This is a genomic window from Serratia liquefaciens, from assembly GCF_027594825.1.
Lineage (GTDB): Bacteria > Pseudomonadota > Gammaproteobacteria > Enterobacterales > Enterobacteriaceae > Serratia > Serratia liquefaciens_A.
Map to the genome: position 1 here is coordinate 346,029 of NZ_CP088930.1, position 57,671 is coordinate 403,699.

General features: G+C 55.4%; 49 protein-coding genes and 1 riboswitch (1 of these 50 only partly in view). Of the genes, 18 read left to right on the forward strand and 31 right to left on the reverse strand.

Annotated elements, in window-relative coordinates; genetic code table 11:
• The 4 genes from LQ945_RS01495 to LQ945_RS01510 form a co-directional block, all read right to left on the reverse strand.
• Window positions 1–1,217 carry the 5' portion of a family 2A encapsulin nanocompartment cargo protein cysteine desulfurase gene (locus LQ945_RS01495; RefSeq protein ID WP_270102133.1) on the reverse strand. The gene continues 613 nt to the left of window position 1, outside the view, so 1,217 of the gene's 1,830 nt are visible here — the first part of the coding sequence; the start codon lies at window positions 1,215–1,217; its stop codon lies beyond the left edge, outside the window.
• Window positions 1,192–2,124, reverse strand: a complete 933-nt coding sequence (locus LQ945_RS01500; protein ID WP_044551286.1) for a family 2A encapsulin nanocompartment shell protein — start codon at window positions 2,122–2,124, stop codon at window positions 1,192–1,194. The genes LQ945_RS01495 and LQ945_RS01500 overlap by 26 nt, the downstream gene beginning before the upstream one ends.
• Before the next feature lie 142 nt (window positions 2,125–2,266).
• Window positions 2,267–3,220 carry a serine O-acetyltransferase EpsC gene (gene epsC / locus LQ945_RS01505; RefSeq protein ID WP_270102134.1) on the reverse strand — a complete coding sequence of 318 codons (954 nt, stop codon included), beginning with the start codon at window positions 3,218–3,220 and terminating at the stop codon, window positions 2,267–2,269.
• A 53-nt stretch (window positions 3,221–3,273) separates the two neighbouring features.
• Complete coding sequence (locus LQ945_RS01510) at window positions 3,274–3,711, reverse strand: rhodanese-like domain-containing protein (protein WP_269935535.1); 438 nt, start codon at window positions 3,709–3,711, stop codon at window positions 3,274–3,276.
• A gap of 348 nt (window positions 3,712–4,059) precedes the next feature.
• On the opposite strand from LQ945_RS01510, the gene LQ945_RS01515 reads away from it, so the two are divergent.
• From LQ945_RS01515 to LQ945_RS01530, 4 genes are all read left to right on the forward strand, one after another.
• Window positions 4,060–5,010 carry a 2-hydroxyacid dehydrogenase gene (locus LQ945_RS01515; protein WP_270102135.1) on the forward strand — a complete coding sequence of 317 codons (951 nt, stop codon included), beginning with the start codon at window positions 4,060–4,062 and terminating at the stop codon, window positions 5,008–5,010.
• A 91-nt stretch (window positions 5,011–5,101) separates the two neighbouring features.
• Window positions 5,102–6,409, forward strand: a complete 1,308-nt coding sequence (locus LQ945_RS01520; RefSeq protein WP_270102136.1) for an MFS transporter — start codon at window positions 5,102–5,104, stop codon at window positions 6,407–6,409.
• Window positions 6,410–6,498: 89 nt separating this feature from the next.
• The gene (locus tag LQ945_RS01525; RefSeq protein WP_044551299.1) at window positions 6,499–7,233 is read left to right on the forward strand and encodes a MurR/RpiR family transcriptional regulator; all 735 of its coding nucleotides are present in this window, start codon (window positions 6,499–6,501) and stop codon (window positions 7,231–7,233) included.
• 136 nt (window positions 7,234–7,369) lie between these two features.
• Window positions 7,370–8,806 (forward strand): 6-phospho-beta-glucosidase, encoded by a 1,437-nt coding sequence (locus tag LQ945_RS01530; RefSeq protein WP_182823673.1) that lies wholly within the window; start codon window positions 7,370–7,372, stop codon window positions 8,804–8,806.
• 82 nt (window positions 8,807–8,888) lie between these two features.
• Here the strand turns inward: LQ945_RS01530 and LQ945_RS01535 are convergent, their stop codons facing one another.
• Window positions 8,889–9,224, reverse strand: coding sequence for a hypothetical protein (locus tag LQ945_RS01535; RefSeq protein WP_262239555.1), 336 nt, complete (start codon window positions 9,222–9,224; stop codon window positions 8,889–8,891).
• 688 nt (window positions 9,225–9,912) lie between these two features.
• Between LQ945_RS01535 and pcaH the strand changes: the two genes are divergently transcribed.
• The 3 genes from pcaH to LQ945_RS01550 all read left to right on the forward strand — a co-directional run bounded on the left by pcaH (window position 9,913) and on the right by LQ945_RS01550 (window position 12,295).
• Window positions 9,913–10,641: a protocatechuate 3,4-dioxygenase subunit beta gene (pcaH, locus tag LQ945_RS01540; RefSeq protein WP_044551303.1), complete on the forward strand. Its 729-nt coding sequence runs from the start codon at window positions 9,913–9,915 to the stop codon at window positions 10,639–10,641.
• The gene (pcaG, locus tag LQ945_RS01545; RefSeq protein ID WP_270102137.1) at window positions 10,641–11,264 is read left to right on the forward strand and encodes a protocatechuate 3,4-dioxygenase subunit alpha; all 624 of its coding nucleotides are present in this window, start codon (window positions 10,641–10,643) and stop codon (window positions 11,262–11,264) included. The genes pcaH and pcaG overlap by 1 nt, the downstream gene beginning before the upstream one ends.
• 95 nt (window positions 11,265–11,359) lie before the next feature.
• Window positions 11,360–12,295 (forward strand): LysR substrate-binding domain-containing protein, encoded by a 936-nt coding sequence (locus tag LQ945_RS01550; protein ID WP_270102138.1) that lies wholly within the window; start codon window positions 11,360–11,362, stop codon window positions 12,293–12,295.
• On the opposite strand, the gene pcaC is transcribed toward LQ945_RS01550, so the two are convergent.
• The 6 genes from pcaC to LQ945_RS01580 all read right to left on the reverse strand — a co-directional run bounded on the left by pcaC (window position 12,292) and on the right by LQ945_RS01580 (window position 19,486).
• Window positions 12,292–12,681: a 4-carboxymuconolactone decarboxylase gene (pcaC, locus tag LQ945_RS01555; RefSeq protein ID WP_270102139.1), complete on the reverse strand. Its 390-nt coding sequence runs from the start codon at window positions 12,679–12,681 to the stop codon at window positions 12,292–12,294. The genes LQ945_RS01550 and pcaC overlap by 4 nt on opposite strands.
• Window positions 12,671–14,038 (reverse strand): 3-carboxy-cis,cis-muconate cycloisomerase, encoded by a 1,368-nt coding sequence (locus tag LQ945_RS01560; protein ID WP_270102140.1) that lies wholly within the window; start codon window positions 14,036–14,038, stop codon window positions 12,671–12,673. The genes pcaC and LQ945_RS01560 overlap by 11 nt, the downstream gene beginning before the upstream one ends.
• Window positions 14,039–14,170: 132 nt before the next feature.
• Window positions 14,171–15,349, reverse strand: a complete 1,179-nt coding sequence (locus LQ945_RS01565) for a 4-hydroxybenzoate 3-monooxygenase (protein ID WP_262239549.1) — start codon at window positions 15,347–15,349, stop codon at window positions 14,171–14,173.
• Window positions 15,350–15,359: 10 nt separating this feature from the next.
• The gene (locus LQ945_RS01570) at window positions 15,360–16,715 is read right to left on the reverse strand and encodes an MFS transporter (RefSeq protein ID WP_270102141.1); all 1,356 of its coding nucleotides are present in this window, start codon (window positions 16,713–16,715) and stop codon (window positions 15,360–15,362) included.
• Window positions 16,716–17,251: 536 nt separating this feature from the next.
• Complete coding sequence (locus LQ945_RS01575; RefSeq protein WP_269935529.1) at window positions 17,252–18,130, reverse strand: ATP-grasp fold amidoligase family protein; 879 nt, start codon at window positions 18,128–18,130, stop codon at window positions 17,252–17,254.
• Window positions 18,131–18,175: 45 nt separating this feature from the next.
• The gene (locus LQ945_RS01580; protein WP_270102142.1) at window positions 18,176–19,486 is read right to left on the reverse strand and encodes a lysine N(6)-hydroxylase/L-ornithine N(5)-oxygenase family protein; all 1,311 of its coding nucleotides are present in this window, start codon (window positions 19,484–19,486) and stop codon (window positions 18,176–18,178) included.
• Between the two features lie 1,294 nt (window positions 19,487–20,780).
• On the opposite strand from LQ945_RS01580, the gene LQ945_RS01585 reads away from it, so the two are divergent.
• Together LQ945_RS01585 and LQ945_RS01590 are read left to right on the forward strand one after the other, a co-directional pair.
• The gene (locus LQ945_RS01585; protein WP_270103035.1) at window positions 20,781–21,410 is read left to right on the forward strand and encodes a TetR/AcrR family transcriptional regulator; all 630 of its coding nucleotides are present in this window, start codon (window positions 20,781–20,783) and stop codon (window positions 21,408–21,410) included.
• Between the two features lie 23 nt (window positions 21,411–21,433).
• Window positions 21,434–22,267, forward strand: a complete 834-nt coding sequence (locus LQ945_RS01590) for an IclR family transcriptional regulator domain-containing protein (protein WP_044551322.1) — start codon at window positions 21,434–21,436, stop codon at window positions 22,265–22,267.
• On the opposite strand, the gene LQ945_RS01595 is transcribed toward LQ945_RS01590, so the two are convergent.
• From LQ945_RS01595 to LQ945_RS01640, 10 genes are all read right to left on the reverse strand, one after another.
• Window positions 22,264–23,601, reverse strand: coding sequence for a D-serine ammonia-lyase (locus tag LQ945_RS01595; protein ID WP_270102143.1), 1,338 nt, complete (start codon window positions 23,599–23,601; stop codon window positions 22,264–22,266). The genes LQ945_RS01590 and LQ945_RS01595 overlap by 4 nt on opposite strands.
• 210 nt (window positions 23,602–23,811) lie before the next feature.
• Window positions 23,812–24,282 carry a VOC family protein gene (locus LQ945_RS01600; RefSeq protein WP_270102144.1) on the reverse strand — a complete coding sequence of 157 codons (471 nt, stop codon included), beginning with the start codon at window positions 24,280–24,282 and terminating at the stop codon, window positions 23,812–23,814.
• Between the two features lie 14 nt (window positions 24,283–24,296).
• Window positions 24,297–24,650 (reverse strand): DUF1428 domain-containing protein, encoded by a 354-nt coding sequence (locus LQ945_RS01605; RefSeq protein ID WP_270102145.1) that lies wholly within the window; start codon window positions 24,648–24,650, stop codon window positions 24,297–24,299.
• A 113-nt stretch (window positions 24,651–24,763) separates the two neighbouring features.
• Window positions 24,764–26,206 carry a sensor domain-containing diguanylate cyclase gene (locus LQ945_RS01610; RefSeq protein ID WP_270102146.1) on the reverse strand — a complete coding sequence of 481 codons (1,443 nt, stop codon included), beginning with the start codon at window positions 26,204–26,206 and terminating at the stop codon, window positions 24,764–24,766.
• A 312-nt stretch (window positions 26,207–26,518) separates the two neighbouring features.
• Window positions 26,519–28,213 (reverse strand): glycoside hydrolase family 13 protein, encoded by a 1,695-nt coding sequence (locus LQ945_RS01615; RefSeq protein ID WP_269935524.1) that lies wholly within the window; start codon window positions 28,211–28,213, stop codon window positions 26,519–26,521.
• Between the two features lie 21 nt (window positions 28,214–28,234).
• Window positions 28,235–29,350 carry an ABC transporter ATP-binding protein gene (locus LQ945_RS01620; protein ID WP_044551335.1) on the reverse strand — a complete coding sequence of 372 codons (1,116 nt, stop codon included), beginning with the start codon at window positions 29,348–29,350 and terminating at the stop codon, window positions 28,235–28,237.
• A gap of 62 nt (window positions 29,351–29,412) precedes the next feature.
• Window positions 29,413–30,774, reverse strand: a complete 1,362-nt coding sequence (locus LQ945_RS01625; protein ID WP_044551338.1) for an alpha-glucosidase — start codon at window positions 30,772–30,774, stop codon at window positions 29,413–29,415.
• 32 nt (window positions 30,775–30,806) lie between these two features.
• Complete coding sequence (locus LQ945_RS01630; protein WP_020826988.1) at window positions 30,807–31,652, reverse strand: carbohydrate ABC transporter permease; 846 nt, start codon at window positions 31,650–31,652, stop codon at window positions 30,807–30,809.
• Window positions 31,649–32,644: a carbohydrate ABC transporter permease gene (locus tag LQ945_RS01635; RefSeq protein ID WP_044551340.1), complete on the reverse strand. Its 996-nt coding sequence runs from the start codon at window positions 32,642–32,644 to the stop codon at window positions 31,649–31,651. The genes LQ945_RS01630 and LQ945_RS01635 overlap by 4 nt, the downstream gene beginning before the upstream one ends.
• 47 nt (window positions 32,645–32,691) lie before the next feature.
• The gene (locus LQ945_RS01640) at window positions 32,692–33,957 is read right to left on the reverse strand and encodes an ABC transporter substrate-binding protein (RefSeq protein WP_044551342.1); all 1,266 of its coding nucleotides are present in this window, start codon (window positions 33,955–33,957) and stop codon (window positions 32,692–32,694) included.
• Window positions 33,958–34,080: 123 nt separating this feature from the next.
• Between LQ945_RS01640 and LQ945_RS01645 the strand changes: the two genes are divergently transcribed.
• Window positions 34,081–35,016, forward strand: a complete 936-nt coding sequence (locus LQ945_RS01645; RefSeq protein ID WP_044551345.1) for a LysR family transcriptional regulator — start codon at window positions 34,081–34,083, stop codon at window positions 35,014–35,016.
• On the opposite strand, the gene LQ945_RS01650 is transcribed toward LQ945_RS01645, so the two are convergent.
• Window positions 35,017–35,286, reverse strand: a complete 270-nt coding sequence (locus LQ945_RS01650) for a PTS transporter subunit EIIB (RefSeq protein WP_044551347.1) — start codon at window positions 35,284–35,286, stop codon at window positions 35,017–35,019.
• A gap of 326 nt (window positions 35,287–35,612) precedes the next feature.
• Here LQ945_RS01650 and LQ945_RS01655 point away from each other — a divergent pair, with 326 nt between their 5' ends.
• Window positions 35,613–35,786: a hypothetical protein gene (locus tag LQ945_RS01655; protein ID WP_182823706.1), complete on the forward strand. Its 174-nt coding sequence runs from the start codon at window positions 35,613–35,615 to the stop codon at window positions 35,784–35,786.
• Window positions 35,787–35,807: 21 nt separating this feature from the next.
• Here LQ945_RS01655 and LQ945_RS01660 read toward each other — a convergent pair whose 3' ends face one another.
• Window positions 35,808–36,473, reverse strand: a complete 666-nt coding sequence (locus LQ945_RS01660) for an ArsR/SmtB family transcription factor (protein WP_044551349.1) — start codon at window positions 36,471–36,473, stop codon at window positions 35,808–35,810.
• 100 nt (window positions 36,474–36,573) lie between these two features.
• Between LQ945_RS01660 and LQ945_RS01665 the strand changes: the two genes are divergently transcribed.
• Window positions 36,574–37,071 carry a DUF2938 domain-containing protein gene (locus LQ945_RS01665; RefSeq protein ID WP_044551351.1) on the forward strand — a complete coding sequence of 166 codons (498 nt, stop codon included), beginning with the start codon at window positions 36,574–36,576 and terminating at the stop codon, window positions 37,069–37,071.
• 5 nt (window positions 37,072–37,076) lie between these two features.
• Here the strand turns inward: LQ945_RS01665 and LQ945_RS01670 are convergent, their stop codons facing one another.
• Window positions 37,077–39,503 carry a DUF3772 domain-containing protein gene (locus LQ945_RS01670; protein ID WP_044551353.1) on the reverse strand — a complete coding sequence of 809 codons (2,427 nt, stop codon included), beginning with the start codon at window positions 39,501–39,503 and terminating at the stop codon, window positions 37,077–37,079.
• A gap of 491 nt (window positions 39,504–39,994) precedes the next feature.
• Here LQ945_RS01670 and LQ945_RS01675 point away from each other — a divergent pair, with 491 nt between their 5' ends.
• Window positions 39,995–41,722, forward strand: coding sequence for an ABC-F family ATP-binding cassette domain-containing protein (locus LQ945_RS01675; RefSeq protein ID WP_044551356.1), 1,728 nt, complete (start codon window positions 39,995–39,997; stop codon window positions 41,720–41,722).
• 81 nt (window positions 41,723–41,803) lie between these two features.
• On the opposite strand, the gene LQ945_RS01680 is transcribed toward LQ945_RS01675, so the two are convergent.
• The 7 genes from LQ945_RS01680 to LQ945_RS01710 all read right to left on the reverse strand — a co-directional run bounded on the left by LQ945_RS01680 (window position 41,804) and on the right by LQ945_RS01710 (window position 50,835).
• The gene (locus LQ945_RS01680) at window positions 41,804–42,451 is read right to left on the reverse strand and encodes a TetR/AcrR family transcriptional regulator (RefSeq protein ID WP_044551358.1); all 648 of its coding nucleotides are present in this window, start codon (window positions 42,449–42,451) and stop codon (window positions 41,804–41,806) included.
• Window positions 42,452–42,492: 41 nt separating this feature from the next.
• Window positions 42,493–45,597 carry an efflux RND transporter permease subunit gene (locus LQ945_RS01685; RefSeq protein ID WP_044551360.1) on the reverse strand — a complete coding sequence of 1,035 codons (3,105 nt, stop codon included), beginning with the start codon at window positions 45,595–45,597 and terminating at the stop codon, window positions 42,493–42,495.
• Between the two features lie 228 nt (window positions 45,598–45,825).
• A complete protein-coding gene (locus tag LQ945_RS01690; RefSeq protein ID WP_044552949.1) occupies window positions 45,826–47,202 on the reverse strand; it encodes a cation diffusion facilitator family transporter in 1,377 nt (458 codons plus the stop codon).
• Between the two features lie 26 nt (window positions 47,203–47,228).
• Window positions 47,229–47,408 (reverse strand): hypothetical protein, encoded by a 180-nt coding sequence (locus LQ945_RS01695; protein WP_020827000.1) that lies wholly within the window; start codon window positions 47,406–47,408, stop codon window positions 47,229–47,231.
• 111 nt (window positions 47,409–47,519) lie between these two features.
• On the reverse strand, window positions 47,520–47,612 hold the full coding sequence (gene mgtS, locus LQ945_RS01700) for a protein MgtS (RefSeq protein WP_156033825.1): 93 nt from the start codon (window positions 47,610–47,612) through the stop codon (window positions 47,520–47,522).
• A gap of 142 nt (window positions 47,613–47,754) precedes the next feature.
• A complete protein-coding gene (locus tag LQ945_RS01705) occupies window positions 47,755–48,777 on the reverse strand; it encodes a magnesium transporter (RefSeq protein WP_081835853.1) in 1,023 nt (340 codons plus the stop codon).
• 72 nt (window positions 48,778–48,849) lie between these two features.
• Window positions 48,850–49,023, reverse strand: a riboswitch (M-box (ykoK) riboswitch).
• A gap of 147 nt (window positions 49,024–49,170) precedes the next feature.
• On the reverse strand, window positions 49,171–50,835 hold the full coding sequence (locus tag LQ945_RS01710) for an ABC transporter substrate-binding protein (protein ID WP_044551365.1): 1,665 nt from the start codon (window positions 50,833–50,835) through the stop codon (window positions 49,171–49,173).
• 516 nt (window positions 50,836–51,351) lie between these two features.
• Between LQ945_RS01710 and LQ945_RS01715 the strand changes: the two genes are divergently transcribed.
• The 5 genes from LQ945_RS01715 (at window position 51,352) to fusA (ending at window position 57,658) form a co-directional block, all read left to right on the forward strand.
• Window positions 51,352–52,368, forward strand: a complete 1,017-nt coding sequence (locus LQ945_RS01715; RefSeq protein WP_044551368.1) for an iron ABC transporter substrate-binding protein — start codon at window positions 51,352–51,354, stop codon at window positions 52,366–52,368.
• Between the two features lie 34 nt (window positions 52,369–52,402).
• Window positions 52,403–53,986 carry an ABC transporter permease gene (locus tag LQ945_RS01720; protein ID WP_044551372.1) on the forward strand — a complete coding sequence of 528 codons (1,584 nt, stop codon included), beginning with the start codon at window positions 52,403–52,405 and terminating at the stop codon, window positions 53,984–53,986.
• Window positions 53,983–55,020 carry an ABC transporter ATP-binding protein gene (locus LQ945_RS01725; RefSeq protein ID WP_044551374.1) on the forward strand — a complete coding sequence of 346 codons (1,038 nt, stop codon included), beginning with the start codon at window positions 53,983–53,985 and terminating at the stop codon, window positions 55,018–55,020. Before LQ945_RS01720 ends, LQ945_RS01725 begins: the two co-directional genes overlap by 4 nt.
• A 125-nt stretch (window positions 55,021–55,145) precedes the next feature.
• The gene (locus LQ945_RS01730) at window positions 55,146–55,358 is read left to right on the forward strand and encodes a hypothetical protein (protein WP_044551376.1); all 213 of its coding nucleotides are present in this window, start codon (window positions 55,146–55,148) and stop codon (window positions 55,356–55,358) included.
• 194 nt (window positions 55,359–55,552) lie between these two features.
• On the forward strand, window positions 55,553–57,658 hold the full coding sequence (gene fusA, locus LQ945_RS01735) for an elongation factor G (protein WP_044551378.1): 2,106 nt from the start codon (window positions 55,553–55,555) through the stop codon (window positions 57,656–57,658).
• Window positions 57,659–57,671 lie beyond the last annotated feature (13 nt).

Genomic DNA, 57,671 nt, shown 5'->3' on the forward strand with positions numbered 1-57,671 from the left:
GCACCGTCGACCAAAACCCGGGCGCCAGCCTGATGAGCCAGTGCAATCACCTGCTCCACTGGCGTAACCGTGCCCAAGGCATTGGAGACCTGAGTGATCGAAACCAACCGGGTGCGCGGTGACAATAACTTGCGGTACTCGTCCAGCAGGATTTGCCCGCTGTCATCAACCGGGATCACCCGAATCTTGGCTCCCACGCTGGCCGCAAGCTGCTGCCAGGGCACAATGTTGGCGTGGTGCTCCAACTGCGAAACCACGATTTCATCTCCCTCGCCGATGTATTTACGACCAAAGGTATTGGCAATCAGGTTAATGGCCTCGGTTGCGCCACGGGTGAAGACGATTTCCGCCGGTGATTTGGCCCCCAGAAAACGGGCCACGCTGTTTCTGGCCCCCTCATAGGCATCCGTTGCTCTGGCGGCAAGCTCATGCGCCGCGCGGTGAATGTTTGAGTTTTCATGGGCGTAGAAATACGCCAGCCGATCGATAACCACCTGCGGCTTATGGGTGGTCGCCGCATTGTCCAGCCACACCAGGGGTTTACCCTTGACCCGTTCTGCCAGGATGGGAAAGTCCCGGCGTACGGCATGCACATCAAAGCGGCTGCGAGCCCCGTGCTGCGGTACCCCTTCACGCCATTGGTGCCCCTGCTCGAGGAAATAATATTGCCCGCTGGCCGCATCTTGCGCGACGCCGCTGACCGGCGCTGAGTTTGGGGGAAACAATGCGCCAATAACCGCTTCCAGTTCGCCCTTTATCGCCCCGGCAAAGGGTTGATCGCTCAGGTGTTGCTGGCCGGTCAGCGCCTGACTTGCCAGCCCCGCCAGCCCGCTATCCGCAGAGTCCTGCCGCTGTTGAGTCGGGTTATCGCTGAGAAAATAGAACCCGGGCGTTGCTTCAGGAACCCGCGGCTGAGGCAGCGTTGGCGGTGCCAAAAAAGCCTGACGCTGTTGCCCCAGCTGACGGCCGGACGGCGCCTGTGCCTCCAGAGCGTCAGTAGCAAGCGCAGCCTCCAGAACGGGCGCAGCGGTCTGCGGTAATACCCTTGTTGCGCTTTCGCTGCCTGCGGCTTGTTGCAGCCCGGCGCCCAGTTCCTTTCCAGGCAGCGTGCTGAAGATCTGATTAGCCAGCGTGGCCAACGCGTTAACGTCAGGCAAACCGGCCGGCGGCGCGGCTTGGTGAGGCAGTGCGTTATTTGTAGCTGTCTGGATAGTCATGATATTTGCTCACATCAACATCGTCTAAAACGGCAACGGCATCTTCAGTCAGAACCGCCAATGAGCAGTAAAGCGAGATCAGGTAGGAAGCGATCGCATTGCGGTTAATGCCCATAAACCGCACCGACAACCCCGGGCTCTGCTCACCGGCGACGCCCGGCTGATACAGACCAATGACGCCCTGACGCTTTTCCCCGGTACGCAGCAGAATAATTTTGGTTTTACCCTCTTCGTCGATCGGCAGCTTATCCGAAGGGATCAGCGGCAAGCCGCGCCAGGTCAGGAACTGCGAGCCAAACAGGCTGACGGTTGGCGGCGGTACGCCACGGCGCGTGCACTCACGCCCGAAGGCCGCGATGGCTAATGGATGAGCCAGGAAGAAGCCGGGCTCTTTCCATACTTTGGTGATCAATTCATCCAGATCGTCCGGCGTCGGCGCCCCGGTCAGCGTAGAGATACGTTGGGCGTCATCAACGCTGGCCAATAAACCGTATTCAGGGTTATTGATCAGCTCGTTTTCCTGGCGTTCTTTAATGGTTTCAATCGTCAAACGCAGCTGCTCGCGGATCTGATCGTGCGGGCTGCTGTACAAATCCGACACCCGGGTGTGTACATCCAGAATGGTGGTTACGGCATTGAGGAAATATTCACGTGGCGCCTCTTCGTAATCCACATAGGTCTGCGGCAATAACCCCTCGTCGCGCTGCGAGCAGGCCACCTGCACATTTAATGGATTTTTGACCTTGTTAAGACGAAATATCCCCGCTTCGACCGGTGTCCACTGCAGCAAATGCACCAGCCAGCGTGGCGTGAGAATAGATAATTGCGGGACGGTCTTCGTCGCGTTAGCCAATTGCCGCGCGGCATTATCCCCTAATGCAAGCCGGGCATCATTTTGTTGAGACATGGTTGTTTCTCCTGAAAAAATAGGCTGGTGATAAATAATGATTAATTGCCGGTTAAATAGCGCGTTAAATAGATGCTGGAATTATTGATTTTGTTTCGCAGACCTCACTGCGAAATAATCAGGATTAATAAAATACGCCAAATTAAATTCCAGAGCCGAATTCATGACTGTCGCTCTGAATATTTGCCTGGCGAATATTACTGCCGGGTTTGACGCTGCGCGTCAGCCAGACATTACCGCCAATGGAAGACCCTTTCCCAATAGTGATCCTGCCCAACAACGTAGCGCCGGCGTAGATCACCACATCATCTTCAATAATCGGATGACGCGGCTGCCCTTTCTGCAGAATGCCGGACTCTTCGGTGACAAAGCGCTTGGCTCCCAACGTGACAGCCTGATAGATACGCACCCGTTTACCGATAATCGCAGTTTCTCCAATCACGACGCCGGTGCCGTGATCGATAAAAAAGCCGTCATCAATTTGCGCTCCGGGATGAATATCGATACCGGTTTCTCCGTGAGCCTTTTCGGCGATGATGCGTGCCAACAGGGGAACGCCTGCCCGATAGAAATAGTGTGCCAAACGGTGATGGATAATGGCGTTAACACCAGGGAAACACAGTAAAACCTCATCCACACTCCGTGCCGAAGGGTCTCCGTGATAGGCGGCCAGAATATCGCTGTCCAACCGGCGGCGAATGGCGGGCAGCACGGCGGCGAATTGACGCACCAATGTCACCGCCTGTGTATTCAGTGCATCCCCCTGCTCGCCGTCTTCGTCCTCGGAACAGCTAAAACCAAGCGCCAGCCGCACCTGAATCAATAGAGCATTCAGCACGGCATCCAATGCATGGCCGACGAAGTAATCTTCACTTTCATGGCGCAGATCGTCCGGGCCCAGGCGCATGGGAAATAATATCGCCCGCAGCGATTCGGCAATCTCGTTGACTGCGCTCTTCGATGGCAGCTCCTTTTGCCCGGAAACTGAGGCCTGACCGCTGTGTTCACGCCAGTGCAATCTCGCTGAACGCAACTCGTTGACGATATCGGCCAGTTGCCAGTTGGTATTTTCTTTTAACGGTAAAAAGCGAGTCATAATTCCCTCTGTTTATCTGATAACACCCCATGACCCACCAAGGACAAGCGCCGTTAATACGTTTTAAACCAGGGCAGATGCCGCGCAGCTTCGAAGCCACCCAGCACACCGTAAACCTGCGTATAACCGGCTTTCTGGGCGGCTAACACCGCGTCCGCAGAACGTTTTCCGGTTTGGCACAGCAGGAGCAGCGGGTGCTGCTTGTCGACAACCTTGCTTAATTCAAGGAAAAAACGCGGATTGCGGATTTTGTTCGAACCGGTCAGCCAGGGAACCAAAGAGGATTGTTCAACATAGCCAAATGTCTTTCGCTCTTCCGGACTGCGGATATCCACCAAGACGGCTGACCCGCTGTTGAACAGTTGCCAACTGGCCTCCGGTGTCAAGTCACGCTCAAAGACGTCAGCATTTTGCGTGCCGGGGTTATTCGCATTCGCGTTGGGATTGTTTATAAACGTCTGCGCCGTTGTGTAATGTGGCGATATGGACATATTCACCTCCGGTATATTCTCTATTTTTCAGTAAGGTTGTTTTCCTTCATTAACCTCAATCTATTACCCTTTCTCAGTGACAATAAATAACTTTTCATTAGGGCTTATAGTAAAAGCGTCTAGTTCGCCTTAGCTAAATTAACGCTAATAAAAACTGTTTTTTCACTTATCCCTTTGCCTTTAATCTGGTCATGTTACAGCGCGCTGTTACCCGTTTTCACCCGTTGATCACATTACGGGTAACACAGTTTGTTAACACTCTTCAGCGTGATATCTGTCGCAAAACCGCCTGCCGAAAACCGCTTTTATAGCATTAACCCAGCAACGCTAATTTTGACAGGTGAAACCATGACCAACTCTGCTCCCGATAAAGTGCTGTTAATTGCCCCAGTGATGGAAAACCTGTTGGCCCGTCTCGAAGCTAATTATGCGGTACACCGGCTGTATGAGCAGGCTGACCCAGCCGCTTTTCTGGCTGAAAAAGGCGACGATTTCCATGCGATAGTCACCCGTGGTGATATCGGCGTAACCACACCGGTACTAGAACAATTACCCAACCTCGGGCTGATTGCGGTGTTTGGCGTAGGTACTGACGCGATTGATCTGAATTACACCCGTAAACACGGCATTGCCGTCACCATTACCTCGGGCGCCTTGACGGAAGACGTGGCGGATATGGCTCTGGGATTGTTGCTGGCTACCGCTCGTCAGCTGTGCCACAACGATCGTTTTGTGCGTGAAGGTCGCTGGCTGAAGGAAGCGCCTGGCCTGTCGGTGCAGGTCAGCGGCAAACGGCTGGGCATTTTCGGCATGGGCAATATCGGCCGCGCCATCGCCCAACGCGCCGCCGGTTTCAATATGCGCATCCAATACGCCAGCCGCACGCAGGACAGTTCGCTGCCCTATCGCTATTTCCCGGACCTGCTGGCATTAGCGCGGGAAAGCGACTTCTTTATCATTGCCATTTCCGGCGGTAAAGACAGCGCCGGCCTGGTGGACAAGGCGGTGTTCGACGCCCTGCCGCCGCATGCCCTGGTGATTAACATTGCTCGCGGCAGCATCGTTAACCAACCCGACCTGATTGCCGCCCTGCAAAGCGGCGCCATCGCCGGTGCCGGGCTGGACGTTTATGCTCACGAACCCGAGGTGCCTGCCGAACTGATCGCCATGGAAAACGTGGTGCTGCAACCGCATATCGCCAGCGCCACCCAGGAAACCCGGCAAAAGATGAGCGATATCGTGTTTAGCAACGTTGAAGCTTTCTTCAATCGGGCGCCGCTGCCCCACGCCATTGAATAATTAACGCGTTTTCTTTTCGATTTTATTACTGCCGAACCACAGAACCTCTTTAACGAGAGGTTCTCCCTGCGCCCTGTAAAGAGAGATCGCCATGGATAATAAAATACCCAACACCCGCTGGCTGCGGGTTATTGCCCCGATCCTGATCGCCTGCATTATTTCCTTTATGGACCGGGTTAATATCAGTTTCGCACTGCCCGGCGGTATGGAAAGCGATCTGGGCATCACCAGCCAGATGGCCGGGCTGGCCAGCGGCATCTTCTTTATCGGCTACCTGTTTTTGCAGGTTCCCGGCGGGCGCATTGCGGTCAACGGCAGCGGCAAGCGTTTTATTGCCTGGTCGTTGTGCGCCTGGGCGGTAGTCTCGGTGGCGACCGGTTTTGTCACTAACCACTATCAACTGTTGGTGTTGCGCTTCGTGTTGGGCATTTCCGAGGGCGGCATGTTACCGGTGGTGCTGACCATGATCAGCAACTGGTTCCCGGAAAAAGAACTGGGTCGCGCCAACGCCTTTGTCATGATGTTTGCCCCTTTGGGCGGTATGCTTACCGCACCGATTTCCGGCGCCATCATTAATCAGCTCGACTGGCGCTGGCTGTTTATCCTCGAAGGCCTGCTGTCGCTGGTGGTATTGGCCGTTTGGTGGTTGCTGATCAGCAATCGTCCGCAGGAAGCACGCTGGTTGCCGGCCCGTGAGCGTGAGTATCTGATCGCCGAACTGACGCGTGAACGGCAAGCGCGCAGCAGCCTGCAGCCGGTCAGCAAGGCGCCGTTGAGAGACGTCTTTCGCAACAAAGGGCTGATGAAGCTGGTGCTGCTGAACTTTTTCTATCAAACCGGCGACTACGGCTACACCCTGTGGCTGCCCACCATTTTGAAGAACCTCACCGGCGGTAACATGGCCTCGGTCGGTTTCCTGGCGATTTTGCCGTTCGTCGCCACCCTGTTGGGGATCTACCTGATTTCGGTGCTGACCGACAAAACCGGCAAGCGCCGCCTGTGGGTGATGGTTTCTCTGTTCTGCTTCGCGGCGGCGCTGCTGGCTTCGGTGGTGCTGCGTCATAACGTGGTGGCGGCCTACATCGCGTTGGTGGTGTGCGGCTTCTTCCTCAAAGCCGCCACCAGCCCGTTCTGGTCAATGCCGGGGCGTATCGCCTCGGCAGAAGTCGCCGGCGGCGCGCGCGGTGTGATTAACGGACTCGGCAACCTGGGCGGCTTCTGCGGGCCTTATCTGGTGGGGGTGATGATCTACCTGTATGGTCAGAACGTGGCGGTATGCGCTCTGGCAGTCTCACTGATCATCGCCGGCATCATCGCCTGGCGCTTGCCGAAGGAATGTGACCTGACCGGCAGCGAACCGGCGCACGACAAGCTGCTGGACAACGCCAAACGGGCCTGAATAACAACGAAAACCACGAGCGGGCTACGGCAAAATTTGCTATGTTAGCCCGCTGATTAAGGTCTGTTGTTACTCGCTGGATTAGGTCTATGTTTACCCATAAAGCAATCGCCGAACTCAATGCGCTGGAATTGTTGGTCTATAACTACATCACCAAAAACAAGAACCCGGTGATGTATATGACCATCCGCGAACTGGCCGAGGCCGCCGGGGTATCCACCACTACCGTACTGCGCTTTTGCAAGAAAATGGGCTGCGACGGCTACTCCGAATTTCGCATCCGTTTTAAGCTGTATCTTGAGCAGACTGAAGCACCGCCGGTGGATTTCGGCACCAGCGAAATCATCAGCTTCTTTAAAAGCATTAACAACGACGAATTTAATCAACTGATAGACCAGGCGGTACAGCATATTGCCGCCGCTGAGCGCATTATTTTCGTCGGCGTCAGCACCTCCGGAGCATTGGGGAAATACGGTGCGCGTTTCTTTTCCAACGTCGGAAAATTCAGCACCCATATCGACGATCCTTATTACCCCATCAATAGCGACATGTATAAAAGCGCGGTCGCAATAATACTTTCGGTGTCTGGAGAGACCGAAGAAATTTTGCGCCTCGCCAGCCAGTTCAGCCTGCACCACTGCAAAATCATCAGCATCACCAACAACGAGACTTCCTCACTGGCGCGCATGGCGGACTTCAACCTCTCTTACCACGTTCCCCCGCAGCTGATCGCCGGGCAACACAATATCACCACCCAAATCCCGGTCATTTACATTATCGAGACCATCGGCAAGCGGCTGGGGCATATTAATTACGCAAAATAAAACAGCCTGTTTTTTTAATGTGACACGTCACCTGAACGGTAATTTGTTATATCGTGACATTCCATTTCAGCTTGCTACTATATTCTCATTCCGGCAGTTCAGTGCTTTCTGATAATAATCCGATGAGAAACCTATGATGAAACAACAACAGTTACCGAAAGATTTTCTGTGGGGCGGTGCCGTAGCGGCGCACCAGGTTGAAGGCGGTTGGGATCAGGGCGGCAAAGGCCCAAGCATTGCCGACGTGTTGTCTGGCGGCTCTCACGGTGTGGATCGCGTTATGACCGACGGGGTGCAGGAAGGCTATCGTTACCCTAATCACGAAGCGGTGGACTTTTACGGCCGTTACAAGCAGGACGTGGCGTTATTCGCCGAAATGGGCTTTAAGTGCTTCCGCACCTCTATCGCCTGGACGCGTATCTTTCCGAATGGCGACGAGCAAGAGCCAAACGAAGCCGGCCTGCAGTTTTACGACGATTTGTTTGACGAGCTGCTGAAATACAATATCCAGCCGGTAATCACCCTGTCCCACTTTGAAATGCCTTATCACCTGGTGAAGGAATATGGCGGCTGGAAGAACCGACAGGTCGTCGATTTCTTCGTGCGCTTCAGCGAAGTGGTGCTGCGCCGTTATCAGCACAAAGTGAAATACTGGATGACCTTTAACGAGATCAACAACCAGAGTAACTACCAGTATCCGCTGTTTGGCTACTGCTGCTCCGGCGTGGTGTATACCCAGGAAGAGAACCCGGAACAGACGCTGTATCAGGTGTTGCACCATCAGTTTGTCGCCAGCGCCCTGGTAGTGAAACTCGGTCACCAGATTAACCCGGAATTCAAAATTGGCTGCATGCTGGCCTGCGTCCCCTTCTACCCGTACTCCTGCAAACCGGACGACGTCATGTACAGCGTCGAAGCCATGCACTCACGCTACCTGTACACCGACGTACAAGTGCGAGGCTACTATCCGTCGTACCTGCTGCGAGACTGGGAGCGCAAAGGTTTCCAGATTGAGATGCAACCGCAGGACGAACAAACCCTGCGTGAAGGCTGCGCGGACTACATCGGTTTCAGCTACTACATGAGCAACGCCCTGCAGGCCGATGCGGTGAGCAGCGACAATGAGATGTTCAGTTTCCCCGGTAACGTGCCGAACCCGCATGTCAAAGCCTCCGACTGGGGCTGGCAAATTGACCCGGTCGGGCTGCGTTACTCGCTGAACGTGCTATACGAACGTTACCAGAAACCGCTGTTTATCGTTGAGAACGGCTTCGGTGCATTCGATACGGTTGAGGCTGACGGTCAGATCAACGATGACTATCGCATCGACTATCTGCGTGCGCACATCGAGCAGATGAAAAAGGCGGTTATCGAAGACGGCGTGGACCTGATCGGTTACACCCCGTGGGGCTGCATCGACTGCGTGTCCTTCACCACCGGTGAATACGGCAAGCGTTACGGCTTTATCTACGTCGACAAACACGATGATGGCACCGGCACCCTCGAGCGCTCGCGCAAAAAGAGCTTCGACTGGTACCGCACCGTGATCGCCAGCAACGGCGAACAGCTTTAACACCGGCGTTTTTCAGGAAAAACATGATGAGCCACGTCCCTGTGGCTCATTCTTAATTTGTCATGGTCAGAGCCATCACGAGTTAAAAGCCCCAAACATCTCTCTGAAATCTACTCCAACCGATCCTTAGAATATCCTCCAGAGAAAAACTGCTGGCCCCACCAGAAGGTTGCCACGTACCGATTAAACCGGAGTTATAGTTGGGGTTATAGGATCCAATACCTTGAGTAACAGCCGGTGCTGTTTGATAACCATTTGAAATTCCGTCATAAAGCTCCCCTGCGACATAAACGGCAGCAAGAGATGCCTGACCATTTTTGGTCAGTGCAAGAGTAGCACCACCAGCCCCCCATTGGACCAGGTCCCGCCCACCTGCGCCCCCCACAAATCCTAAATCATTTATATTCATTTCCTTCATTTTCGAACTCCATTTTAATTAAAAATCAAACATCCGTTTTTGACATTCTCACGTGGTTAATTAAAACAATAAAAACACCAATAAAAAAGGAAGAAATACACATTAAAAATAGAGTGACCGCGCCTTCAAAACCATTTAGTGAATTTATGTATTTCACCGTGCAGATAACCGTAAACATTGTGAAGGAGTAATGTAACACCTCTCTTGCTTTGTTTTTCACGAACCACCTCACTTCACGTTAATTTTCATGGCATTACAAACAACCACCACCACACAATAGAAATAAAATTAAATGATATCTCTGGAGATTTAAAATCGATCAACACCTCAGGAATGTCAACCACAAAATTTAATTTCCATGATTTATCCCCATGGAATACCGATTGCTTTTAATGCAGGTAATAATTCAAAAAAATAAATAGAAAACCTCATTCAAAAACAGTTAATAAGATATTTAATTAATTTCCCATAAGGGTATCTCAGCATTTTAAAATGAGGGCATGATGTACAAAAGATACACCATCATCACATAACCTCAGGTTAAGTAAAACACTGCAAATTTCACTTTATCGTAACACTCTGGCTTGCGAGACTCAGACGGGGGAATGAGCTTCACGCCCCTTCGCGCTGACACAACAATAAAACAGATCAGCCCTCTGCACCCTGCCTACGCCATGAGGATTTCCGCATGAGCCAGATTAACGAACTGTATCAACGTAACTACGATCTGCACCCGCCGGTGCTGGTGCCGGAATACAAAACCAGCGTGTTGCGTTCACCCAAAAACGCACTGATATCGCTGCAGAATTCACTGTCGGAGATCACCGGTCCGGTGTTCGGTCAGCATGAACTCGGCCGACTGGATAACGACCTGATCCTCAATTACGCCAAGCAAGGCTTGCCGATCGGTGAACGGATTATCGTGCACGGCTACGTGCGCGATGAAAACGGTCTGCCGATGCGCAATGCGCTGGTCGAAGTGTGGCAAGCCAACGCCGGTGGGCGTTATCGCCATAAGAAAGACCAGTATCTGGCGCCGATCGATCCCAACTTCGGTGGCTGCGGACGGGTATTGACCGACGATAACGGCTATTACTTTTTCCGCACCATCAAACCCGGCCCCTATCCCTGGCGCAATCGGGTCAATGACTGGCGCCCGGCCCATATTCATTTCTCGCTGTCCGGCGACGCCTTCGCCCAACGCCTGATTACCCAGATGTACTTCGAGGGCGATCCGCTGATTGCCAGTTGCCCGATCGTCCGCGCCATCAAAAATGACGATGCGGTGCGCACCCTGATCGCCGGACTGGACAAAACCGCCTCGGTGCAACTGGACAGCCTGGCCTACCGTTTCGATCTGGTGTTGCGCGGCCACCGCGCCACCTTGTTTGAAAACCGCCTGCAGGGGAAAGCATAATGCCACTACAGTATCTGCCGGAAACGCCGTCACAAACCGCCGGGCCTTACGTGCATATCGGTCTTGCGCCGCTGGCGGCCGGCTTCGAGATTTTCGAAAACAACTTCGGTCACGTGTTGACCCAGCCGGAGACCCAGGGACAACGCATCACCCTGGAGGGCCGGGTATTCGACGGCAGCGGCACGCCGATCCGCGACGTGCTGCTGGAAATTTGGCAGGCCAACGCCCATGGCCGTTACAACCACCCGAGCGATCTGCAACAGTACAAACCGCTCGATGCCACGTTCCGTGGCTGGGGACGCAGCTGCTCCGATTTCGACACCGGGCTCTATCGTTTTGAAACCATCAAACCGGGCGCCGTTTGTGGCCGTGACGGGCGAATGATGGCACCGCACATCAACCTGTGGATCGTCGCTCGCGGGATTAATCTTGGGTTACATACCCGGCTGTATTTTGCCGATGAGGCGGCGGCCAACCAGCAGGATCCGGTGCTGAACCTGATTGAGCTGGAAGTGCGGCGTAAAACGCTGATTGCGCAGCCGGAGCGTCGGGGCGAAGAGTGGGTGTACCATTTTGACATTGTGATCCAGGGCGAAGGCGAAACGGTGTTTTTCGATCTCTGATGCTCTTGGAGCGCGGCCGCAGAAATATGCACGCCAGTACAAATATGCGGCCGCCGTCACTTGTTACCTCTGAGGAAAACTTCCTACACTGAGGTATGAAAAAAGCCAATTTATTTATTCAGCGCATGCGCTTACGCCACATCAACGGTTTTGTTGCCGTCGCGCAGGAGCGCTCGCTAAGCCGGGCCGCCGAAAAACTGAGCCTGAGCCAGCCGGCGCTGTCCAAAACGCTCACCGAACTGGAAGCCCTGACCGGTAACCGGTTGCTGGTGCGTCATCGACAGGGCACGTTGCTGACCGAACAGGGCGAGCAATTTCTTGGTTATGCCACACGGGTGTTGGAAGCCTTGACCGCCGCCGGGCATGCGCTCGATCGGCTCGAGGACGCACCGGCCAAAATGTTGCGTATCGGTACCCTGCCGACCACCGCGCTGGGCATGCTGCCGCAGTCCATCGGACAGTACCAACAGGCGCATCCTTATTCACGGGTCCAGGTGATCACCGGCACCAACACCGGGTTGTTGGCTCAGCTTAAGGCCGGTGAGATTGACGTAGCGATAGGCCGAATGGCGGATCCGGAAATGATGAGCGGGCTGGCTTTCGAACTGTTGCTGCTGGAATCGTTGCTGATGGTGACCCGACCGGGCCATCCGTTGCTAAGCGAAACTGTCACCCTGGAGCGCGCGCTGAGTTATTCCGCCATCGTCTCGCCCAAAGGTACGGTGCCGCGCCACAATACCGAGAGTTTGCTGTCGACGCAGGGGTTCAGCCTGCCCGCCCAATACATTGAAACGCTTTCCGCCTCGCTGGCGCGTCAAATGACGCTGCAATTTGACTATGTGTGGTTTGTGCCGTCCAGCGCGGTAAAAGCCGATATTGTCACCGGGCAGTTGGTGCCCTTGCCGCTGCCCACCCAAGGCATGGAGGAAGCGGTGGGCATTCTGACTCGCAATGACGGTCAGCTGAGCGAGGCGGTACTGGCCTTCATCGCGACGGTGCGCAATATTGCCGGCGCTGCGAGATCGGCTTAATCGCCCTGCGCATCCTGTTCGGCAAACACCTCCGCCGCCAGATGAAATGCCGAGTTCGCCGCCGGCAAACCGCAGTACAGTGCGCTCTGCATCAGCACTTCCTTGATTTCCTCGCGAGTCACGCCGTTGTTCACCGCCGCTTTCAGGTGCATGAGCAGTTCGGCCTCGCGATTAAGGGCTATCAGCATGGCAATGGTGATCAGGCTACGGGTGTGGCGCGCCAGCCCGGGGCGGGTCCAGATCTCGCCCCAGGCATAGCGGCTGATAAAGTCCTGAAACTCTTCGTTCAACGGGGTGAGTTGACTGAGAGTGCGGTCCACATGCGCGTCCCCCAAAACCGCCCTGCGTACCTCAATGCCCTGCTGATAACGTTGTTCATCCTTCATGTTTATGGACTCCTGAAGTTAATTCCGTAGCCTGTTGCAGCACCCGCTGGGTAAAGATCCGCGCACTGCCGAGATACTGCTGTGGATCCAGCAATTCATGCAGCCGTTGCGACGTTAAGTTCGCCATGACGACCGGATCGTCCAGCAAAACCGCCAGCAACGTGAGCCCCTGCGCCAGCGCCTGATGGCACTGTTTTTCGATGTGATGATGCGCTTGCTGGCGGCCAATAGCCTCACCCAGGGCCATCGTCACCGCTTCCGCCATGATCAACCCGTCGGTTAACTTCAGGTTATGTTGCATCTGCTGAGGGAACACCTGCAACCCGGCGATCAAATCAGCGGCGGTATGCAAAGCACCTGACGCCAACATCACCAGCTCCGGCAGGCTTTCCCATTCTGCATGCCAGCCGCCCAAACCGCGCTCGTGCTCCTGTACCATGGCGGCATAGAGCCCCCCTGCCAGCGCCGGAACCCGATTGGCCGCCGCGAGGATCACCGCGCAGGCCACCGGATTACGCTTGTGCGGCATGGTGGAAGAGCCGCCGCGTCCCGCCGCCGCCGGTTCGGCCACTTCCGCCACTTCGGTTTGGGTCAGCAAGGAGATATCACGCGCCAATTTACCCAGCGACCCGGTTAACCCGGCGTACCAGCCGGCGATTTCCAGCAGGCGATCGCGTTGGCTGTGCCAGGGCGTATGGGCCGCGGTCAGTTGCAGGCCGACAGCCAGCGTAGTCACCAGTTCCGCCCCCTGCTCACCCAACGACGCCAGCGTGCCGGCGGCACCGCCCAGCTGCAGCGTCAACACGCGCGGTCGCATTTCTTCCAACCGCTGCCGAAAGCGCAACAGCGCATCCAGCGTCCCCGCCAGCTTTAAGCCCAGCGTGGTCGGCAATGCATGCTGCATCCAGGTGCGACCGACCAGCACGCAATCCTGATAACGGGTGATTTGCTGCACCAACGCCGCCATCAGTCGATCCAGGTCGCGCTGTGTTAATGCCAGTACGTTTCGCAGTTGCAGCATCAATCCGGTGTCGAGAGCATCCTGACTGGTTGCGCCCCAATGCACGAAGCGAGCGGCATGGGCATCCTGCTGTGCCACCCGTGCCGTCAGTTGTTTAACCAGAGGGATCGCCAGATTACCGGCCTGCGCGGCTGCCTGCGCCAAGTCGGTCTCATCGAATAAGGCACTGTGGCAGGCTTCAGCGATCCGCTGGGCCGCCTCCTGGGGAATAATGCCAAGGCGGGCCTGAGCCGCAGCCAACGCCGCTTCGAAATCCAGCATTCCCTGCAGCGTGGCGGCATCGCTAAAACAAGCCGTCACCGCTGATGACCGCAGCAACGGCGTCAGTAACTCCATAGATCCTCCGGGCAAAAGCAATTTTCCCGATGATGGCGCGACGCAGCCGGCAGCGTCAACAACGATAAACGCTACCTTGGGCGATTATCGAAACAATCGTCAATTTTATTGATATTTGTGATACCAACCGGATCACATCATCTGAAAGGGCGAACCGACGTAGTTCTCCGCCAGCACCGTCATGGCGCTGCGTGACTTCACGGTGTATTGCAGTTCAGACAGCTGCAGGCGTTGCTGAAACGCACTGTCGTCCTGGTGGGTGTGCAGCATATTGGTCATCCACCAGGAAAAATGCTCGGCGCGCCAAACCCGTTGCAGGGCATCGTCGCTGTAGCTGTCCAGTCGCCGCCAGCTCTTATGCCGGTAAAATGCCTCAAGCGCCTGCGACAACAGGCAGACGTCCGCCATCGCCAGGTTCAACCCCTTTGCCCCGGTCGGCGGCACGATATGCGCCGAGTCCCCGGCCAGCAGCAGGCGTTTGCAACGCATTGGTTCAGTGACGAAGCTGCGCATACCAACCACGTTTTTCTGGAAGATGCGCCCCTTTTTCAGTGACCAGCCATCGTGATTTTCCAGCCGGCTTTCCAGTTCGTTCCAGATGCGATCGTCTGACCAGTGGTCGACATTTTCCGCCGGGTCACACTGGAAATACATGCGCTGCACGCCCGGCGAGCGTGTGCTGATCAGTGCAAACCCGCGTGCATGTCTGGCGTAGATAAGTTCATCGCTGGACGGCGGCGCGTCCACCAAAATGCCGAACCAGCCGAAGGGATAAACCCGGGTGTAGTCCTGACGCAGCCCGCCGGGCATTGCGGCCCGGCTGATGCCGTGAAACCCGTCGCAGCCAATGACAAAATCGCAGTCAAGCCGCCGTTGTTCGCCGTTGTGGCGGTAATGCACCTGTGGCCTTTCGCTGTCCAGCCCCTTCAGTGCCACCTCCTCCACCTCAAAATGGAGTTGCCCCTGCGCGGCCTGCCGGGCGGCAATCATATCTTTCAGCACCTCGTGCTGAGCGTAAACGGTGATCGCCCGGTCGGTCAGTTCCGTTAAGTCGATCCGGTGTTGTTGGCCACCAAATGCCAGCCGGATGCCATGGTGCTGTGCCCCTTCTCTGCGCATGCGCTCGCCCAGCCCGGTTTGATTGAGCAAATCTACCGTTCCCTGTTCGAGTACCCCGGCGCGAATGGTCGATTCCACCGCCTGTTGGCTGCGTGACTCCAGCACTACCGACTCGATGCCCTGTAAATGCAGCAGGTGCGACAACATCAATCCGGCCGGGCCGGCACCAATAATCGCTATTTGTGTCCGCATGGTTATCTCCTTATAAGGCTTTGTTGAGCGAACCGGACAATGCCGCCGCTTTGCTGGAAAAGTGTTTGGCCACCAGAGCCAGTGCCGCCACCAGTGCAGGGATCGCCAACAGGGTAAAAATGGTGCTGAACGACAGCTGCATTTGCATCAGCACCCCGCCGCTCATGGCCCCCAGAATGCCGCCGAAGCGTCCCAGCCCCAGCATCCAGGCGACACCGGTCGCTCGCCCCTGTGTGGGATAGAAACCGGCAGCCAGCGCAGGCATCGATGACTGCGCGCCATTCATGCAGGTTCCGGCGATAAAGACGGTCACGGCCATCAGCAGTGGATCGGTGTAGACGTAGCCAATCGCGCAGACGAACACCCCGGTTAACAGATAGCCCACCGCCACCACCTTGTGCGGGTTCATCCGGTCCATCAGCCAACCGATGATCAGCACGCCAATACCGCCGCCTAAAGGAAACAGCGCGGTAATCAGCGAGGCCTGGCGGATAGAAGCCCCGGTTTCACGGATCAGCAGCGGCAACCAACTGGTCAACAGGTAGAAAATCATCAGTCCCATAAAATAAGTCAGGCACAGCATCAGCGTCCCCAACAGATAACGCGGGGAGAAAATCACCCCCAGCGCCGACTTGTTCTTTACCTGCCCGTCTTCGCTCAGGCTAAAGTGCAGCGGTTCGACGAGATTGAGCGGTGCAATACGCTTGAGCACGGCAGCAATACGCTGCGCCGGGTAGCCGTGCACCACCATAAATCGCGCGGACTCCGGCAGCGCGACAATCAACACCACCGCCAGCAGCAGCGGCATTACCCCACCCAGCACCATCACGCTCTGCCAGCCGAGATGCGGGATCAGCCAGGCGGAAACGAAGCCCCCCATCGATGATCCCAACGGAAAGCCGCAGAACATCAGGTTTACCAACAGTGCGCGTTTACGCTCCGGGGCATATTCCGACATTAAAGTGGCCGCGTTCGGCATCGCGGCGCCCAGCCCCAGGCCGGTTAAAAAGCGCAGCAACGTCAGCATCGGCAACGTGGTGGCAAAGGCCGTCAACAAACTGAAGCCGCCAAACAGGATCAGCGACAGGACCAGCACCTTTTTGCGACCGATACGATCCGCCAGCGGTCCGGCGGTAAGCGCGCCAACCGCCAGGCCGACCAGGGCGGCGCTCATTACCGGCCCCAGCGAGGTTTTCTCAATCCCCCAGTCCTGCACCAGTGAGGTAGCGATAAAGCCGATGATTGCAGTGTCGAACCCGTCCAACGCCACGGTCAAAAAACACAGAACCAGGATCAACCACTGGTAACGTGAGAAAGGGTTGTTATTGATAAACGACTGAATTTCTAGCGTGTTTGGCTGGGACATAGAGCGTTTCCTGGGTTGGTCTGGCGAAATAAACCCTGCGGATACGGCCAGGCATTCCCCTGGCAAAGCCGCTAATTGTGCGATTATCGAAACTTGGTTCGTTAATCGCCTAATTATCAAAGCATCGGCGGCTATAAGTTTCAATATTGTTAAATCAATTAGCGTGCGATAACCGAACGAGAAAAGAGCGATATTCACATAACCAGATTATTTTCAGACGGATACGTCATATTCACGTAAGGCGATGGGGCATGGATTCTGTGAGCCGATTAACATTGAGGAAACATGACTGGCTGCGCACCAATAAAAACACCCTGCGGGGTACAGGGTGTCAGACTGCTGAAAAACACTCAAAAAGGCTAAATCGGTAGGGGTCGAACATGTTCGACCCGATTTAACTCATTGATTATGCTATTGGGCGCAGCGTGCAGCGCCCCTACCATTAAACAACAGAGCACATTGACAACGGCCTCACCCCCTGCGGGGCACAGGGGGTGGGAACTTCTACTATTGCGGGCTATTGAACACACCCACGGTTATTTCAGTTTAAGCATCTCCCCAAGCAGGATATCCGTGGGTTCGAGGATATCCGTATCAATCCCTGCTGAGGGGGTGAAGGTCAACTCGCCAAAGATCACTTTGCCATTGGAGATATAGAAATCGACGCGGACAAACTCAAACGGCGCCGAGAGCTTTCTGGCGTAGTCAAAAAGCTCATCGTAGCCTTCCGGCTTAACAAAAGCCGCGACCTCTTCTGGGCCAAGGGCCAGGCAGTCTTGGCTGTAGCACAGGAACTTGAAGTCCTTATCGAAAAAGTAATATTTCGGCATGCCCTTGTCCCTGCCGACACAAAGCAACGTGCAGTAGGGAACGCCATTGAAACAGTATATTTTGTAGTCTTCGGGACCATGGCCGCCAGGTGACTCTATATACTTCTCACCGATTATCTTTTTATTGATTTTCTTGTAGTTTAATTCCGCGTAGACCTTCCAATAGTCCTCCCGCATCCAGTTATCTATGATTTTGGAGGCACGACCGATGTCCAGCTTGCTTTTATCCTGGCAAATCAGGTTGTAACCGGAGCCATGGTTGCCCTTGATGACAAACTTGTCGGGCAACGAATCCCATGGGATCTCATCGACCGTGTCGCAGGCGAAGTACAGCTCATTGAGAATTTCTTCGCATCCCTGCGCCTTCAAATACTCTCGCACGGCGTATTTGTCCGCACACTGCGTGACCAGCGCATTTTTGCTGTAGCCGTTCAGTTTGAGGTAGTTGATTTTTTCGTTCCACGTCACCGGCGGATTAAGGTTTAATTTTTTTCCAAATGCCTTTTTATAGATAAATTTTGTCTTGAAAGTCGGCGTAAATGTCGCCAATTGATTCATGATAAATTTATTAATGTTTTTTCTCATACGCCCTGTCTCATCATTATGACGAAAAAATTAAAACGGTGACGGTTAGACACCAAAGGAAGCTGATGCGGTGGCTTTTTCTTGCTCACTGCGCCACTGGATCATCGCCGGGGTGGTGCTTAAATCAAACTGGTTGCGGCCTAAGGCGCGATTGAGAATGCAGGCCGAACGCCAAGCCATCAGGCTCAGTTGGGGATCGGCAATGCCGTGGTGGTGCATGCTGGCGTTGACGGCAAACAAACAGTTTCCCTCGGCGCCTGGTCGCGCAAGGGTAAAATCAGAGGCAATGCGATATTGTCCGTCAGCGGTGGTTGATAAAACGCCGGCCAGGGAGTCAAGAAACGCCGGTCGTGCCTGTTGATAGCCGGTCGCAAAAATCACCACGTCGGCGTCAAAGGTTTCTCGACCTTGATCAAGGTGATGCTGCGTCTCCAACCGATAGGCATGGTCTTGGGTGCTGAGAGCAGTCACTGAACGGCTGGGCAGCAGCTGTACCCATCGCTTCTCACGGAGCACATCGAAGCGATGATACATGGCGCGATAAATCGCCAACAGAGACTCGCTGGTGATGCCATCAGACGTCATTTTCTGTTCGTGCAGCATGTGCCGTTTGGCCTCATTGCCCAGCGTGCAGAACTTCTCGACATACTCAGGGGTAAAATACTCGTTAGCAAATGCCGCTTCATCCAGAGCGTTGTAATTGTTACGCCGGGATAGCCAGCTCAGGTGTTCTGGCTGACCCCATTCCCCTTTAAAAATGTTCAGGAACAGATCGGCACCGCTTTGCCCCCCGCCCACGATGGCCACGCGTTTTCCGGCAAGATTCGGTTGGCGCAACATCATTTCGCTGGCGTGGAAGCATTGATCATTTTGCTGTGTCACGCAGTCAGGCAGTTTGATTTGCTTGCCAATCCCCACGCACAGGTGTTTGGCGTAGAGCACATCATTCTGGGTAGTGACGACAAAGTGCCGCTGCTGGTCATCAAACTCCACATGCTGAACCTCTTGGTTGAACGCCAGTGAGTCCAAACCCGTTGCTGCCCAGTTCAGGTAGTCGGCGAACTCTTCGCGCGAAGCAGTGCGTTGCTCGGTGGTCAGGAAACGGTAGAACTTTTTCTTTTTCACCAGATAGTTGAGAAAGCTATAAGGGTTGGTAGGGGCAACGGCAGTGACCAGATCCTTTAAAAAATTCGTCTGCATGCTGCTCTCTGCCAGGATCATGCCTGGATGCCAGGAAAAGTGCGGTTTGCGTTCGAGGAATTTGCAACTGAATCCCTCGATTTCGCTAGCAAGCGCAGCAATACTGAGGTTGGACGGACCGATGCCAATACCGATAAAGTCCAAACGCTGGTTCATTGAGTGTGCTCCTGAATAAGTAAACATATTTACCAGATATATAATATTGGCCTGATAAAATACCGTAACGAAACTTAACGCCGGCATGGGAATGATAGAAACCTCTCAATTGAGCGGCCCTATCGAAAACACCCTGCATTATCGCCGTGTGAATTTGGCGCACTAGCCAAGACGGTAAAAATAACCGGATCACCCCGGCAATTTATTACCTTGGGGCGTTAAGTTAAATGTTTCAGCCAGCCATTCTTCCGTAAAAGTAAAAAAACACTTTACAGCATTATAAAAAGAGAGTGTTTGGGGAGAGGTTTTTAAGACCCTAAAACCTAATGAATTAACAGAGTAATTCATAACATATCCCTATGTTAATCTGCATACCACGCATGGCATCTTCCTTGATCAGATATTGCCAAATGAGAGTAGCGCTAAAGTTGCACTCTGGCATGTGAAAAAAAATAATATTGAGGCCAAAACCCACGTTGTTATTGTAAAATTAAAAGTGAAATCGTAAAAAATGCTAAAATTTCACCTTGGTTTAGCTACCGTTGCAGGTGGGCTTTACCAAGTGAAACCTGCACCAAGGCGGCGTTGGGCCTGACAACACCGTTTCCAGTCCTCCCAAAAATGAGGCCATTCAGCCTGAGCCTGTCCCTTAAACTGGCTTTTGCACCCCTTCGGTTGTTGTGGCTGTCCGGCTCCAATATTTCACCTGTTATTGTGCTCTTAACCGCGGATATCCAATCTGACTTTCCGATAATATCGTTGCTTTGACATCCATGGAGACATTCTCGGCCTTGAATTTTCTTACCCCTCCCCCTCATTTTTTAAAGTACTTCTTTATTAATCATCTTCAAAACACTGAATATCAAAACCGCTAGAGGCCAGAAAAAAGCGAGCGTACTCATCAGTACAAATCATCACCAGCAGCAGGTGGTTTACTGTTTCGCCTCTGAATTAAGATTTTTATGCAAAAGGTCGTATCGAAAGAATTAATCAGTTTGCCCACACGGCGGAAATTAGAAAACAAATTCTGTGCTGTTGCATTTGTTCTTAGGTACGTTATTTAACCTTCCTTATTCCCCTGTTCTGTTGCCTAAACTTAAAAACCTACAGTGGATATATCATCACATACAGGTATCATCCCGATACGCCATTATTAGTGCGTAACCTGAGGGTGGTTCAACATGATGAGCTTCGCAAAGCGCTAACGTGCCAGATTGTATTGCCGACGAACCCCGGTTAATCTTAACCGGTGCCCTCTAAAAGATAAGTGACTGATGTTTTGAAGAATGACGAGATGCCCGCCACCAAGCGCAAAAATGACCCCGTAGGCCTGAAACAGCGCATTTTCGCTGCGGCGCTGAGCGAGTTTGCCGAAGCCGGCCTTAAAGGCGGTCGCATGGAGAACATTGCCGAGCATGCGGCCACCACCAAACGTATGGTGGTATATCATTTCAAAAATAAGGAGTCGCTCTACATAGAGGTGTTGGAACATGTCTATCAGCATATCCGCGCACACGAATCGGGCCTGGATCTGCATGCGTTGCCACCGGTAGAAGCCATGGCCCGCCTGGCAGAGGAAAGCTTCAATTATCATGCAGAGCATCCTGACTTCATCCGCGTGATCTGTATGGAGAACATGATGCGCGGTCAGTACATTCGTCAGTCGCTCCGCATCAAGGCGCTGAATCAAAGCGCACTGACCTTGCTTGAGGATATTTTGCAGCGAGGTAAACAAGCGCAACTGTTCATTGCCGACGTCAGCGCTACAGACGTGCACCGCTTGATCAGCAGCCTGTGTTTCCACTATGTGGCCAACCGGTACACCTTCAATACGCTGTTTGAAAGCCATGAACCTGCGGAAGATCAGGTGATCCGTAATCGTCAATTGACCGTCATGGCAACGCTGCGCTACGTGACACTGTAAGTTCCAACCTGGGAGCCCGTGTGATGACCAAAACCTCTGGCGGAGAAGAGATTTCCGCACCTGATGCTTTACTGTCCCCTGCCAGTGGCGATCCTTTCAAGGGCGATCCCAACTTTATGGCGTCGCTGGCTCGCGGTCTTGAGGTTATCCAGGCTTTTACCCCGCAGCGCCGCCTGATGTCCATTTCCCAAATCAGTCAGAAAACCGGTATTCCGCGCGCGGCGGTGCGCCGTTGCCTGTATACGCTAAACAAATTAGGCTTCGTCTACGCGCAGGACGGCAAGAATTTTGAGCTGCGTCCGCGCATTCTGACGCTGGCCCACGCCTATCTTGGCGCCACACCGCTGGCCAAAGCCACCCAGCCGGTGCTGAAACACATCAGCCAGTTGTTGAATGAGTCCTGCTCTATCGCCACGCTGGACGGTGACAATATCCTGTATATCGCTCGCGCCTCTGCCGAGCGCATTATGACGATCGATCTGAACATAGGCAGTCGCCTGCCGGCCTTCGCCACCTCAATGGGCCGCGTGCTGTTAAGCCATTTGCCACCCGATAAACGTGATGATTACCTGCAGCGCATCACCCTGATGCGCTATACGCAATACACCATCGGTTCGATCGACAAACTGCGCGATGAACTGGATAAGGTTCGCGCGCAGGGTTATGCGATAAACGATCAGGAACTGGAGATCGGTCTGCGTTCGATTGCCGTGCCAATCGCCTCGATTGACGGGGTGGTCACCGCCGCATTAAACGTGGGTGTGCAGGCCGGTCATGTCCCGCTAAGCGAGCTGACCGACCGCATCTTGCCGATCCTGTTGGAAGGCGCGCAGGAGCTTTCGTTACTGAGCCATTAAAGGGACTGCTGAGCCGCAGCCAGGTATTTCGTCATCTCCGCTTCCGGCACCATGCCGCCGCCGGTTGCCCACACCAGGTGGGTAGCATGGTTCATCTGCTCCTCATTCAAGCCCTGGCTCGTCAACCACTCAGCATTGGCCGCAACGCGCCATGGCCCTGGCATCCCCGCCAGCGCGGAGGGCTCGAGCCGGATATGTTCATGGCGGTCCAACAGCCCTAACAGCGCAAACATCTCTTGATCGCTCAGGGTATAGAACCCCGCAAGCAGGCGTTCCATCGCCCGGCCGACAAAACCGGAGGCGCGCCCCACCGCCAATCCATCAGCGGCAGTTTGGTTGTCGATGCCCAGATCCTGGACCGAGATACCGTCGTGCAACCCGGTATGCACACCAAGCAGCATGCATGGCGAGTGCGTTGGCTCGGCAAAGATGCAGCGTACGTGGTCACCGAAGGCCAGCTTCAAGCCAAATGCCACGCCGCCGGGACCGCCGCCGACGCCACAGGGCAGATAAACAAACAAAGGATGCTGAGCATCGACCCGGATGCCACTCTCGGCAAACTGGCGCTTCAACCGCTCCCCGGCCACGGCATAACCCAGGAACAGCGTTTGCGAATTTTCGTCATCGATGAAGAAGCAGCGCGGATCGCTCGCCGCCTGCAAACGGCCCTGTTCGACGGCGACCCCATAATCTTGTTCATACTCCACCACATTGACGCCGTTATCGCGCAGCTTTTGCTTTTTCCATTCGCGAGCATCCGCCGACATGTGCACGCTGACGCTAAAACCAAGGCGAGCGCTGATAATGCCGATCGACATCCCGAGGTTGCCGGTTGACCCTACGGCAATGCGATAACCGCCGAAAAACTCGCGGAACTCCGGCGAAAACAGCTTGGCATAGTCATCCGTCAACTGCAGCAGCCCGGCTTCCAGAGCCAGCTTTTCCGCATGCGCCAGCACCTCGTAAATACCGCCGCGCGCCTTGATCGAACCGGAGATCGGCAGATGGCTGTCTTTTTTAAGCAGCAACCGCCCGCCAAGCGTCAGGCCATAGCGTTGATTCAATGCCGTTTGCATCGCAGGCAGAGCGACCACTTCAGACTCGATCACGCCTTGTGTTGCTCGGGTTTCCGGAAAAGCGGCGCTGAGATAAGGGGCAAAACGCGCCAGACGCTGCTGGGCGTCACTCACGTCCGCGGCACCAAGACCGACGTAGGGCAGCCCGACCTGCAAAGTCGTCGCTTGCGGGTTGAACCAGGTCACCGGCTTAAGGTCGATCAGCTCCTGCACCAGCGGGAATTGCGTCACTAATTGCTGAATCTGTGTCTTTTCCATTGTTATTCTCTGCGCTGCAAAAAGGTTAGCCCTAGAGTGCAGCGATTCGCCTGAGCTGACAAATGATAAAAAATCAGCCTTACATGAGCAGTATTGATGCAATAAGGTGATTTACGTCAATTTATAAACTTTAGGTAGGTTTTGAATGATAATGAATCACCTATAACGCCCCGCAGGGCAACCTGCTGCGGGGCATTTGCCAAGGCTATATTATTCACGAGCCGCCGCTTCCAACCCGGCAATGTCCAGTTTGACCATCTGTAGCATCGCTTCGGTGACCCTTCTCACCTTCAGGCTATCGGGGTCACTCATCAGCTCCGTCAGCCGCTTGGGCACGATCTGCCAGCTCAATCCCCACCGGTCGCGCAACCAACCGCACTGTTCGACGCTGCCACCGTCGCTCAGCGCTTCCCACAGTCGATCCACTTCGGACTGGTCCGCACATTCGACCATGATGGAAAAGCTGTGATTGAACGGATCCAGGGGGCCGGCTTCAATCGCCGCATAGCGCTGATCGCCCAGAATAAAAGTCGCCAGTTTGACACTGCCTGCCGGGCCGCTGGGGGTGTCGGCGGGCAGGGTAGAGTGCCAGGTCAGGGAGGAGCCGGGGATCAAATCTATGTAACAGCGTAGTGCGGCATCCATGTCTTTCTCAAACCAAAGATGTTGGGTGATTTTCACGATATCCCCCTCCGCTATTGATCAAGGATAGGTTCGAAACCGCCGAAAATCATGCGCTTGCCGTCAAATGGCATTTGGTCACCCAGGGCTTTCATGCGCGGATCCGCCATCATCTTCTGGTTGGCATCGTCACGCACCGCCTTGGAGGGGTATTCAATCCAGCTGAACACCACCACTTCATCGGACTCGGCCTTTACTGCGCCGCGAAAATCGGTCAGTTTGCCGTCGGGGACATCATCGCCCCAACATTCCACGACCCGCGTGGCACCGAACTCTTTGAACAAGGGTGCCGCCGCAGCCGCCAGTTTTAAGTACGCCTCCTTATTGGCGGCCGGTACCGCCACGACAAAACCATCAACGTATTTCATGGGAGATTCCTCTTGTCTGTTCGACAGTCGGGGTGGCGCCGGCGGAACTGCCCGCGCCCTCTACCATTTTAGTCCCCATTAGTGAGGTCAACCATCAAGGGCGCTGGCGAAGTTCAGAGGTTGGGGTAAGTGCGTGGAAGAAATTCAGGGGTGGCGACGCGATTGCGGCCGCTGTTTTTGGCTTTGTAGACCGCCAGATCGGCGATTTTCAGCAGATTATCCAGACTCTGCCCCGATCCGCCGATGCAGGTGACCATGCCGATACTGACGGTAATCTGCAACGAGGTTCCGGCGGGCATGGTGATGGACTCGATTTCCACGCGGTGACGCAGGCGCTCGGCCAACGACAGGGCATCCTGTTGCTGAGAGATCGGTGCAACAATAGCAAACTCTTCCCCGCCCATTCGGCCAAACAGATCCTGATCGCGCAGATCGGCAGTAATGGCACGGGTGAAGGACAACAGCGCAACATCACCGCCTGCATGACCAAAGCGATCGTTGATCGACTTAAAGTAGTCGATATCCAGCATCATGATACAGACGTGCTCACCCTTTTGGCTGACCAAGCGCGTACCGCGCTGCATAAAGGCGCTACGGGTCAAGACATGGGTTAATGCGTCATGATTCGCCACGTGCTCCAGCCTGCGCAGCAGCGCATTGCGGGCGTAATTCATGCTGGCGACGGCGATCGGCCCCAGCGCCAATAGCGCCACGCCAAGGCGCATCGACACCGTGTTTTGCAGCAGTTTCATATCGAGATTGGTCGCAATCAGGCCCATGTCGATCGCCAGATGGCACCACAGCACATAGGCCAGCACGGCAATCATGGTGCTGAACAAGGAGAACGACATCGCCAGCCAAAGCAGGATTGGCATTGGGAAAATGACGGCTCCGGGGCCGCCAATCAGGATGCTGCCGGTACAGGCAATCAGCAGCAGGACCAGCACCGCCATTTTTTTACAGGTGGCATACCACAGGCTGCGTTGGGTCGCGGCCTGGCTGATGCTGCGCAAGTAGCCTTTCCCGTCGGTCGGGAAAGTCAGGATAAACGGCATCAGGGTAATGTAATGGGTGAACTCCGAAGACAGCCACAGCGCCATGGCGGGCAGGAATTGGCGGTCGAACAGCAGTACCGAAGCCCCGGCACCGACTAACGCCGTGGCGGTCGCGCTCGTCAGACAGATGGCAAACAGAAAAATGCTGGACGAAGTGCGTTCCAGAGTTCTGACCTGCGGCGATAAACGCATAAACAGGTAAAACCCGACCGCAACACCGGTAATGTTGGCGCCGTTGAGCAATACGGCTTTCCCGACCGTGCTGCCGGTGATCAGATCCGCCGCCATATAGCCCAGAATCGCCATCAGCCAACCCCAGGGACTGGCCAGCGCCGGGTAACGCACCAGGACAGCCAGCAACACCGCATTGGCCGGCCAAAAGGCGGATAACAGACCGGTGGGCCGGCTTAAGATGCCAAACAGGCACAGGCCGAACACCAGCAGGAATACGATTAACGCGTGCTGTAATTTTGTGGCACCAGGTAACTCAGTGGTGTGCATCTTGCTTCCAGAAGCTGGCAAAAAATACGAAAAATCCTGTCTGCATGACGGCGTCCAACCCTCTGGCCAGCATGCCTGACGTTGCACGCAAAACGCGCAGTCAGCCAGATATTATTGCTAGTTTTCACCGGGCTGGCATCAGCTAATTGAAAATTTAAAAATATTATTATGTTTCAATCTGTCACGCGGTGATTTGCTGAGGAGAGTGGATTCAGATGCGGGAGGCTTGCGACGCTATGGCCAATAACGGGGCGTTTGGAGGGTTACCGCCCCGGACACCGCCAGTCGGCTCCGGGGAAGCTGCAGCCAGGGTCAAACACCGTCCAGGGTTTCTCCCTGCTGATAGACCCTGGCTTCATAAGGGCGCAGCCTTAACCCTTCGCCATTGTCCTGATAGTTACCCAGTAGCCAGCGCCACGGGCCGGGTGGCAATGCCTGCGGGTCGACCTGCTGTGGTTCACCACTCAGGTTACACAGCACCAGCCCTTGCTGCTGATTCAAGCGGCGACTATAAGCGTAAATATGCGGATGCTCCGCCAGTTGCAATTGATAGCGGCCATAGATCCACACCGGATCCTGCTTGCGCAGACGGATCAGCGCCCGATAAAAATTCAGTACCGAATCGGCTTCTTCGCGCTGACGCGCCACGTTGATCTGCGGATAGTTGGCATTGACCGCAAACCAGGGCGCGACAGAGCTGAAACCCGCGTGGGCGCCGTCGTCCCACTGCATTGGCGTGCGCGAGTTGTCGCGCCCGCTGCGGCCGAGAAACGCCAGGATCTGCGCCTCGTCCATGCCCTGCTCGCGCAGCTTGGCAAAACGGTTCCTGGCGGCAACATCGTTAAAATCGGCCAGGCTCTGGAAACGGGTATTGGTCATCCCCAGCTCCTGCCCCTGATAAATAAACGGCGTTCCCTGCATCAGGAAATACATCGCGGCGATGGCAGTGGCGCTTTCGCGCCAATACAGCTTATCGTCGCCCCATTTTGACACCACGCGCGGAATATCGTGGTTTTCGACGTACAGGGCATTCCACCCCTTTCCCTCCAGCAGCGTCTGCCAGCGAGTAAATATGTCCTTCAGGCCCATCACGTCTGCCCCGGCGTGCGGCGACTGCTGATGGTTGTTTTCCCACAGCTTGACGTGCTCGAACTGGAAAATCATGTTCAAGCGGCCGTGCTGTTCGCCCACCCAGTCTTCACCCTGCTCCGCCGAGGCCCCGTTCATTTCGCCTACCGTCATGATGTCATAGCGGTTAAACACCTGTTCGCACAGGTCATCGACATACTCCAGCAGGCCCTCACAGTTCAGATGCCGCTCGAAAGACGGCACGTAACGCAGCCCCTGCGGGTTGGGCATGTCGGTCAGCCCCGGCTGCTTTTTCATATGGCAAATGGCGTCGATGCGGAAACCGTCGATGCCCTTGTCCAGCCACCAGCGCATCATGTCATACAGCGCCGCGCGCACCTGCGGGTTCTCCCAGTTCAGATCCGGTTGACGCTCCGAGAACAGATGAAGGAAGTATTGCTCGCTGCCGGGGTCATATTTCCAGGCCGAGCCGTTGAAAATGCTCTCCCAGTTGTTGGGTTCCGCGCCATTTTTACCGTCACGCCAGATATACCAATCGCGTTTGGCACTGGCTTGGGACGATCGGGATTCAATAAACCACGGATGTTCGTCAGACGTGTGGTTAACCACCAGATCGAGTATTAACCGCATCCCGCGGCCATGCACTTCTGCCAACAACCGGTCAAAGTCCGCCATGGTGCCGAACTCGGTCATAATGGCCTGATAATCGCTGATGTCGTAGCCATTGTCGTCGTTCGGCGAGCGATACATCGGACAGATCCAAATCACGTCGATACCCAGCCATTGCAGGTAATCCAACCTGGCGGTAATGCCATTCAGGTCGCCTATGCCGTCGCCGTTGGAGTCCATAAAGCTGCGCGGGTAGATTTGATACACCACCGCCTGCTTCCACCATTGCGCTGTTTGTCCACCGCTCATGCCGTTGCTCCCTTCGATAAATTAATGCGCCTGTTCCGAGGCCAAAATGCGCTGAAACGCCCGACCCTGACGGCCAAACAGATAACAACACTCTACCGGCAGCCGCACGCCGACGGTATCGCCGGCCTGGATGGTGGAGCGCTCAGGATTGCGCAGTACCCAGGGTTCACCGGCGTTGCCGTTGTCCAGATACAGGTAGGTTTCATTGCCCATATGTTCGACGAACATTACCTCACCCTGAAACTCACACTCCGACCGTGCGCCGCCCCGAATATGTTCCGGGCGTATACCCACGTTGACGCTCTGGCCTTCCGCCTCGCTCGGCGTGGCGATCGGCAGGACCAGCGCCTTGCCGTTATCCAGTTCGACCACGCTTTGCTGCTCACCGGCGCGCCGCAAAATCGCCGGGATCAGGTTCATCTTCGGCGAGCCGATAAACTGCGCGACAAATTCATTAGCCGGTTGATCGTAGAGCTCCAGCGGCGTGCCGACCTGCTCGACGTGGCCCTGGTTCAGTACCACGATGCGATCCGCCAAGGTCATGGCTTCAACCTGGTCGTGGGTGACATAAATAATGGTCGATCCCAACCGCTTATGCAGCGACGCCACTTCCATCCGCATTTGCACCCGCAGCGACGCATCGAGGTTGGACAGCGGTTCGTCGAACAAAAACAACTTGGGTTCGCGTACGATGGCGCGGCCAATCGCTACCCGTTGCCGCTGCCCGCCCGAAAGATCCTTTGGACGCCGGTCCAGTAGTGGCTCGAGCTGTAAAATACGTGCGCTCTCGCGTACCCGGCTGTCGATTTCAGCCGCAGAATGGCCGGCCAGCTCCAGCGCAAAGGCCATGTTTTTATAAACGCTCATGTGCGGATAAAGCGCGTAGGACTGGAACACCATGCCGATGCCCCGTTCCGCCGGCGTGTCGTCGTTAACGTAGTTGCCATCGATATACATGCCGCCGCTGCTGATCTCCTCGAGTCCGGCGATCATCCGCAGCAGGGTTGATTTTCCGCAGCCGGAAGGGCCGACGATCACCACAAATTCCCCGCTGTTGATTTGCAGATCCAGCGATTTGATAACCTCTGCGTTTGCGCCGTAGCGTTTTTGCAGCTTTTCCAGCGTGAGTTGCGCCATATTCCTCCCGTTTACCCCAGTTGGCATGCTGCGGGGCGCCGATATGCGCCCCGCTATCCGGTTTATTTCAGGTAATCAAGCCACGGGCTCTGGCGTGAGATCATCACATCTACCAGCTCGGGGATCGCGCGGCATTTGTCGTTGACCGAATCCACCAGCAGCGCCTGGATCACCAGATCGCGAGAGCCTTCAATCACCGCGTCAGCAGTCAGGTCATGAATGGCAATCTGGTTGCTGAGCAGCCCGCCGATACCGGCCGGCATTGCCACTTTGATGCCGTGCACCCCTTTGCGATCGATGATCGCCGGCACTTCAACCGCAATAAAGTCTGGCAGCTGTTTGATAAAGCCCTGGTTCGGTATATTGACCGCCGACTCTTCATAGCCGGAATCAGCCAGGATCCCTTCCATGATCGGCACCACGCGCTCTTTCAGCTTCAATTCAATTTTCGGCTGCACCTGCCCCAGGTAATTGCGGTAGAAGGTGTAGAAATCGAGAATGCCGCGATGATCGCTGACCTCGCTGGCCCAACGGATGTACTCGCCAAAGTGGCTGTCGCCGGTGATTGGCAGGTGGTGGAATTTCTCCAGAATTTCCTTGAACAGGGTGCGGTCAGCCCAGGGATAAGCGCTGTCTTTGCCGCCCAACGCATCACGCTCAGTGCTGCCTTCGGTCTGCACCAATTTACCGTGGGTGCGGGTGTACGCCAGGATATCGCTGTAGCCCGGCAGGCGGGAGAAATAGTCCGGTGCCTTGGCACGCACGTCACCATAGGCATCTTTGCCGCTGTCCTTGTAGCTGGCCTCCAGCAACACGCTGAAGTGGTTAAGCCCGGCGGCGCGCAGGTTAAGGTTTTCAAACGGCGTGCCGAGCATTTCCGGCAGATAGCGCTCAAGTGAGGCGATTTCGTGGCACATACCGACGAAATTCAGCTGCGGGAAGCGACGGTGCACGGTGGTGCAAATGCGGCTCATCGGATTGGAATAGTTAAATATCCAGGCATTGGGGCAGATGTCGGCAACGTCGGCGCAAATGTCGAGGATCGGCGGAATAATCCGCAGCGAGTGGAACAACCCGCCGGGGCCGCCGTTTTCACCGTACACCTGCTGGATACCGTACTGCTGAGGGAGCTGCCAGTCGAGATCCCACAGCGCAAAACGGTCGCCCACTTCGATGGAAATAATCACAAACTCCGCCCCTTTCAGCGCAGTTTTGCGATCGGTGGTGGCGCTGACGGTAAACGGCAGGTCTTCCGCAGCCAGAAAGTCTCGGGCGGTTTTCTCGGTCACCGCCAGAGCGGAAGGATTGATGTCGTGCAGCACAATCTCACTGCCGTACAGCGTTTTGCTCTGGAAGACATCCCCCAGCGTGCCGTAGCCGAATTGCGCACTGCCCGCTCCCACTAAAACGATTTTTGTAGCCATTACTTTTCTCCTGCTTCAGGGTTAATCGAAAATCAGCCTTTTACTGCGCCGTTGGTTAATCCGCTGACGATGCGGCGCTGGAAAATCAGGACCAGTGCGATGATCGGCAGTGTGACGATGACCGAGGCCGCCATGATGGTGCCCCAGGGGAGTTCAAACTGAGAGGCGCCCTGCAGCATGCCGATAGCGACTGGCACGGTGCGCTTGCCGCTGGAAATGACGAACGTCAGGGCGAACATGAATTCATTCCAGGCGCCGATAAAGGCCAGCAGTCCGGTGGTCACCAGTGACGGTCCCATAATGGGCGCGAAGATGCGGGTGATGATGGTCCAGGTGCCGGCACCGTCGACGATCGCCGCCTCTTCCAGCTCCGCCGGGATCGCCTTCATAAAGGTGGTCAGCACCCAGACGGTAAACGGCAGCGAGAAGGTGGTGTAGGACAGCACCAGAGCGCCCAGGGAGTCATACAGACCCATAAAGCGCACCAACTCAAACATGCCGGACAGCACCGCCACCTGCGGGAACATCGAGACGCAAAGAATGGTAAACAGCAGGTATTTACGACCGCGAAAGCGGATACGCGCCAGGGCAAAAGCGGCGGTGATCGACACCAGCAGGCAAATGCCTACCGTCAGCGTCGCCACGACGATAGAGTTCAGCAAGCTGCGGGCGATGCCATTTTCCATCAATGCGGTCAGATAATTGCCCCAGTGCAGATTGCCCGGCAGATAAGCGACCTGGAACAGATCCTGCCCGGAACGCAACGAGGTGATTAGCGCGTAGTAGAAAGGAAACAGGCAGATCACACTGGCCAAGGCGGCCGCGGCGAAGATCAGCGTTTTATGGCCGTATTTTTGCTGTTGGCGACTCAGTTTCATGCTTGTTTCTCCTTGTCGTTTAGGCGACCCAGCGTAAGGAAGCAAGCGGCGATCCCCGCCACCATCATAAAGACCAGCACCGATGCGGCCGAGCCGGAGCCCATTTCCTGATAGCTGACCATGCGATCCCGGGCGTAACCGGACACCGATACCGTGGCTTCGCTGTTGGAAGTCAGTACGTAAATCAGATCAAACACCCGCAGCGCATCCATCACCCGGAAAATCAGCGCGACGATCATCGCCGGCATAATCAGCGGCAAGGTGATACGGCGGAATCGCTGCCAGGCATTGGCACCGTCGACGCGGGCGGCCTCATACAGATCGCCGGGGATCAGTTGCAACGCCGCCAGCAGCATCAAGGCCATAAACGGCGTGGTCTTCCACACGTCGGCAATCACCACCGCCCACATCGACAGCCCCGGCTCCGCCACCCAGGCCAGCGGCGTGGCGATGATGCCGGTTTTGAGCAACAGGTCGTTCACCACGCCGTACTGATCGTGGAACATCCAGCCCCACATTTTGGCGGACACGATGGTCGGAATGGCCCAGGGCACCAAAATGGCGGTGCGCACCAGCCCCTGACCGCGAAATTTTTGATTCATCAGCAACGCCAGGAGCATGCCGAACACCAGTTCCAGCGATACCGACAGCAAACTGAAGCGCAGCGTGTTGCCTACCGCCAGCCACCAAAGCGGATCCGCCAACACGCCGTAGTGGTGGCCGCCTTCAGTCAGATCCAGATAGTTTGCGAAACCGATAAAGCGGTAATCGTCCGGCGCGTCCAGCATGGCGTCGGTAAAGCTGTAAAACAGGGTGCGCAGCAGCGGCCAGCCGGCAACCGCCGCCAGCAGCAACATCGCCGGCGCCACCAGTAACCAGGCGATGCGGCTACGCCGCTGTTGGTGATTCAGTTTGCTGCGCCTGGCCGGCAGCACCTGGGCTGACTCATCAGGGGTAGCCGTCAGGGATAAAGCGTGCGTATCGCGTTTCATGCATCAGACTCCGGCGGTTAATGGGGAGATAACTCGGCCTTGCGCTTTCAGCGCCATCCTCTGGCTTTGATCCGTTCCAGTCGCTGCTGTAAATCCGCCACGGCCGTGACACCGTCACTGTCTCCGCGCAATACGTTAAAGGTGGCGTTGTAGATGGCTCGGGAGACCTGCGCGTATTGCCGTTTGGTTTGAGTGGCCGGGCGCGGCATGGCCTGCGCGAATATGCCCTTGAAGTCTGCCAAATAAGGCGCCTGCGCCAATACTTGCGGATCGTCGTACAGCGCGGTGCGCGAAGGAGCCTGACCCAATAACGCCAGCGCCCTTTTTTGCGATTCGGCATCGCTGACGATTTTCAGCAGCGCGATGGCCGCCTCGGGATGTTTGGTATAGCCGTTGATCGCCCACTGCCAACCGCCCAACGCGCTGACCGAATGACCGTCAGCCCCTTTCGGTAGCGGCATAACGCCGACCTTACCGCGGATCGCACTGCTGCTGTCCTGCGCTAATACATAGGCGTAGGGCCAATTGCGCATAAACAACGCATCGCCGTTTTGGAACACCGCCCGCGACTCTTCTTCCATGTAGCCAAGCGTGCCTTTCGGCGTGATTTTGCCAATCCAACCGGCGGCCATATTCAGCGCCTGCGCCGCCTGCGGGTTGTTAATGGTGATATTGCCCTGAGCATCGATAAAACTGCCGCCGTTTTGCGAGGCCACCCACTCCAGGGCGTTGCAGGTCAGCCCCTCATAAGATTTTCCCTGAAACACCAGCCCCCAAAAGTTTTTGTGGCCGGCGGCACGTTCATCTTGCTGGATGCGGGTGGCGATACGGGTCAGATCGGCCCAGGTCTCCGGCGGTTGTTCACCGTATTTCTCCAGCAGGTCCATGCGGTAGTACAGAGCACCGCTGTCCAGATAGGCGGGCACCGCTTTGACCCGGCCGTTTACCACGTTGTTTTGCCAGGCTGCCGGGAAAAAATCCTGTTTGATGTCGCTCACGCTGTCGGTCAGATCCAACAGGTGCTTATTCAGCACGCCGATCCACACCGTGTCGGCCTGAAACAGATCGATGGCGCTGGCGTCTTTGGCGGCAAACAGTTGCTGGAACAGCGACAGCTTCTCATCGGAGGCAGGAGGCAGATCGATAAACTCCAGGGTATGGCCAGTCTGAGCCTCAAAGCGCTGTTTGATCTCGTTGCAATACTGGCGCCCTTCTTTGCTGGGCGCGCATTGCATGCGCAAGGTGTCGGCCCATACTTGGCCGGACATCAACGCCAGTGCGGCGGCAACCATACTCGGTATCAATCTTCTCATTGCATCCTCTCTGGTGGCGGCTGGGAATACCGGCATAGGAGCAAGCTATCGAAGGCGGGTCATTGGCGGAAATCGTTTTTCACCGCTACGATATAGAAACTTTCTATACCACCAGTGGAAAATATGATCGTGGACAAAATTCTGCGGCAGTTTATCGAAGTGGCAATGTTCAAAAATGTGAGTCATGCAGCAAACAAACTTTGCCTGAGCCAGCCGACGCTGACCCACAACATGAAGAAGCTGGAAGAGAATTTGGGGGTACAGCTGCTGGAGCGCACCTCAACCGGAGTGAAAACCACCGAATACGGCGATCTGCTGTTGGAGCAGGCACAAATGATGCAGCGTATTTACGACAATACGCTGATCAAACTGGCATTTATCAAGGCCCGTCAGGAGCAGAGTCTGCGCATGGGCACCGGCCACGCCTGGTGGTATATGTTTGTGCGCGACAGCTTCAATGCCTATCGCAAGCTGCACCCGATGGTGAATATCCATATCGATCTGGGCAACCACCTGCGCCTGATGGACCTGCTGTTGGGCGGAGATATCGACTTGTTTATCGGCCATGAAATTCAGGGGCTGAACCCCAAAGCAGGCATCAGCTTTCTGCCGCTTTTTGGCACCACCGACAGTATGTTCGTCCGGCGCGGACATCCACTGCTAGGGCAAAGCGTGGGGCCGGATGCGCTGCTGGACTATCCCTGCGTTGAGCTGACCCCGGATGAGAGTCGTTACCATCATATGGTGGAAGATATGCAACCGAAAAAGCTGGCGCGAAACCGCCTGCATCTGGCGGAGCGGGTGATTTGTTCGACCAATTCCATGATGTCGGCTGTGGACATGATTAACGATTCCGATGCGGTACTGCTGAGCTATCCCTCCTGTATGGCAGGCTATTTTGCGGATTACGGCATTGAACCCCTGCAGCTGGTCCAGCCAGGACCACGTTGCACCGTCGGTATTTATTTGATGCGCGAAAAGGCGGATGCCCCCCATGTGGTGCAGATGCAAACCTTGATGCAGCAACACCTGGAACAGATCCGCCCGCTGTTGTCGTAGTTACCTCTCGCCGGTCAGCGCCACCAGCGCCTGGTACAGCGGTCGGGCATTGCCCGGCCCCACCACCAGCTGATATTCGGTCGTCAGGCGTGGCGTGTCGACCTCCAGCAGCGCTTTGACCCCGTTCAGACCATCGATAGCTGGTCGTTCCAGCCGCCCGGCATCGCGCAGTTCCACCCTGATACGGCTGGCGCAGTAGCGTATTTTGGTCAGGTTTTCCGCTCCGCCAAAGGCGGCCAGCACCGACGCCGCAAGCTGATGTGTTTCCATTGTGCCTCCAGAAAAAGATTGCCTATGCAACAACAGCATAGAGCCGTCGGCGGGCCGAAGTGAAATTGGTTTCACCCACGGCAATATAGAGGGAATCTATGGCGTGCGAAAAACATCGATCAATGATGTCACCCCGCCGTCATCGGCGTTATGGTGGGTCCTTGGATCATAGAATTATCAGGGACCGCAGATGAACCGATTAATCTGGGCTATCGTTATATCATTACTGATCGTTTTTCTGCTGCTGTACATCATGACTGGCGCGAAGGTCTGAAGCCTGTGGCTGCGCCCCGAAACCGACAGTAGCGTGACTGAAGGAGTATGAAATGAAAGCGATAATTCCTGCGCTGCTGATTTTTGTGCTTTCCGGCTGTATTGGCAGAGGTGGCCCGCAAGACGTGCCGCCCCCGCCGGTACATAATGACCCGCAAACCTGCAACAACACTTCCGCCAGCGCCAACAGCGACTGTTCGCAATCTGTCGTACCGGCTATGCACTAACGCCAGCAAGGCGGGCCGCGATCAGATCTCTATGCGCAGGCCCGCCGCTTTCCAGTCTGGAAACCCCTCTTCCAGCCTGCGGGCTTCGCGACCTTTGGCGCGTAGGGCGACCACGGCGTTAACCGAAAGCACGCAGTAAGGACCGCGACAATAGGCGACCACTTCACGATCTTTGGGCAATTCGGCTAACCGACGCTCAAGTTCTTCCAACGGAATGTTCAATGCGCCTGGCAAATGCCCCAGCGCATACTCTTCATGCGGGCGTACGTCGAGCAAAATTACGCCGTTTTCCTCCATCCGCGACAGCAACTCTTCACGCGAGATAGCCTCTAACGCCTCAGGCTGCTGCAGGCTGTCCGTCACCAGCGCGCGGATTTCCGCTCGGTTATGTTCCGCATACTGACGCAGTGCCGACAGCAGGGTTAACACCGGGCCATCACCGAGACGATACAGGACCTGTTTGCCTTCCCGTCGGCTCTGCACAAACCCACTGCGTTTCAAGTGTTGCAGGTGCTGCGAAGCATTGGCGATCGTCAGCCCGGCAAGTGCCGCCAGCCGCTCCACCGCTCGCTCACCCTGGGCAATATGCTCCAGCAACATCAGCCGATGCGCGTTCCCCAAGCTGCGTGCCAATTCCGCCAACTCGGCAAACAACTGCGGCTGAGGATCGTTATCCTTGGTTGACATTCCATCCGTCCTCTTTCATCATTCAATAAATCAATTGAATGATAGTATATCAAAAACACCATGAAGAATCGACTACGCCCCAAGACAAGGAAAATAGACAGTGAATAACGGAATGGAGTTTATCGTGGCATCGTTAACGATTGGCGCCGGAGCCACCTTGGTAATGGATCTTTGGGGGTTGTTGCTCAAGCGAGTGTTTGGCATCCCTTCGCTAAACTACGCGATGGTGGGCCGCTGGATCGGACATTTTCCGCGCGGCCGTTTTAGGCATGGCAACATTGGGCAGGCAGCGCAGGTGCGCTTCGAAAAGCCGATCGGCTGGGGGGCCCATTACGCTATAGGGGTTCTGTTCGCCGCTCTGCTGCTGGCACTCTGCGGGCAAGACTGGCTACGCCACCCTACGCTGTTACCGGCATTGGCGTTCGGTCTGGTCAGCGTCTGCGCGCCCTTTTTCCTGATGCAGCCCGGCATGGGTGCCGGTGTCGCGGCCAGCAAAACGCCTAACCCGCCGGTAGCACGGTTGCGCAGCCTGATGACCCACGCCGTGTTCGGCGCGGGCCTTTACCTCAGCGCCTTCCTTTGCGCCGGGCTGTGGTAGCCGAATTAAGAAGATTGCTCTTCTTCGTTGGCCAGATTTTTCGCCTGCTGTTTCATAAACACCACTTCCTGCGGGCTGGACATGCTGACACGGTGCGCCCGCAGTAATTTGAGAATATTGAACAACAGTTCGCTCTTGGTGGAGCCGACCATGCGCGGGCTGGCGACATAACCGGTCACGCTGAGGATAATGCCGTCCGGGCCGAGCTGGCTGAAGCGAACATAGGGCGCCGGGGCATCCAGAATGGCTTCATATTCCTGATAAGCGCTGAGCAGGATGTTGCGAACCTGCTCCGGATCGATATCCGTCGGGAAGGTCAACGCGATGGTCACCACCCCTTGCGCATTGCCCATGGTGGCATTACGCACGTTTTGTGAGATGAGCTGAGAGTTAGGTACGATCATCGTCGAGCGGTCGCTAAGCTGGATCTCGGTGGCGCGCACATTGATACGGCGCACGTCCCCCTCCACACCGCCGATACCGATCATATCGCCGACTTTCACCGGGCGTTCGGTCAGCAAAATCAAACCGGAGATAAAGTTCTTCACGATTTCCTGCAAACCAAAACCGATACCCACAGACAAGGCGCTGACGATCCAGGCCAGATTGTTCCACTGGATACCCAGTGCCGCCAGGGTAATCAGGATCAACAACACATAGCCCACGTTGCTGAACAGCGTTACCAACGACGCGCGGATCCCGATGTCAGAAATGGTTTTAGGCAGCAGTTCCTGGCTTAACCAGCGCTGGGTAACTCGCAGAATATAGATGCCAATAGCCAGGCAAATCACCGCATTGATCAGGTTACCGGGCACAATGTTCAGTTGTTTCAGCCCTTCACCGCTAAGAATGGCGATGATTTTTTCCAACAGCGAGTTGGGCGTAGTGGTGCCAAACGAGCCGTTAAACAGCGAGACAATCATCAATAACAGCAGCGAGCACTTGGCGATGGCGGTGAAGATAATCGCCATCTGCTCCAGGTGGCGATCCTTAAAATTAAGCGACTTCTTAAGCATCTTGCCGCTGGCGGTCTGCGGCGAGAAGATGGCGCCGCACAGGTCAGTGGCGAACAGCACCAGAAAATAGAACGCCATTAGCACCAGCGCGATCCAAATCACCTGATAGGTCAGGAAACGGGCGAAAGCGATATACCCCACCAGCAGCGAGAGCAAGATCACCGTTGAGCACACCAGCGTGCTCATATGCAGTATGCCACTGAGGGTGGAACGCTTCTCTACGTGTTCGCCCTGCTGTTCCAGCCGACGGCGGATACGCTGAGAGCGCAGCGGCATCGCCAGCAAGACCATGCCAATCAAGCCGGCAACCAGACCGTTACCGAAAATGGTGGTGCTCAAACTGGCGCTGACGGCATTATTGATCAGTTCTACCGTCCCAAATGCCAATGCCAACCCGGCCAGCAGCGGTGAGAAATAGCGTAAACCTGAGGCAACCGCATTATCCAGGGTACCAAGGCGCCACGAGGGACGATTAAGTGACAGCGTTGCACGCCCCAGTCCGGCAATCAGCGCGCAGAAGATCCCCAACTGATAAAAACTCTCGGCGAAGTCTTCCAGCATCACCGGTAAAGGCTGTACGCGAGTGAAGGTGAGGAACAGCAGGTTCAACGCGATGCTGGTGGTAACAACCGTCACGGTGACGGTCATGATCGCCATAAAACTGCGGCGTAAACGCCCATCCGGAAGAAAACGGATGCTCACCCAGGCCAGGAAACGTTCAGAAAAATAGCGTCCCCAGGACCAGATAGCCACCGCCAGCATCAGCAGCCCCAAAGTCCCGTAGCGCACATCTTCCTGCCAGCTGGTGTCCCACGCCTGTTGCATCGCGGCACCGAACTGATTCAGGCGCTGCACGTCATCATCGGCAGGTTTTACCACCGGCGACCAAAATTTGGTACCCAGCACGCTACCAGTGTTCAACGCCAGTTGGCTTTTGAACGCGACGCGACGTAAATCACTGATTTGTTGCCCCAGATCGAGCACGCCAGCTCTCATCGCCTGTGCGCGTTGAACCGCCTCGTCGAGCTGCTTCTTGCTGTTATTGAGCGCATTACGTTGCTGCACCACCGCTGCGGTTTCCGCCAACGCCCCGGCAGCCGGTTGCGGACCGAGCACATCCAACTGCGCCTGTAGCTTCTCTTGCGCCGGTTGCAAGTCGGCCGCGAGTTTTTCCAGCTTGGCGGCCAGATCGTCAGTGGTCAATTTCAGCTTACTGAGCTGGGTATCACTACTGGCTTTGGAAACCTGCTGTTTGATGCTGTCCAACTGCTTCTGGTAGTTTTTCAGCGCGGTCGCAGGATCCACCTGGCTTTCGGCTACCGGGGGATCATCCTGTGCGGCGACGCTGGTCAGCGGCGCCAACTGCAAGCCAAACAGCAGGAACAGGAAAAGAATAATTTGACGGGGCTTTAACATAAATTCGGGGCTCAGCCTTTACATGATAGACAAACGAAACAGGCGGGCCGGTACTCACCGACCCGCCTGGCTAATCATAAACTGAGATTATGATAACTGCTTAATCTCCGCTTAAATATCAGTATTACTCCCATTCAGCACGATTATTCTTGCATTCAGGCCAACCGCTATCCTCACGGCGCGTTTTCATCGGTTACGGTGCTGAAAAGCTGAATAATTTGCAGTAGCGCAACCCGGCAAAGCTCCCTATACTCAGCTCATTCATCAACCAACGTTATAAAAGGAGGATTACTATGCCGATGTGTGAATTGTTTTTTTACTCACACTTCTATAGTAATTGCCGCTGCTCAAGCATTACCGGTATCGTGCTGCGATAACCCAGGCTTGAGCGAAGCTTACTAAAATTTAAGTCCCTTCCCTCCGGCTTACCGGGTTGTCGTCAGCGATGTTTGACGATAGGCATACGCATGCCTGTAACTCTTGAGTAAGCAATGAGCACACTACTTTCTGCATTATCTGTCGGCTACGACAACAATTTCGGCCCTCTGCTGGTTGAGGTTTCCTTCAGCCTGAAGAAAGGCGATCGCATTGGTTTAATCGGCCACAACGGCTGCGGTAAAAGCACCCTGCTTAAAATCCTCAGTGGCGATCTGCCCGCCAGCGCCGGTAGCGTAACCCCTGCCCACCAGTGTCTGATGGCGCGGGTAGAACAACACCTGCCCGAAGCGCTGCATGACTGCAGCCTGCTGGATGCGGTATTGGCGCGGTTACCCGAAAATCAACGTGTCAGTGAAAGCTGGCAAGGCGAGGTGCTGCTAAGCAGCCTGGGCTTTGCGCCTGAGTCATGGACGCTGACCGCGGGCACGCTGAGCGGCGGTCAGCATACGCGCTTGCTGTTAGCGCGCGCGTTGATTCGCCAACCTGACCTGCTGTTGCTTGATGAGCCGAGCAATCACCTGGACTTGCCCACGCTGCTGTGGCTGGAGCGATTTCTGCAAAACTGGTCCGGCAGCTTCGTGCTGGTATCCCACGATCGTCACCTGTTGGATCAGGTCACCAACTGCACCTGGATCCTGCGCGATAAGACCCTGCAGTTTTTCCGCCTGCCCTGTACCGCCGCACGCCAGGCGCTGGAGGAACAGGATGAGGCGGATGCGCATCGCCGTCAGGCGGAACAGAAAGAGATCGACCGTGTGGCGAAAAGCGCCCAGCGGCTGGCCGTGTGGGGCCGGGTTTACGATAACGAAGACCTGGCTCGCAAGGCCAAACAAATGGAAAAACGCGTTGATCGGCTGAAAGAAGAGCAAACCACGCTGAGCGCAGGCAGCCAATGGCGGCTCAGGTTAAAGGGCGAGGCGCTGGATGCCGATCGCCTGCTGGCCTTGCCGCAGCTGGACGTGCGCCCGGCGGCGGAGGCTCCGGTTCTGTTCAGGCTGGCATCGTTGCGGGTCAAAAGCGGGGATCGCATCGCCATCGTCGGGCGTAACGGCTGTGGCAAATCTTCGCTGCTACATCATCTGTGGCGTGAGTATCAGGATGCAAGCCATCGAGAAGCCGTGTTCCACCCGCGAGTCCGCATCGGCTATTACGATCAGAGCCTGCAGCAACTGCGTGACGACGACACGCTGAGCGAGGCGCTGTCGCATTTCGCGCCGCTGACCGAGGAACAGCGGAAAATGGCGCTGATCGGTGCCGGATTCCCTTACCTGCGCCATCAGCAACGCATCAGCACCCTCAGCGGCGGCGAGCGTTCGCGCCTGCTGTTTGTCGGGCTGACGCTGGCCAACTACTCTCTGTTATTGCTCGACGAGCCGACCAACCACCTGGATATGGAAGGCAAAGAGGAGCTGGCCGAGACCCTGCGTCAGTTTGAAGGCGCAGTGATGCTGGTCACCCACGACCGAATGCTGATCGAAAATAGCTGTAACCGCTTCTGGTTGATTGACCAGCAACGGCTGGAAGAGTGGCAGGATCTGGAGCCGGTCTACGACCGATTGGCACAAGCGCCGGAGGCCACGCCAATGACCACCTCGCCCGAGCAGCCTGCCAGTTGTGAATTGCAGCATGCGGACGAGGAGCGGCTGTTGGCCGCGCTGTTTGAACTGGAAAGCAAACTGCAAGAAGATCTGGCGCGTAAACCCAAGCATCAAAAAGTACAGCTGCAGCAGCAATGGCGAAGTGAAATCGCGAGCCTTACCGCACAGTTAAATTTGGACTAACCTTTACGGGCCGCCTGCGGGCGGCCTTTTAATTTACGGGCCGCCTGCGGGCGGCCTTTTAATCTGCCTGAATCAGAGGCCTCACCGGGCACTGTCATTCTCTGTTGGCACTTCATTGTGATAGCCCCAACCACGCAGAAAAAGAGCCACCGCGACGTCGGCCAGCTGTTGCAACTCGGCTTTGTCCGGCAGTTCGTCAGACAACAGCGCAGCAGGAAGCCCATACCCCATCACTGCACCCAAGAAAGCCTGCGCCTGCAATTCGACATTGCCCAGCGTCAGTTGGCCCCGTTGCTGCGCACGCTGCAATAAGGCGACCAGTCCCTGTAGCACCCGCCCGGACTCGCGCTGTTGCAGCGTGGCGTACAATTCCGGCCGTTGCTGCAACAGTTGGATCAACAGCCGCTGGAAATGAATGTTTTTCTTTTGGTAAAAATGATCCTGCACCACCGCAGCGAAACGCCCCAGCACCAGCGGAAGATCCTGCGTATCTCCGGCCATAATGGCATTCAGCGGTGGCTGCATCATCTCCTTCATGTAGCTGAAGGTCTCCAGTACCAGCGCATCTTTTCCCGGGAAATGGTTGTACAGCGTTTGCCTGGTGGTTCCGGCCTCGGTGGCAATCATATCCAGCGAAATGTCCAATCCCTGAGTCAGAAACAGCTCGCTGGCAGTGGCCAAAATACGCGGTTTGGCCTTCATCGGACGCCCCGGTTGCCGGTTATTCATGGTGAATTCACTCCTGCCACGCAAAGATCATGTCGAAAGGATTATTTTTTGCTTTTTAATCGTGCCAGCCCTTGTTTCACCAGCACAAAAAACAGCGGTACAAATAACAAGGCCAACAGTGTGCCAGAAATCATGCCGCCGATCACCGCAATCCCTATCTCACGCCGGCTGGAGGCTCCGGCCCCCACCGAAAGTGCCAGCGGGATCACCCCGGCGACGAAGGCCAGCGACGTCATCACAATCGGCCGCAAACGCAGACGCGCCCCCTCCAAAGTCGCCGCCAACAGGGCTTGCCCAGACTTCATCTGCGACTCGGCAAATTCAATAATCAGGATGGCGTTTTTGGCGGAGAGGCCGATCGTGGTCAGCATACCGACCTGGAAATAAATGTCGTTTTCGTAACCGGCCAGCCGTGTAGCGACCACCGCACCCACAATGCCCAAAGGAATAATCAGCATCACCGCGAGGGGGATTGACCAGCTTTCATACAGTGCCGCCAGGCACAGAAAAATAAACATCACGGAGGCCAGATACACCCACAACGTTTGCCCCGCGGCCACCTGCTCCTGGTAGGACAACCCGCTCCACTCAAGACCAAAACCGGCAACGTCCTGGATAATGTTTTGCATCTGGGTCATCGCCGTGCCAGAACTTTCGCCCAGCACCGCCGCCCCTTGCAGCTGCGTCGCCGAAAGTCCGTTAAAGCGTTGCAGCATTTGCGGCCCGGAAAGCCAGCGTGTGGTAGCGAAGCTCGCAAATGAAGCCATGCTGCCGCTGCTGCCGCGAACGAACCACTGATTGATGTCATCAGGTGCCGAGCGCGAGGAGGAATCCCCCTGCATGTAAACGCGCTTCACCCGGCCGCGGTCGATAAAATCATTAATGTAAGCCCCGCCCCAGGCAGCAGACAGCGTGTCGTTAATGTCCGACTGCTGTAGCCCTTGCGCACTGGCCTTCTGCTGATCGATATCCACCTGAAGCTGCGCTTTGTCTTCCAGACCGTTTACCCGCACCGCCGTCAATAATGGGTCATCGTTCGCCGCGGCAATCACCTGCTGCTGCGCCAACTGCAATGCATCGTGACCGGCATTGCTTTGATCCTGCAGCCAGAGCTCAAAACCGCTGGACTGCCCCAGGCCACGTACCGCCGGCGGTGACAGTACGTTGACTTGCACATCACGGCTGCCTTTAAAGTGCTGATTGGCGCGAGCAATGATCGCCTGCGCCGTATTTTCACTGCCGTCGCGCAAATCCCAATTTTTTAACTCCGCAAATGCCATACCGACATTCTGCCCGCTGCCGGCATTGTTGCGTCCGACCACCATAAAGATCACGCTCAGGTTTTCTTTTTCTTCGGTCATAAAGTAGTCAGCAATGGCGTCGGCGGCTTCCTGGGTTTTCGCCATTGGGGTGCCGGGCGGCATGGAGAACTGCACCATGACTGACCCCTGATCCTCTACCGGTAAAAAACCCGTTGGCATGCGGATATATTGCCATGCCATCAGGCCGGTAATCAGCAGCGCGACCAGGCTATAAAACCCTTTGCGCGCCAGAATATGCGTCAGCCAACGGCTGTAACCCTGCTGACTGCGATCAACCGTGCGGTTAAAGCGGGTGAAAAACCATCCCCGTTTGCCGTGACCGCTTGGGCGAAGCAAACCGGCGCATAATGCCGGCGTCAGCGTCAATGCCACCAGTACGGACAGCACCATGGATGAAACGATAGTGATGGAAAACTGACGATAAATAATGCCGGTCGACCCGCCCAAAAACGCCATCGGAATAAACACCGCGGACAGCACCAGAGCGATGCCAATCAGCGCGCTGTTGATCTCACCCATCGAGCGCAGCGTTGCCTCCTTAGGGGGCAATCCTTCCTCCTCCATGACCCTTTCCACGTTTTCGACCACCACTATCGCGTCATCCACCAACAGACCGATAGCTAACACCATGGCAAATAACGTCAGGGTATTGATGCTGTAGCCCAGCAGCGCCAAAATGCCGAAGGTTCCCAACAGCACCACCGGTACGGTGATCGCCGGGATCAGCGTGGCTCGCCAGTTCTGCAAGAACAGATACATCACCACCACCACCAGGATAATGGCCTCGATCAGCGTCTGCACCACGCCCTCAATGGACACCGTGACAAAGGGCGTGCTGTCGCGTGGGTAAGCCACTTTTAATCCGGCGGGAAACTGGGGGCTCATGCGTTCAACCTCAGCCCGCACACTTTCCGCCACCGCCAGCGCGTTTGCGCCCGAGGCCAACTGAATGGAAATCCCGGCCGCCGGGTAACCATTCAGCCGGGTTTGGTTCTGATAATTCTCTGCACCAATTTCCACCCGAGCGACATCCCGTAAATATACGGCGGAACCGTCGGTGTTGGTCCGTAAAATGATGTTGCTGAACTGCTCGGGCGTTTGCAGCCTCGACTGCGCGGTGACGGTCGCATTCATGGCCTGGCCGGGCTCTGTCGGCAGAGACCCCAGCTCGCCGCTGGTCACCTGGGCATTTTGCGCCTCTACCGCCGCCTGAACGTCGGACGGCATCAGACCGTAACTGGTCAAACGTAAAGGATCCAGCCAAATGCGCATCGCATATTGCGCGCCGAATACCGTCGTTTCGCCCACGCCGTCGACCCTGCTCAGCGGATCCTGCAGTGAACTCACCAGAAAATCGTTGATATCAACGTTGTCCATACGCCCACTGGTATCGTACAGCGCCACCACCATCAGGCTGTCTCCCTGAGACTTGGTGACGGTAATGCCCTGCTGTTGTACTTCCTGCGGCAGCCGCGAGTTAGCCTGATTAACCGCATTTTGTACCTGAACCTGGGCGATATCCGGATCGGTCTGCTGGTCGAAACTCAGGCTGATGCGCGCCTGCCCGGCAGAACTGCTGGTCGAGGAGAAGTACAGCAGGCCATCGATCCCCTTGATTTGCTGTTCGATCACCTGAGTCACGCTGTCCTCTACCGTTTTGGCCGCGGCCCCAGGATAGTTGGCGGTAACGGTAACGCCGGGCGGAGCAATATCCGGATACTGCTCCACCGGCAGCGTCAGCAATGCCAAAACACCCGCCGCCATAATGCAAATAGCCAACACGGCGGCGAATACCGGTCGAAATACAAAGAAATGCGCCAGCATCGCTTACCCTCCTGTCTGAATGAAGGGGATATGGCACATCGATATGCACTGATGGCCCGCTGGCTTTGGGTCGATTTTCATTGGGATCCTCGCGACTCGCCTTAGTTTATTTACTTTACAGTAAAGTAAATAAACTAAGGAAACAAGCGAACGAATCCATCCGGTTTTATCCGTATTGCATGAAAGAAGTTGGGATCGGGTGGCCGCACGACGGGCCACCCTGTGAACTTAGACGCCGGGCTTGATAGGTTCTACATGCCCTACTGCCCGCGTAACCGTGGGATACAGTGCGCGTAGCTGGCGTTCGATGCTGTCCACCGCCGCGTGAGCCGACACAATGGAGGCCGCCGGAGAAACCCGACAATGAAAATTGACGATAATGCCATCCGCGGTTTTGCGCGCACGAATGTTGTGTACGTCCTGCACCATCTCACCGTTTTCGACCGCTGCCTGCAAGATCTGGCGAATGTGGGTCAATTCGTCCGGCGCAACATCTTCGCTGGCAATCCAGTGGTGCGTCTGGGGCTCCAGATGGGTTTCGATTTCAGTCTTCTCGCCAATCGCCTCTCGCAGCAAGGTTTCAATCTCACTGGCGATATCGTGCGCTTGCGCCACGCTGGCACTGGCCGGCACCGCCAGATCCAGGCTGATCGACATGCGTTCAGGCAATTGCTGCAGCGCCAAATTTTGCACCACCGCCCCGTGGTTGGCGGCGATCACCCGAATGCGCGTCGCCATGTCTTCGTCGCTGCGGGTTTGCGGGTTGGCAATCACCGTAGCCTCGGCATTGGCGTACTGCTGTTCCAGACGTTCAGCAATAGACTTTTTCAGCGCGTTGATGCGTTCCAGCGGCAACGTGCGGCACACGGCGACGGTGACCTCAATGAACAGCATGGCACCGGCGTTACGGATGCGAATATTCTCGGTAGCCAGAATGGCCGGGAAGGTATCGAGCAAAGCGCCGATCTCTTCCTTGGTGCCGGCAGGCGCAGTATCCATCAGCGAATCGAATGAACGTTTACCCAATTTCAGCGCCGCGATGACGATAAAGCAGGCGACGATCAACGCCGCGATGGCATCTGCGCGGTTGAAGCCCAACATAACGAACACCATGCCCAACAGCACCACGGCGGAAGCCAGCATATCGGAAAAGAAATGTAGCGCATCGGCCTCCAGCGCCGCGCTGTCGGTAGCCTTTGCCACACGGTTCAACGCCCTGACGCGGAAAAAATCGACCCCAATAGAGATCAACAGCACCGCAATCACCACCGGGGCAGCGACGATTTCATGCGCCTCCCCGAGCAAGCTTTTGCCAGCCTCGTAAACAATCCAGCCCGCGGCGCCCAGCAGCAACAGCACTTCAAACAGCGCCGCCAGGTTTTCGACCTTGCCGTGGCCAAAATGATGGTCGTCATCAGCAGGTTTGTCGCTGATGCGCACCGCCAGCCAGGTAATGCTGGTGGCGATAAAATCGGTGAAAGAGTGGATCCCTTCAGAAATAAGACCAATACTGCCGGTAAAAATACCGGCAATAAATTTCCCGGTCGCCAATAGCCCGCTGGCTATCATGGAATTTCTGGCAACGGATTGTTTTTCATTTTGCATATTACGGCTCACATTCAAAGGGGCATTCATTTCTTTATTTTAGTCGAGTATTGCCAGGCAAAAGCAACCAGCAGCATACTACCCGAGAATGTCAGCATTAAACTAGACAGAAATTCTGATTTTCCGGTTGAATAAAAATAAATCTCATTCACACCCACAGCAATCATCAAAATGGCGTAGAGAAGGCCAAGAATAGAAATAATCATTATCGTTATACTCCATCAAGCCGCATTAAGCGGTCAGAGTTTAATCGCATCCTCCCCGTCGTAAATAAATCACTTCAGGGAGGATGCCTCCAGGCGAGTCTTCAGCGTTCATTAATCATCCCATTTGGAGCTCATATAGGCGGCTAACAGGCCCAATGAACTGATGATGCACAGGAATCCTACAAAAAATGTCATGTTTCCCATTATTTCTTCCTCGGTTAATTGTTATCGATAAAAGCCTCTTTAATTAAAAAGCGGATTAGGTTAGTGCTCATGAATATTTACGGACCTCCTGTATAATGTGAGTTAATTTCCGCCCCGGCAGCGGCACGGAGCGGAAAGCCTTTTATATTCCCAACACGTGCTGGGCAATTTTGAAGTAAATAATCAGGCCGGTACCGTCAATAAAGGTGGCGATAAACGGCGCCGACACCACCGCCGGGTCAATGCCCAAGCGCTTGAGCAGCATCGGGATAATGGATGAAACAATGGCGCTCCAGACGGTAATCGCCACCAACGACAGGCTGACCACCAGGGTCACGTCCATACCTACGCCCATGATCCAGGCGCGCACCCAGGCGGCGACGCCGATGGTCACGGCTATCAGCAGCGAGGTGGACACCTCTTTGCGGATCACCGCGCCGAGGTTACGCAGGCTGACCTCTCCCAGCGCCATGGCGCGAACCAGTGTAGAGGTGATTTGGGTGCCGCTGTTACCGCCGGTACCGATCAGCAACGGAATGAAGAACGCCAGCGCGATCGCCGCTTCCAACTGATCTTCAAATGCCTTCAACACATTGCCGGTATAGGCCTCCGCGACAAACAGCATCAGTAACCATACCGAACGCTTACGCCATAAAGCCCAGGGGCTGGTCTCCAGGTAAGGCTTGTCCAGCGGCAGGCTGGCGCCCTGGCGCTGCGCATCTTCGGTATTTTCATCTTCAATCAGCCGGGCAATTTCTTTTTCCCCCAGCACGCCCACCAGCGTTTTATTCACCACCACCGGCACTACGTCCAGCCCGCCCTTGCCCAATAAATGGGCGACATCATTACGATCGTCATCGGGAGAGACCTGGAAATAGCTGTGATTGATCATCACGCCAACGGGTTTATCCTCTTCTTCACACTGCAATAATTTTTTTACCGACAGCGTGCCACGCAGATGATAGTCGTCAGCAGTGACAAACAGCTGTGCGGGAATTTCATCCGTTTTTAACTGAGAAAGAAAATATTCCTTGGCTTTACTGACCGTCATATTGCCGGGAACGGTAATAAAATCGGCGTTCATATAGCTTGCAACCAAAGACTCGTCTTGAGTTTCAGCATGGGCCAGCGCCGGGGAGAGGTAATTTTGATGTGACTTCATTATGTTAGTCCCTATTTCTGTTTAAACTTCAACAGCGAATCGCATAGGGGCGTTAACCACAGAGGGAGTGCAGAAAGCCTATCTCCGCGTCCAGGTTTTAGCACTATACAACGTATCTGATGTGTTAATCAGAAGTTACTTTGGGCTGAACCTTAATCCGATAAAGCCTGTCTTAACCTTGGGCATCTCTCGATGTCGTCAGATCAGTAACCTGTGTTTGTATAGGAGCCTCGCCAAACGAGATACTGCATATAAACTACGGGGGGCAGTATAGGCAGGGTTTTTAATCGATGGGCAAAAATCTGACTTGCCGTTGATGAAACATTTAGAAAAAACATTTTCGGTGAAAAATAATAAAACGTGGGCCGGAACAATCCTAACCCACATTATTTATCGTCAATGCGCGAGGATATACACGTTTTTGTCGTACAACGGCCCCTGGCGGGTAAAGTCGATGCCTTTCACATAGGGTTTGACCAGCGTGGCGTTAGCCTCGTAGTAAACCGGTGCCACTGGCGTATCCACCGTCAGCACATCTTCTGCCTGTTGGAAGTGCTGCTGCACCTGCTCCGGGCTTTGCGCCGCGGTGGCCTGGTGCAGCAGCCGATCGTAATGCTCATTGGCATATTTGGCCGAGTTCTCGCTGCTGGTAGAGCGGAAAACGTTCAAGAAAGTGGAAGGATCGTTGTAATCCGCCAACCAGCGGCTGAAGGCCACGCTGTATTGTCCATTGTTGATGTTGTCCAACACCACCTTGCGCTCCTGATTTTGCAAAGTGACCTCTGCCCCCAGATTCTTTTTCCACATCGCACTGCCGGCGATCACAATTTTCTTGATGGTGGCATCGTTGCTGTACAACAGGGTGAAACGCAGTGGGTGCTGCGCGTTAAAACCGGCTTCCGCCAACAGTTTTTTCGCTTGGGCAATGCGTTGTTCTTGCGACCACCCCGCCGCAACGCCGGGCTGCAAACTGAAGCCGCCGGCGCCGGTTGGGGTAAAGGTCCAGGCCGGCTGTTGCCCATAGCCCAAGACCTTGCCGGCAATGACCTGTTTATCCAGCGCCAGATTCAGCGCCTGACGCACCCGCACGTCGTTAAAGGGTGGCTGCCGGTTATTAAAGGCAAAGTAGCTGGTCGACAACAGCGGATAAGTCACCAATTGCTCATCGCCCAGGCTTTTTTTCAGCTGTTGATATAATTCTGGCGGCGCGCTGTAACCCAACTCTATCTCACCGGCGCGGAAACGTGCCACTTCAGGGAACCCTTGCAGCGGCAGGAATGTCACCTTATTGAGCACCGTATGGGCGTTATCCCAATACTGGGTATTGCGCTCCACCACCACTTTTTCATTCACCACCCACTGCGCCAGTTTGAAAGCGCCGTTACCCACGAAGTTTTGCGGTTGAGTCCAGTTTTTGCCGTATTGCTCCACCACTTTCCGATTTACCGGCAGCACCGGGAAATGCACCAGTTGTTTAAGCAGATAAGAGTTAGGCTCGGCCAGCGTCACCTGCAGGGTATGGGCATCCAGCGCTTTCACGCCCAGCTCGGTCGGCGGTTTGCTGTCGGCGTTAATTTCCGCCGCATTCAATACATAGGCCGACGCCAGATAGCTGCCGTAAGGTGAAGCGGTTTTGGGATCGGTCAAGCGACGCCAGCTAAAGACGAAGTCATCGGCGGTCACCGGATCGCCATTTGACCATTTTGCTTCCGGACGCAAATGGAAGGTCCAGACGGTGCCCTGATTTTCCCACTTCGTGGCCAATGCAGGGATCACCTCGCCATTTTTACCCACCCGCAGCAGCCCTTCAAACAGGTCATTGAAGATATAAAACTCCACGTTGCTTTCCGCCAGGTTCGGATCCAGCGTGGCTGGCTCATAACCATTGGCCCGCACCAGCTCCTGTTTAGCGGCCAGCTGAACCCCGGCAGGCACCTCGGCAGCCTGCACCGCCGCGCCAGCCTGTAAAGACAAGATGATTAGACCAGCCAATCCCTTAAGCTTGAATGAATATGTCACGTCGTTATCCCTTAATAGTGTTTTGTCGACGCCTATATTCATCGAAGCAGTTGAATAAATTAAATCATTAAACGCTATGACTCATAACCAAAATGACGGGGGTGAAACAACATGAATTTCTTTCATTATCAAACCTCTACTCACTATCCGATGAGTCTGTTTTTCACCTGATCTGAAACAATGTCAACGGCTATCCGACCGGCACTTCATGCCGATGGATGAATGCGTTAAACAGCGTCACTCGTGGTTCTTAGGGCGCCTGCATCGTCAGCAAAGAAGATCGGCCAAACAGCGGGGTTATTTGTTTCATTTCACTGCCAATCCGTTAACGCATTATAAATACTGATGAATTAGCGAATAAAAACCATCAATAATACTCAAGCTTAATTTTTCCTTAAGACAAGATAATTAGTGAACAAAATATAAAAATAAATTAATACGAATCGTTTTCACTATCATTATTAATGTTCTTATATACAATCAGGGCTGCCCGGCATTCGCCAGGCCTTATTCATTCGCTTTTCTTCTCTGCACTCTCTCAATAAAAAGGATGACTGTATGAAGCTGCGTTTCACTTCTCTCGGCCCCATTGCCCTGCTGGCGTCGTCCATGATGCTGGCGTTTTCCGCCAATGCGGCATCCCAGGATGAAGGTATCGTTATTTATAACGCCCAACATGAAAACCTGGTGAAATCCTGGGTGGACGGTTTTACCAAAGACACCGGCATTAAAGTGACCCTGCGTAACGGCGGCGACAGTGAGTTGGGTAATCAACTGGTGCAAGAAGGGAGTGCATCCCCCGCCGACGTATTTCTGACGGAAAACTCCCCGGCGATGGTGTTAGTGGATAACGCCAAACTGTTTGCCCCCTTGGACGCTGCCACCTTGGCCCAGGTTGAACCGCAGTACCGTCCACAGCATGGTCGTTGGATTGGCATCGCGGCCCGCTCAACGGTATTCGTCTACAACCCGGCGAAGTTGACCGAAGCGCAATTGCCGAAATCGCTGCTGGATCTGGCCAAGCCGGAATGGAAAGGCCGCTGGGCAGCCTCGCCTTCAGGCGCAGATTTCCAGGCCATCGTCAGCGCCTTGCTGGCGTTGAAGGGCGAGAAAACCACGCTGGAATGGCTGAAAGCGATGAAAACCAACTTCACCGCTTACAAAGGCAACAGCACCGTCATGAAAGCGGTGAATGCCGGGCAAATCGACAGCGGCGTCATCTACCACTACTATCCCTTTGTCGACGGTGCCAAGACCGGCGAGAACAGTAAAAATATCAAGCTCCACTACTTCAAACATCAGGATCCGGGTGCCTTTGTCAGCATCTCCGGCGGTGGCGTGCTGGTCTCAAGCAAACACCAGCAGCAAGCTCAGGCGTTCGTGAAGTGGATCACCGGTAAAAACGGCCAGGAGATCCTGCGTACCAACAATGCCTTCGAATATGCCGTAGGCGTCAACGCTGCCTCCAACCCGAAACTGGTGCCGCTGAAAGAGCTGGATGCGCCTAAAGTTGATGCCTCCGCGCTGAACGGCAAAAAGGTCGTCGAACTGATGACCGAAGCCGGTCTGCTGTAAGCCTGTCTTACCCGTACAGAGAGCTTTTAACCCTATGTCGAATATAGGTTTCAACGCTGCCGGTGCAGCGCCACGTTATGCTTCAGCCCGACGCCATCAGCGCCCGGGACTGTTTATCGTGGCGGTCGCCATTTTACTCTCCCTGCTGGCACTGCTACCGTTGGGGTTTGTCATTAGCGTGGCGTTTGAAACCGGTTGGCCCACGGTGAAAGCTCTGGTATTTCGCCCCCGGGTGGCCGAACTGCTGCTAAATACCCTGCTGCTGGTTCTCTTCACGCTGCCGATTTGCGCCCTGCTGGGAGTAACGCTGGCCTGGTTGACTGAACGTACCACTTTGCCGGGTCGTCGTTTTTGGTCGCTGTTGGCGACCGCGCCGCTGGCGGTTCCTGCCTTCGTGCAAAGTTACGCCTGGATCAGCCTGGTGCCTTCGATGCATGGGTTGGGGGCTGGGGTCTTTATTTCGGTCATCGCCTATTTTCCGTTTATTTATCTGCCGGCCGCGGCCGTATTGCGCCGACTGGATCCCGGTATTGAAGACGTCGCCACTTCTCTGGGTACCCGCCCGTTGGCGGTATTTTTCCGCGTGGTATTGCCGCAGCTAAAACTGGCAATCTGGGGGGGCTCGCTGCTGATCGCCCTGCATTTGCTGGCGGAGTACGGTCTGTACGCAATGATCCGCTTCGACACCTTCACCACCGCCATTTTCGATCAGTTCCAGTCTACGTTTAACGGCCCGGCGGCCAATATGCTGGCCGGGGTACTGGTGCTTTGCTGCCTGGTGCTGTTGCTGCTGGAAGCCGGCAGCCGGGGCCGGGCACGCTATGCCCGCGTCGGTTCCGGTAGCGCCCGCAGCCAGAATGCTTACCGCCTTGGGCCTGTCGCTACCCTGTTCGGCCTGCTGCTGCCCCTGGCACTCACCGCGCTGGCGCTGGGCGTGCCCTTTATCACCCTGGCCCGCTGGCTGACTTTGGGTGGGGTTGAGGTCTGGCGCAATGCCGAACTGCTGCCGGCCCTGTTGCAAACGCTGTCGCTGGCGGCCGGCGGAGCCCTGTTGATCACCTTGTGCGCCATTCCAATGGCCTGGCTTTCGGTACGCTACCCCGCACGACTGTATCGGGTTCTGGAGGGTTGCAATTATGTCACCAGTTCGCTGCCCGGAATTGTGGTGGCGTTGGCGCTGGTGACGGTCACCATTCACAGCTTCCGCCCGATTTATCAAACCGAAATTACCCTGCTGTTGGCCTATCTGCTGATGTTTATGCCCCGGGCATTGATCAACCTGCGCGCCGGAATTGCCCAAGCGCCGGTTGAACTGGAAAATGTGGCCCGCAGCCTCGGCCGTTCCCCTGCCCAGGCTCTTTGGAGTACCACGCTGCGACTGGCGGCTCCCGGCGCAGCCGCCGGTGCGGCACTGGTATTTCTGGCCATCTCCAATGAGCTGACCGCCACGCTGCTGCTGGCGCCTAATGGCACACGTACGCTGGCCACCGCTTTTTGGGCACTGACCAGCGAGATCGACTATGTAGCGGCGGCCCCCTACGCGCTGATTATGGTGGCGTTGTCCCTGCCACTGACCTGGCTTCTTTATTCTCAATCCAAACGCACGGCGGGATTATGAGCACGCTTGAACTACAAGGCATCGGCAAGTCCTATAACGCAGTCAAAGTGCTGGAGCATATTGATTTGCAGGTTGCACCAGGCAGCCGCACCGCGATCGTCGGCCCTTCCGGCTCGGGGAAAACCACCCTGTTGCGCATCATTGCCGGTTTCGAAATACCGGACAGCGGTCAGGTGATACTGCAAGGCCACTCGATGGACAATGGCAGCGGCTGGGTACCGGCGCACCTGCGTGGCATTGGTTTTGTGCCGCAAGATGGCGCGCTGTTTCCGCACTTTACCGTAGCGGGCAACATAGGTTTTGGCCTGAAAGGCAGCAAGAGTGACAAGCAGCTGCGTATAGATGCGCTGATGGACATGGTGGCGCTGGATCGCCGTCTGGGCGCACTGTGGCCACATGAGCTTTCTGGCGGTCAACAGCAACGCGTGGCGTTAGCCCGGGCGCTCTCCCAGCAGCCTAAATTGATGTTGCTGGATGAGCCCTTTTCCGCTCTGGATACCGGCTTGCGTGCCGCGACCCGAAAAGCAGTGGCGGAACTGTTGGCCGAAGCCAAAGTGGCGTCTATTTTGGTGACCCACGATCAGACCGAAGCCCTGTCATTTGCCGACCAGGTGGCGGTGATGCGCAATGGGCGTCTGGCACAGGTTGGGCCACCGCAGGATCTTTATCTACGCCCGGTGGACGAGCCTACTGCCACCTTTTTAGGTGAGACGCTGGTGCTTTCCGCCGAGCTTGAACAGGGTTGGGCCCAGTGCGCACTGGGGCGGATTGCCGTCGACGATCCTGCCCGCCGGGGGCCAGCCCGGATTATGCTGCGCCCGGAGCAAGTTCAAATCAGCCAGTCCAATTCCCAACATCCAGGCCAGGCCGTGGTGACCCATATAGATTTCGCCGGTTTTGTCTCCACCTTGAACCTGCGTATGGCCGACAGTGGCACGACGATCGAAATTAAAACTGTCAGCCGAGAAGGCCTGCGGGCCGGCACCCTCGTCAATCTGAATATCATCGGTCAGGCACATATTTTTGCCGGGTAATGCCTGCCACTCAGTCAAACCGGTGCCTGCAGAACAGGCGCCGGTATTACATCTATGAACTTTGTCGTCGCCTTGTAGTACTCTGACGCCTCACTCAACTCCCTACCACCGTAAGACGACAGATTATGCTTATTTTGTATGCCGCATCGGCCCTTATCTTCACCTTTATGTTTATTCTGGCCTTTATCTACTGCTTTTTTAAGCTTTCGAGGGACGGCGATGTGAACTTTAAGGTGACGCTTTGCGTGCTCATTCTGTCGTTTCTGGCTTTCTACTCCGCCTACGGCTATGTCAGTACTCTGTTGGAGCAGCAGCAGGTCAAAATAAAACTCTATTAGCCATTAGCTTCCCGTCGCTCTGAACGAAAAAACCTATCGCAGCCATCGTTGAGTAAAAACCCTTTCATCAACTACGATTAATTTGTGACCGGTGCAAGCATTCACCCGTCCGGAGATAACCCACAGAGGATTATCATAATTTTTCATGCTGGTTAAAGCCGCCCTTCTTTTAACGCGGCTAAGAAAGGTTAATTATGGCACGTACTACCCCCCTCGAGCGCTACCGCAATATCGGCATTTCGGCGCACATCGATGCCGGCAAAACCACCACCACCGAGCGGATTCTGTTTTACACCGGGGTCAGTCACAAGCTGGGCGAAGTGCACGACGGCGCCGCCACCATGGACTGGATGGCGCAGGAGCAGGAACGCGGCATTACCATTACTTCGGCGGCGACGACCTGTTTCTGGAACGGCATGCAGCATAATTATCCGCAGCACCGCATCAATATTATAGACACCCCCGGGCACGTAGACTTTACCATTGAGGTTGAGCGCTCCATGCGCGTGCTTGACGGTGCGGTCATGGTCTACGACTCGGTGGGTGGCGTGCAGCCGCAGTCGGAAACCGTCTGGCGCCAGGCCAATAAATACAAGGTGCCGCGGCTGGCGTTCGTCAACAAAATGGACCGCGTGGGCGCTGACTTTTTCCGCGTGCGCAAAATGATGATCGAGCGCCTTAAGGCCAATCCGGTACCGATCGTCATTCCTATTGGGGCCGAAGACCACTTCACCGGCGTGGTGGATTTGGTGAGCATGAAAGCCATCCTGTGGGACGAAGCGACCCAGGGGATGAGTTTCAGCTTTGAAGAGATCCCGACGGACCTGCGCGAATCGGCACAGGAATGGCGGGATAAAATGGTCGAAGCTGCCGCCGAAGGTTCGGAAGAGCTGATGGACAAGTACCTCAATCAGGAGCCCCTCAGCGAAGAAGAGATCGTTCGCGGCCTGCGCCTGCGCACCGTAGCCGGTGAAATTCAGCCGATGCTGTGCGGTTCCGCATTCCGCAACAAAGGGGTGCAGCGTATGCTGGACGCGGTGATTGAGCTGATGCCCTCGCCGCTTGACGTTCCACCGATGGAAGGCCATGACGAGCGTGACAATATCGTGATCCGCCGGGCGTCTGACGATGAGAAGTTCTCTGCGCTGGCGTTCAAGCTGATGACCGATCCCTTCGTTGGCCAACTGACCTTTGTACGGGTGTATTCCGGCGTGCTGGCCAAAGGCAGCAGCGTTTACAACCCGGTGAAAGGCAAGAAGGAGCGCATTGGCCGCATCGTGCAAATGCACGCCAACGATCGTAAGGATGTCGAAGAACTGCACGCCGGTGATATAGCCGCCTGCGTCGGATTAAAAGACGTCACCACCGGCGACACCCTGTGCGATCCCAACGCCATTATCACGCTGGAAAAAATGGTCTTCCCGGAACCGGTTATCGCTCAGGCGATTGAGCCTAAAACCAAAGCCGATCAGGAGAGAATGGGCATCGCGCTGCAACGCCTTTCTTCAGAGGACCCGTCATTCCGCGTGCGCACCGATGAAGAGTCGGGCCAGACCATTATTTACGGTATGGGCGAACTGCATTTGGAAATTATCGTCGATCGCATGCGTCGCGAGTTCGGCGTGGCGACCACCACCGGCAAACCGCAGGTTTCCTACCGCGAAACCATCCGCAAGCGCGTGACCGACGTGGAAGGCAAATTCGTGCGCCAGTCCGGTGGTAAAGGCCAGTACGGCCACGTGGTATTGACGGTGGAACCTAATGAGCCGGGCAAGGGTTTTGAATTCTTCGATGAAATCAAAGGCGGCGTGATCCCGGGTGAATTTATCCCGGCGGTGAGAAAAGGCGTGCTGGAAGCGTTGAATAACGGCGTGCTGGCCGGCTATCAGGTGGTGGATGTCAAAGTACACCTGACCTTCGGCTCTTATCACGACGTCGACTCTTCGGAGCAGGCCTTCCGCATGGCGGCCATCTTTGGTTTTAAAGAGGCCTGCCGTCAGGCGGATCCGGTGATTCTCGAACCCATCATGTCGGTAGAGGTAGAAACGCCGGAAGATTACGCCGGCAGCGTAATGGGCGATCTGTCGTCACGGCGCGGATTGGTTCAAGGGATGGAAGATATCCCGGGCGGCGGCGGCAAGGAAATTCACGCCAAGGTGCCGCTGTCCGAGATGTTTGGCTATTCCACCACCTTACGTTCAATGTCGCAGGGGCGCGCCACCTACACCATGGAGTTCAGCCACTACGCCGAAGCGCCGCGTAACGTAGCCGAAGAGATCATCCACCACAGTAAAAAGTAAGCGTAGCGCCTGC

Coding starts and splice junctions, on each gene's coding strand:
- LQ945_RS01710 (WP_044551365.1), bottom strand. CDS start 50,835: ATGAATATAGGCGTCGACAAAACACTATTAAGGGATAACGACGTGACA.
- LQ945_RS01730 (WP_044551376.1), top strand. CDS start 55,146: ATGCTTATTTTGTATGCCGCATCGGCCCTTATCTTCACCTTTATGTTT.
- LQ945_RS01590 (WP_044551322.1), top strand. CDS start 21,434: ATGACCAAAACCTCTGGCGGAGAAGAGATTTCCGCACCTGATGCTTTA.
- LQ945_RS01660 (WP_044551349.1), bottom strand. CDS start 36,473: ATGTCAACCAAGGATAACGATCCTCAGCCGCAGTTGTTTGCCGAGTTG.
- LQ945_RS01580 (WP_270102142.1), bottom strand. CDS start 19,486: ATGAACCAGCGTTTGGACTTTATCGGTATTGGCATCGGTCCGTCCAAC.
- LQ945_RS01510 (WP_269935535.1), bottom strand. CDS start 3,711: ATGTCCATATCGCCACATTACACAACGGCGCAGACGTTTATAAACAAT.
- LQ945_RS01625 (WP_044551338.1), bottom strand. CDS start 30,774: ATGGCTACAAAAATCGTTTTAGTGGGAGCGGGCAGTGCGCAATTCGGC.
- pcaH (WP_044551303.1), top strand. CDS start 9,913: ATGAGCCAGATTAACGAACTGTATCAACGTAACTACGATCTGCACCCG.
- pcaG (WP_270102137.1), top strand. CDS start 10,641: ATGCCACTACAGTATCTGCCGGAAACGCCGTCACAAACCGCCGGGCCT.
- LQ945_RS01670 (WP_044551353.1), bottom strand. CDS start 39,503: ATGTTAAAGCCCCGTCAAATTATTCTTTTCCTGTTCCTGCTGTTTGGC.
- LQ945_RS01695 (WP_020827000.1), bottom strand. CDS start 47,408: ATGATTATTTCTATTCTTGGCCTTCTCTACGCCATTTTGATGATTGCT.
- LQ945_RS01585 (WP_270103035.1), top strand. CDS start 20,781: ATGCCCGCCACCAAGCGCAAAAATGACCCCGTAGGCCTGAAACAGCGC.
- LQ945_RS01570 (WP_270102141.1), bottom strand. CDS start 16,715: ATGTCCCAGCCAAACACGCTAGAAATTCAGTCGTTTATCAATAACAAC.
- LQ945_RS01645 (WP_044551345.1), top strand. CDS start 34,081: ATGATCGTGGACAAAATTCTGCGGCAGTTTATCGAAGTGGCAATGTTC.
- LQ945_RS01680 (WP_044551358.1), bottom strand. CDS start 42,451: ATGAATAACCGGCAACCGGGGCGTCCGATGAAGGCCAAACCGCGTATT.
- LQ945_RS01615 (WP_269935524.1), bottom strand. CDS start 28,213: ATGAGCGGTGGACAAACAGCGCAATGGTGGAAGCAGGCGGTGGTGTAT.
- LQ945_RS01520 (WP_270102136.1), top strand. CDS start 5,102: ATGGATAATAAAATACCCAACACCCGCTGGCTGCGGGTTATTGCCCCG.
- LQ945_RS01515 (WP_270102135.1), top strand. CDS start 4,060: ATGACCAACTCTGCTCCCGATAAAGTGCTGTTAATTGCCCCAGTGATG.
- LQ945_RS01630 (WP_020826988.1), bottom strand. CDS start 31,652: ATGAAACTGAGTCGCCAACAGCAAAAATACGGCCATAAAACGCTGATC.
- LQ945_RS01720 (WP_044551372.1), top strand. CDS start 52,403: ATGTCGAATATAGGTTTCAACGCTGCCGGTGCAGCGCCACGTTATGCT.
- LQ945_RS01655 (WP_182823706.1), top strand. CDS start 35,613: ATGAAAGCGATAATTCCTGCGCTGCTGATTTTTGTGCTTTCCGGCTGT.
- LQ945_RS01595 (WP_270102143.1), bottom strand. CDS start 23,601: ATGGAAAAGACACAGATTCAGCAATTAGTGACGCAATTCCCGCTGGTG.
- LQ945_RS01525 (WP_044551299.1), top strand. CDS start 6,499: ATGTTTACCCATAAAGCAATCGCCGAACTCAATGCGCTGGAATTGTTG.
- LQ945_RS01500 (WP_044551286.1), bottom strand. CDS start 2,124: ATGTCTCAACAAAATGATGCCCGGCTTGCATTAGGGGATAATGCCGCG.
- LQ945_RS01635 (WP_044551340.1), bottom strand. CDS start 32,644: ATGAAACGCGATACGCACGCTTTATCCCTGACGGCTACCCCTGATGAG.
- LQ945_RS01715 (WP_044551368.1), top strand. CDS start 51,352: ATGAAGCTGCGTTTCACTTCTCTCGGCCCCATTGCCCTGCTGGCGTCG.
- LQ945_RS01725 (WP_044551374.1), top strand. CDS start 53,983: ATGAGCACGCTTGAACTACAAGGCATCGGCAAGTCCTATAACGCAGTC.
- epsC (WP_270102134.1), bottom strand. CDS start 3,220: ATGACTCGCTTTTTACCGTTAAAAGAAAATACCAACTGGCAACTGGCC.
- LQ945_RS01620 (WP_044551335.1), bottom strand. CDS start 29,350: ATGGCGCAACTCACGCTGGAAAAGCTGCAAAAACGCTACGGCGCAAAC.
- LQ945_RS01685 (WP_044551360.1), bottom strand. CDS start 45,597: ATGCTGGCGCATTTCTTTGTATTTCGACCGGTATTCGCCGCCGTGTTG.
- LQ945_RS01530 (WP_182823673.1), top strand. CDS start 7,370: ATGAAACAACAACAGTTACCGAAAGATTTTCTGTGGGGCGGTGCCGTA.
- LQ945_RS01565 (WP_262239549.1), bottom strand. CDS start 15,349: ATGCGGACACAAATAGCGATTATTGGTGCCGGCCCGGCCGGATTGATG.
- LQ945_RS01650 (WP_044551347.1), bottom strand. CDS start 35,286: ATGGAAACACATCAGCTTGCGGCGTCGGTGCTGGCCGCCTTTGGCGGA.
- LQ945_RS01690 (WP_044552949.1), bottom strand. CDS start 47,202: ATGCAAAATGAAAAACAATCCGTTGCCAGAAATTCCATGATAGCCAGC.
- mgtS (WP_156033825.1), bottom strand. CDS start 47,612: ATGGGAAACATGACATTTTTTGTAGGATTCCTGTGCATCATCAGTTCA.
- pcaC (WP_270102139.1), bottom strand. CDS start 12,681: ATGAAGGATGAACAACGTTATCAGCAGGGCATTGAGGTACGCAGGGCG.
- LQ945_RS01575 (WP_269935529.1), bottom strand. CDS start 18,130: ATGAGAAAAAACATTAATAAATTTATCATGAATCAATTGGCGACATTT.
- LQ945_RS01605 (WP_270102145.1), bottom strand. CDS start 24,650: ATGAAATACGTTGATGGTTTTGTCGTGGCGGTACCGGCCGCCAATAAG.
- LQ945_RS01640 (WP_044551342.1), bottom strand. CDS start 33,957: ATGAGAAGATTGATACCGAGTATGGTTGCCGCCGCACTGGCGTTGATG.
- fusA (WP_044551378.1), top strand. CDS start 55,553: ATGGCACGTACTACCCCCCTCGAGCGCTACCGCAATATCGGCATTTCG.
- LQ945_RS01610 (WP_270102146.1), bottom strand. CDS start 26,206: ATGCACACCACTGAGTTACCTGGTGCCACAAAATTACAGCACGCGTTA.
- LQ945_RS01560 (WP_270102140.1), bottom strand. CDS start 14,038: ATGGAGTTACTGACGCCGTTGCTGCGGTCATCAGCGGTGACGGCTTGT.
- LQ945_RS01675 (WP_044551356.1), top strand. CDS start 39,995: ATGAGCACACTACTTTCTGCATTATCTGTCGGCTACGACAACAATTTC.
- LQ945_RS01535 (WP_262239555.1), bottom strand. CDS start 9,224: ATGAAGGAAATGAATATAAATGATTTAGGATTTGTGGGGGGCGCAGGT.
- LQ945_RS01550 (WP_270102138.1), top strand. CDS start 11,360: ATGAAAAAAGCCAATTTATTTATTCAGCGCATGCGCTTACGCCACATC.